The organism is Pantoea sp. CS_6 (genome assembly GCF_041954745.1).
Lineage (GTDB): Bacteria > Pseudomonadota > Gammaproteobacteria > Enterobacterales > Enterobacteriaceae > Pantoea > Pantoea stewartii.
In genome coordinates this window covers 402,124-458,661 of record NZ_JAVAYG010000002.1, presented here as the reverse complement: position 1 = coordinate 458,661, position 56,538 = coordinate 402,124, and the positions used below count along the sequence as shown (strand labels likewise).

General features: G+C 53.9%; 54 protein-coding genes (1 of these 54 only partly in view). 22 read left to right on the top strand and 32 right to left on the bottom strand.

Annotated elements, in window-relative coordinates:
- Positions 1–1,416 carry the 5' portion of an alkaline phosphatase gene (locus RAC90_RS05125; RefSeq protein ID WP_205950175.1) on the bottom strand. Its footprint begins 198 nt before the window's first position, so 1,416 of the gene's 1,614 nt are visible here — the first part of the coding sequence; it begins with the start codon at positions 1,414–1,416; its stop codon lies beyond the left edge, outside the window.
- A gap of 583 nt (positions 1,417–1,999) precedes the next feature.
- Here RAC90_RS05125 and RAC90_RS05120 point away from each other — a divergent pair.
- The gene (locus RAC90_RS05120) at positions 2,000–2,311 is read left to right on the top strand and encodes a DUF1471 domain-containing protein (RefSeq protein ID WP_033741649.1); all 312 of its coding nucleotides are present in this window, start codon (positions 2,000–2,002) and stop codon (positions 2,309–2,311) included.
- A gap of 284 nt (positions 2,312–2,595) precedes the next feature.
- Positions 2,596–3,696 (top strand): NADH:flavin oxidoreductase/NADH oxidase, encoded by a 1,101-nt coding sequence (locus RAC90_RS05115; protein WP_375124046.1) that lies wholly within the window; start codon positions 2,596–2,598, stop codon positions 3,694–3,696.
- Positions 3,697–3,723: 27 nt separating this feature from the next.
- Here RAC90_RS05115 and RAC90_RS05110 read toward each other — a convergent pair whose 3' ends face one another.
- A complete protein-coding gene (locus RAC90_RS05110) occupies positions 3,724–4,359 on the bottom strand; it encodes an aspartate/glutamate racemase family protein (protein WP_058701908.1) in 636 nt (211 codons plus the stop codon).
- A 135-nt stretch (positions 4,360–4,494) separates the two neighbouring features.
- Positions 4,495–4,887 (bottom strand): VOC family protein, encoded by a 393-nt coding sequence (locus RAC90_RS05105; protein ID WP_058598228.1) that lies wholly within the window; start codon positions 4,885–4,887, stop codon positions 4,495–4,497.
- 70 nt (positions 4,888–4,957) lie between these two features.
- On the opposite strand from RAC90_RS05105, the gene RAC90_RS05100 reads away from it, so the two are divergent.
- Positions 4,958–5,503, top strand: a complete 546-nt coding sequence (locus RAC90_RS05100) for a GNAT family N-acetyltransferase (protein WP_058701909.1) — start codon at positions 4,958–4,960, stop codon at positions 5,501–5,503.
- Between the two features lie 273 nt (positions 5,504–5,776).
- Here the strand turns inward: RAC90_RS05100 and RAC90_RS05095 are convergent, their stop codons facing one another.
- Positions 5,777–6,445, bottom strand: a complete 669-nt coding sequence (locus RAC90_RS05095) for a cysteine hydrolase family protein (protein ID WP_205950172.1) — start codon at positions 6,443–6,445, stop codon at positions 5,777–5,779.
- Between the two features lie 134 nt (positions 6,446–6,579).
- On the opposite strand from RAC90_RS05095, the gene RAC90_RS05090 reads away from it, so the two are divergent.
- A complete protein-coding gene (locus RAC90_RS05090; protein ID WP_172912500.1) occupies positions 6,580–7,545 on the top strand; it encodes a GlxA family transcriptional regulator in 966 nt (321 codons plus the stop codon).
- A 126-nt stretch (positions 7,546–7,671) separates the two neighbouring features.
- Here RAC90_RS05090 and RAC90_RS05085 read toward each other — a convergent pair whose 3' ends face one another.
- The 3 genes from RAC90_RS05085 to RAC90_RS05075 are packed head-to-tail and all read right to left on the bottom strand — an operon-like array spanning position 7,672 to position 9,936.
- A complete protein-coding gene (locus tag RAC90_RS05085; RefSeq protein ID WP_375124045.1) occupies positions 7,672–8,775 on the bottom strand; it encodes a M20 peptidase aminoacylase family protein in 1,104 nt (367 codons plus the stop codon).
- 17 nt (positions 8,776–8,792) lie between these two features.
- On the bottom strand, positions 8,793–9,260 hold the full coding sequence (locus tag RAC90_RS05080; RefSeq protein ID WP_033741638.1) for a YjiG family protein: 468 nt from the start codon (positions 9,258–9,260) through the stop codon (positions 8,793–8,795).
- Positions 9,253–9,936 carry a nucleoside recognition domain-containing protein gene (locus tag RAC90_RS05075; protein ID WP_205950171.1) on the bottom strand — a complete coding sequence of 228 codons (684 nt, stop codon included), beginning with the start codon at positions 9,934–9,936 and terminating at the stop codon, positions 9,253–9,255. Before RAC90_RS05075 ends, RAC90_RS05080 begins: the two co-directional genes overlap by 8 nt.
- A gap of 375 nt (positions 9,937–10,311) precedes the next feature.
- On the opposite strand from RAC90_RS05075, the gene RAC90_RS05070 reads away from it, so the two are divergent.
- Entirely contained in the window at positions 10,312–11,208 is an 897-nt protein-coding gene (locus RAC90_RS05070; protein ID WP_367143037.1) for a LysR family transcriptional regulator, read from the top strand.
- A gap of 207 nt (positions 11,209–11,415) precedes the next feature.
- Here RAC90_RS05070 and RAC90_RS05065 read toward each other — a convergent pair whose 3' ends face one another.
- The 6 genes from RAC90_RS05065 to RAC90_RS05040 form a co-directional block, all read right to left on the bottom strand.
- Positions 11,416–12,306, bottom strand: a complete 891-nt coding sequence (locus tag RAC90_RS05065) for a sugar phosphate isomerase/epimerase family protein (RefSeq protein WP_205950170.1) — start codon at positions 12,304–12,306, stop codon at positions 11,416–11,418.
- A gap of 115 nt (positions 12,307–12,421) precedes the next feature.
- Entirely contained in the window at positions 12,422–13,591 is a 1,170-nt protein-coding gene (locus RAC90_RS05060; protein ID WP_164481940.1) for a Gfo/Idh/MocA family protein, read from the bottom strand.
- An 11-nt stretch (positions 13,592–13,602) separates the two neighbouring features.
- Positions 13,603–14,526, bottom strand: a complete 924-nt coding sequence (locus RAC90_RS05055) for a TIM barrel protein (protein WP_367143038.1) — start codon at positions 14,524–14,526, stop codon at positions 13,603–13,605.
- Positions 14,527–14,739: 213 nt separating this feature from the next.
- Positions 14,740–15,762 carry a LacI family DNA-binding transcriptional regulator gene (locus tag RAC90_RS05050; protein WP_058701917.1) on the bottom strand — a complete coding sequence of 341 codons (1,023 nt, stop codon included), beginning with the start codon at positions 15,760–15,762 and terminating at the stop codon, positions 14,740–14,742.
- A gap of 304 nt (positions 15,763–16,066) precedes the next feature.
- Complete coding sequence (locus RAC90_RS05045) at positions 16,067–16,522, bottom strand: hypothetical protein (RefSeq protein WP_039340368.1); 456 nt, start codon at positions 16,520–16,522, stop codon at positions 16,067–16,069.
- Positions 16,523–17,155: 633 nt separating this feature from the next.
- The gene (locus RAC90_RS05040; RefSeq protein ID WP_205953154.1) at positions 17,156–18,067 is read right to left on the bottom strand and encodes a LysR family transcriptional regulator; all 912 of its coding nucleotides are present in this window, start codon (positions 18,065–18,067) and stop codon (positions 17,156–17,158) included.
- Between the two features lie 116 nt (positions 18,068–18,183).
- Between RAC90_RS05040 and RAC90_RS05035 the strand changes: the two genes are divergently transcribed.
- On the top strand, positions 18,184–19,065 hold the full coding sequence (locus RAC90_RS05035) for an MBL fold metallo-hydrolase (RefSeq protein ID WP_375124044.1): 882 nt from the start codon (positions 18,184–18,186) through the stop codon (positions 19,063–19,065).
- A 12-nt stretch (positions 19,066–19,077) separates the two neighbouring features.
- A complete protein-coding gene (locus tag RAC90_RS05030; RefSeq protein ID WP_375124043.1) occupies positions 19,078–20,055 on the top strand; it encodes an alpha/beta hydrolase in 978 nt (325 codons plus the stop codon).
- Between the two features lie 167 nt (positions 20,056–20,222).
- Here RAC90_RS05030 and RAC90_RS05025 read toward each other — a convergent pair whose 3' ends face one another.
- A complete protein-coding gene (locus RAC90_RS05025) occupies positions 20,223–20,756 on the bottom strand; it encodes a GNAT family N-acetyltransferase (RefSeq protein WP_033741437.1) in 534 nt (177 codons plus the stop codon).
- A 291-nt stretch (positions 20,757–21,047) separates the two neighbouring features.
- Positions 21,048–21,428: a helix-turn-helix domain-containing protein gene (locus RAC90_RS05020; RefSeq protein ID WP_033741436.1), complete on the bottom strand. Its 381-nt coding sequence runs from the start codon at positions 21,426–21,428 to the stop codon at positions 21,048–21,050.
- A gap of 99 nt (positions 21,429–21,527) precedes the next feature.
- Here RAC90_RS05020 and RAC90_RS05015 point away from each other — a divergent pair, with 99 nt between their 5' ends.
- Positions 21,528–22,259, top strand: coding sequence for an SDR family NAD(P)-dependent oxidoreductase (locus tag RAC90_RS05015; RefSeq protein ID WP_375124042.1), 732 nt, complete (start codon positions 21,528–21,530; stop codon positions 22,257–22,259).
- 342 nt (positions 22,260–22,601) lie between these two features.
- A complete protein-coding gene (locus RAC90_RS05010) occupies positions 22,602–22,898 on the top strand; it encodes a hypothetical protein (protein ID WP_367143044.1) in 297 nt (98 codons plus the stop codon).
- Positions 22,899–23,085: 187 nt separating this feature from the next.
- Here RAC90_RS05010 and RAC90_RS05005 read toward each other — a convergent pair whose 3' ends face one another.
- Positions 23,086–23,472: a nuclear transport factor 2 family protein gene (locus RAC90_RS05005; protein ID WP_367144019.1), complete on the bottom strand. Its 387-nt coding sequence runs from the start codon at positions 23,470–23,472 to the stop codon at positions 23,086–23,088.
- 99 nt (positions 23,473–23,571) lie between these two features.
- Here RAC90_RS05005 and RAC90_RS05000 point away from each other — a divergent pair, with 99 nt between their 5' ends.
- Entirely contained in the window at positions 23,572–24,342 is a 771-nt protein-coding gene (locus RAC90_RS05000; protein ID WP_072193598.1) for a helix-turn-helix domain-containing protein, read from the top strand.
- Positions 24,343–24,511: 169 nt separating this feature from the next.
- Here the strand turns inward: RAC90_RS05000 and RAC90_RS04995 are convergent, their stop codons facing one another.
- Positions 24,512–26,173, bottom strand: coding sequence for a methyl-accepting chemotaxis protein (locus RAC90_RS04995; RefSeq protein WP_367143045.1), 1,662 nt, complete (start codon positions 26,171–26,173; stop codon positions 24,512–24,514).
- A 722-nt stretch (positions 26,174–26,895) separates the two neighbouring features.
- Between RAC90_RS04995 and RAC90_RS04990 the strand changes: the two genes are divergently transcribed.
- Positions 26,896–28,113, top strand: a complete 1,218-nt coding sequence (locus tag RAC90_RS04990) for a polysaccharide lyase family 1 protein (protein WP_039340386.1) — start codon at positions 26,896–26,898, stop codon at positions 28,111–28,113.
- A 24-nt stretch (positions 28,114–28,137) separates the two neighbouring features.
- The gene (locus RAC90_RS04985) at positions 28,138–29,727 is read left to right on the top strand and encodes a rhamnogalacturonan lyase B N-terminal domain-containing protein (protein WP_375124041.1); all 1,590 of its coding nucleotides are present in this window, start codon (positions 28,138–28,140) and stop codon (positions 29,725–29,727) included.
- Between the two features lie 52 nt (positions 29,728–29,779).
- Here the strand turns inward: RAC90_RS04985 and RAC90_RS04980 are convergent, their stop codons facing one another.
- On the bottom strand, positions 29,780–30,409 hold the full coding sequence (locus RAC90_RS04980; RefSeq protein WP_375124040.1) for a glutathione S-transferase family protein: 630 nt from the start codon (positions 30,407–30,409) through the stop codon (positions 29,780–29,782).
- Between the two features lie 445 nt (positions 30,410–30,854).
- A complete protein-coding gene (locus RAC90_RS04975; protein ID WP_375124039.1) occupies positions 30,855–31,751 on the bottom strand; it encodes an alpha/beta fold hydrolase in 897 nt (298 codons plus the stop codon).
- Between the two features lie 825 nt (positions 31,752–32,576).
- Between RAC90_RS04975 and RAC90_RS04970 the strand changes: the two genes are divergently transcribed.
- Together RAC90_RS04970 and RAC90_RS04965 are read left to right on the top strand one after the other, a co-directional pair.
- Positions 32,577–34,121 (top strand): methyl-accepting chemotaxis protein, encoded by a 1,545-nt coding sequence (locus RAC90_RS04970; RefSeq protein WP_375124038.1) that lies wholly within the window; start codon positions 32,577–32,579, stop codon positions 34,119–34,121.
- On the top strand, positions 34,114–34,455 hold the full coding sequence (locus tag RAC90_RS04965; protein ID WP_235318765.1) for a hypothetical protein: 342 nt from the start codon (positions 34,114–34,116) through the stop codon (positions 34,453–34,455). Before RAC90_RS04970 ends, RAC90_RS04965 begins: the two co-directional genes overlap by 8 nt.
- Positions 34,456–34,729: 274 nt before the next feature.
- Here the strand turns inward: RAC90_RS04965 and RAC90_RS04960 are convergent, their stop codons facing one another.
- Complete coding sequence (locus tag RAC90_RS04960; RefSeq protein ID WP_033741417.1) at positions 34,730–34,969, bottom strand: XRE family transcriptional regulator; 240 nt, start codon at positions 34,967–34,969, stop codon at positions 34,730–34,732.
- A 267-nt stretch (positions 34,970–35,236) separates the two neighbouring features.
- Positions 35,237–35,872 (bottom strand): DUF2268 domain-containing putative Zn-dependent protease, encoded by a 636-nt coding sequence (locus RAC90_RS04955; protein WP_367143049.1) that lies wholly within the window; start codon positions 35,870–35,872, stop codon positions 35,237–35,239.
- Positions 35,873–36,636: 764 nt separating this feature from the next.
- On the opposite strand from RAC90_RS04955, the gene RAC90_RS04950 reads away from it, so the two are divergent.
- Positions 36,637–37,200: a DUF4142 domain-containing protein gene (locus RAC90_RS04950; RefSeq protein WP_033741414.1), complete on the top strand. Its 564-nt coding sequence runs from the start codon at positions 36,637–36,639 to the stop codon at positions 37,198–37,200.
- Between the two features lie 97 nt (positions 37,201–37,297).
- On the opposite strand, the gene RAC90_RS04945 is transcribed toward RAC90_RS04950, so the two are convergent.
- From RAC90_RS04945 to RAC90_RS04910, 8 genes are all read right to left on the bottom strand, one after another.
- On the bottom strand, positions 37,298–39,355 hold the full coding sequence (locus tag RAC90_RS04945) for an EAL domain-containing protein (RefSeq protein ID WP_058708163.1): 2,058 nt from the start codon (positions 39,353–39,355) through the stop codon (positions 37,298–37,300).
- A 222-nt stretch (positions 39,356–39,577) separates the two neighbouring features.
- A complete protein-coding gene (locus RAC90_RS04940; protein WP_375124037.1) occupies positions 39,578–41,242 on the bottom strand; it encodes a methyl-accepting chemotaxis protein in 1,665 nt (554 codons plus the stop codon).
- A gap of 274 nt (positions 41,243–41,516) precedes the next feature.
- Positions 41,517–41,651, bottom strand: coding sequence for a hypothetical protein (locus tag RAC90_RS04935; protein WP_375124036.1), 135 nt, complete (start codon positions 41,649–41,651; stop codon positions 41,517–41,519).
- A gap of 696 nt (positions 41,652–42,347) precedes the next feature.
- Positions 42,348–42,542 carry a general stress protein gene (locus RAC90_RS04930; RefSeq protein ID WP_058702020.1) on the bottom strand — a complete coding sequence of 65 codons (195 nt, stop codon included), beginning with the start codon at positions 42,540–42,542 and terminating at the stop codon, positions 42,348–42,350.
- A gap of 369 nt (positions 42,543–42,911) precedes the next feature.
- Positions 42,912–43,187, bottom strand: a complete 276-nt coding sequence (locus RAC90_RS04925; protein ID WP_133745223.1) for a hypothetical protein — start codon at positions 43,185–43,187, stop codon at positions 42,912–42,914.
- 150 nt (positions 43,188–43,337) lie between these two features.
- Positions 43,338–43,538, bottom strand: coding sequence for a hypothetical protein (locus RAC90_RS04920; RefSeq protein ID WP_033741409.1), 201 nt, complete (start codon positions 43,536–43,538; stop codon positions 43,338–43,340).
- A 24-nt stretch (positions 43,539–43,562) separates the two neighbouring features.
- Positions 43,563–43,883: a hypothetical protein gene (locus tag RAC90_RS04915; RefSeq protein ID WP_033741406.1), complete on the bottom strand. Its 321-nt coding sequence runs from the start codon at positions 43,881–43,883 to the stop codon at positions 43,563–43,565.
- 227 nt (positions 43,884–44,110) lie between these two features.
- Positions 44,111–45,655 carry a methyl-accepting chemotaxis protein gene (locus tag RAC90_RS04910; RefSeq protein WP_033741404.1) on the bottom strand — a complete coding sequence of 515 codons (1,545 nt, stop codon included), beginning with the start codon at positions 45,653–45,655 and terminating at the stop codon, positions 44,111–44,113.
- 250 nt (positions 45,656–45,905) lie between these two features.
- Between RAC90_RS04910 and RAC90_RS04905 the strand changes: the two genes are divergently transcribed.
- Together RAC90_RS04905 and iraP are read left to right on the top strand one after the other, a co-directional pair.
- A complete protein-coding gene (locus RAC90_RS04905) occupies positions 45,906–46,400 on the top strand; it encodes a MarR family winged helix-turn-helix transcriptional regulator (RefSeq protein WP_033741402.1) in 495 nt (164 codons plus the stop codon).
- A 167-nt stretch (positions 46,401–46,567) separates the two neighbouring features.
- Complete coding sequence (gene iraP / locus RAC90_RS04900; protein WP_033741400.1) at positions 46,568–46,912, top strand: anti-adapter protein IraP; 345 nt, start codon at positions 46,568–46,570, stop codon at positions 46,910–46,912.
- Positions 46,913–46,988: 76 nt separating this feature from the next.
- Here the strand turns inward: iraP and RAC90_RS04895 are convergent, their stop codons facing one another.
- The 3 genes from RAC90_RS04895 to RAC90_RS04885 all read right to left on the bottom strand — a co-directional run bounded on the left by RAC90_RS04895 (position 46,989) and on the right by RAC90_RS04885 (position 51,627).
- Positions 46,989–48,785 (bottom strand): EAL domain-containing protein, encoded by a 1,797-nt coding sequence (locus RAC90_RS04895; RefSeq protein ID WP_039340403.1) that lies wholly within the window; start codon positions 48,783–48,785, stop codon positions 46,989–46,991.
- A gap of 116 nt (positions 48,786–48,901) precedes the next feature.
- The gene (locus RAC90_RS04890) at positions 48,902–50,224 is read right to left on the bottom strand and encodes a PAS domain-containing protein (protein ID WP_375124035.1); all 1,323 of its coding nucleotides are present in this window, start codon (positions 50,222–50,224) and stop codon (positions 48,902–48,904) included.
- A 293-nt stretch (positions 50,225–50,517) separates the two neighbouring features.
- Positions 50,518–51,627: a LacI family DNA-binding transcriptional regulator gene (locus tag RAC90_RS04885; RefSeq protein WP_375124034.1), complete on the bottom strand. Its 1,110-nt coding sequence runs from the start codon at positions 51,625–51,627 to the stop codon at positions 50,518–50,520.
- Between the two features lie 194 nt (positions 51,628–51,821).
- On the opposite strand from RAC90_RS04885, the gene RAC90_RS04880 reads away from it, so the two are divergent.
- The 5 genes from RAC90_RS04880 to RAC90_RS04860 all read left to right on the top strand — a co-directional run bounded on the left by RAC90_RS04880 (position 51,822) and on the right by RAC90_RS04860 (position 56,496).
- On the top strand, positions 51,822–52,643 hold the full coding sequence (locus tag RAC90_RS04880; RefSeq protein WP_324019711.1) for an ABC transporter substrate-binding protein: 822 nt from the start codon (positions 51,822–51,824) through the stop codon (positions 52,641–52,643).
- Positions 52,644–52,718: 75 nt separating this feature from the next.
- The gene (locus tag RAC90_RS04875) at positions 52,719–53,525 is read left to right on the top strand and encodes an amino acid ABC transporter permease (protein WP_058708169.1); all 807 of its coding nucleotides are present in this window, start codon (positions 52,719–52,721) and stop codon (positions 53,523–53,525) included.
- Between the two features lies 1 nt (position 53,526).
- Entirely contained in the window at positions 53,527–54,273 is a 747-nt protein-coding gene (locus tag RAC90_RS04870) for an amino acid ABC transporter ATP-binding protein (RefSeq protein ID WP_058708170.1), read from the top strand.
- Positions 54,273–55,346 carry a Gfo/Idh/MocA family oxidoreductase gene (locus RAC90_RS04865; protein ID WP_375124033.1) on the top strand — a complete coding sequence of 358 codons (1,074 nt, stop codon included), beginning with the start codon at positions 54,273–54,275 and terminating at the stop codon, positions 55,344–55,346. The genes RAC90_RS04870 and RAC90_RS04865 overlap by 1 nt, the downstream gene beginning before the upstream one ends.
- Before the next feature lie 28 nt (positions 55,347–55,374).
- On the top strand, positions 55,375–56,496 hold the full coding sequence (locus tag RAC90_RS04860; protein ID WP_375124032.1) for an NAD(P)/FAD-dependent oxidoreductase: 1,122 nt from the start codon (positions 55,375–55,377) through the stop codon (positions 56,494–56,496).
- Positions 56,497–56,538: the final 42 nt, after the last annotated feature.

Here is a 56,538-nt window from a genome sequence, read left to right as displayed (position 1 = left end):
AAGCGCGTTGGAATGGTTGCCGGTTGGACGGAATGAGATGCCGGGCATCATGCCTTTCCCTTTATTAATGACGGCCTGGAAAGGGATGTTCTGCGCATCGGGTCCCATTGGCATGCCGTTGTCGTGATCGGTCGTCACGATCAATAGCGTCTCGTTCCAGTTACTGTTTTTCTCTACCCATTCAATCACGGAGGCCACAGCGTTGTTGAAGTCTGCACTTTCTTCAATCAGGCGACCATATTCCACGCCGACGCAGTTAGGGTTGTAGGAATTCCCCCAGTCGCCTTTTTCGCTACAGGCATTGCTGGTATGCGCGGACCAGTCAGTCGCACCGCCTTCGACCATCATAAAAAAGCCGTCGGGGTTTTTACTCAGGTGCTGAATGGCTCCCCGGGTCATCGTATTCAGGGTCGGTACCGTGGCAATAAACGCATCCCCGGACGGATTCGCCGCATCTTTACCAACAATGGCGGCCTGACGGCCCTGCTGCAACGTGCCGTTGGGGGCAACGTTCGGCGATCCCAGTAACGGGCCGCTATGAACCAGCGCGCCACTGGCGAGGCGGGCAAACGCCTCAGTACTGCGCACCACTTTCCACGGCTGACCACCCGCAGGGGCCAGCTTGCCAGCATTGAGCAATGTCCAGTCAGCTTCAGACAGGTAACGGTGCGCATCTTCTCCGCACCCCACGGTGGTTTCGTTTGAAGCCAGATGCTGACAGTCGGTGCCGTTGGCGTTAAAGCCCGGCAAACCGGTTCCCATAATCAGATCCAGTTTCCCTGACGTCAGCATTTGTTTCGCAATCGCGTGATAATCGTTACGCGACGCGTTTTGTGCGCCAAAGGCGGCGGGCGTGGCGTGAGAGAATGGCACGCTGGTGACGACGCCTGTCGCTTTGCCCATGGCTTTCGCCGTTAGTGTGACAAAATCAACCGGTTGTCCGTTGTTATCGACGTTGATGGCATTGTTATAGGTTTTAATTCCTGACGCCAGCGCTGTGCCGGCGGCGGCGCTGTCCGTTGGATTCACCGCCAGATAGTCGTAACCCCTGAACGGCAGATCCTTATTATCTGTTCGGGTTGTATCCCAGGCTTTCTGCGGATCGTAATTAACCAGAGAGGCATTATTGTGCGTGGCTTTTTTTGAGGCATTCAGGGGATAGGTTGTCATGGCATATTTTGCCGGAAACGCGGCATACGGCGTACTTTCACGGCTGCCATACTGCCAGTAGGCTGTTGCATCCCAGGTGCCCCAGCCTGCCCCGTCATTAATCATGATAATCACATTTTTGGCTTTCACTTCTGCCGCCAGCACGGCGGAGCTGGCGGTCATACCGCCCATTGCCAGCATAAGCAGACTGAGTTTACCCAGAGAAAACGCGGCAGCGGTACGGTAAAGACGTGGTTTGCGTGACATAAAACTCTCCCTATCATTGCGGCAAGCCCCTGACAGACAAGCCAGGTTTCAACCCATGTCAAACAATGTCTGTTTGTAACATTGATGGCTGCGCAGTATTACGGCGACGTGTGACAGTTTTATGAAGAAAATCCCCCTCTGTTTCCCCCCTGTCTGACCATCGCTTGCGGCGTAACGGATAAAAAGCTTTTATATCAATGCATTGAGGCATCACTTTAAAAAACCTGCTGCAGAAAGCGTGCTGTGTAAAGCTCTGTAAGTGAGCACACGGATGACCCAACGTTAATGCCAGGGCGTGCCGACTTTGTTTGTTAATTTGACGTTGGGATTTTGTGTCTTAATTTCACAACCTGTAAGCAGACACAAAAATCCTGCCAAATTTCAGCTCAAGTGTGGCGGAAGCTTTCATAAGCCTCTGATTAGCAAGAAAAGCCAAATTCATTTACTTGAAAAGGTATTTGATAACTTCTGCCGACAGTATTTAACACGGCAATAAAACGTAAGCACATAGCAAACCCGTAACGATCACTGTCGCGTCGTTTGCCCGTGATAGCGATACATTCCGATATTCAGGAGCATTAAAATGAAAGCACTTGTTCAGGATCTTTTGTCTATCTTCTCTCCTCAGACAGTCAGCCCTGTGTTTATCCGTAGCGGCTTATCTCAGGAAGAAAAAAATGCCATCACCCCGATGGGCGTAACGACGGTGACCTGGGCGACCTCAATGCAGGAAGTGACTGATGCGCTGCTGCGCAAAGCCACCGAGGCCGGTGCTGTGGGTTACCACATTACCCAGGTTGATTCTCACAAACCCGGTAATGACCAGCAGCATATTCTGGAAGCGACCGCGACCCTGTATGCGCTGGATGAGAAGGCATTGCAGAGAGCACACTAGTGACATCTCCATCTTCGCAACGCGTTTTTAGCCCTTCCGAACCCTGCTGATTATCCGGATGATAACAGCAGGGTTTTTTGATCCTTTTCCTGCTGCCAACGCCGGCATAGTCTGCATTTTTAAACATTTCTCCGGTGTCTCATCGTGCGGTGTAAATCAGAAACTTAACTGTATGATGTAACTAATATCAGTTAAGGGATAAATTGTTTTGCCGCCTGTCGCCCCTGTTTTGCATTCAGCCACTATAGTTTTTCAACGTATTGATTCTCAGACATGAGGTTTTTATGAGCACGCTGTTTTCCACTTTTTCACTCGGTGAATTAACGCTCGATAACAGAATTGTTATTGCGCCAATGTGTCAGTATTCCGCTGAAGAGGGTTGCGCAACCGCCTGGCATCGTATCCATCTGGGGCAGCTCGCCTTTTCAGGGGCTGGACTGTTAATCATTGAAGCGACCGCGGTAGAAGATATTGGTCGTATCACCTACGGCGACCTGGGGTTATGGAATGATGAAACCGAAGCCGCACTGGCGGCGGTATTAGCGGACATCCGTCGCTATTCCGATATGCCGATTGGTATTCAGTTGGGTCATGCCGGGCGCAAAGCATCCTGCGACGTGCCGTGGGAAGGCGGCGAACACATCTCGCCTCAGAACGGTGGCTGGCAAACCGTGGCCCCTTCCGCCCTGCCGTTCAGTGAAGGCGATCATCCGCCCAGCGCAATGGACGCCAGCGCGCTGGCGCGTGTCAAAGAGGCGTTTGTCGCTACGGCAAAACGGGCCGTTCGTCTTGGCCTTGAACTCATTGAGGTGCATGCCGCGCACGGCTATCTGCTGCACCAGTTTCTGTCGCCGCTTTCCAATACCCGCGATGATGAATACGGCGGCTCACTGGAAAACCGAATGCGTTTTCCGCTTGAGGTCTTTAAAGCAGTACGTGAGGCCGTCCCGGCCGCCATTCCGGTGGGCGTGCGTATTTCTGCCAGCGACTGGGTTGAGGGCGGCTGGGATGTAAGCCAGTCCATTGCCTTTTCGCAACAGCTGGAAGCGCTGAACTGCGCCTATATCCACGTTTCCAGTGGGGGCCTGTCAGAACAGCAGCAGATCAGCGTCGGCCCGAACTATCAGGTCCCTTTTGCGCGGGATATTCGTCAGCAAATCGGTATCCCGGTGATTGCGGTAGGTTTAATTACCGAGCCGCAGCAAGCCGAAGATATTTTGCAGCAGGGGGAAGCGGATCTGGTCGCGCTGGCACGCGGTATGCTCTATAACCCACGCTGGCCATGGCACGCCGCTGCCGCATTCGATGCAACGGTGAAAGCGCCGCCGCAGTATCTGCGCTCTGAACCTCACGGCGCAAAAGGAACACTGACGCCGGACGAGTAAAACGTTGAGGCCGCACGGCGTGCGGCCTTACTGATAGTGTTGAAGACAGCGCTGTAGCGCCAGATGCGGGCCGGTCAGGGGCTGACGTGTTGATGCGAAATGCGCCGCCGCCGGTGCCATTGACGTCTGCGCCAGCACAACCTGCTCCGCGCCCTGCTGCCAGGCCGCTTCAACCGCTTCTGTTACGCAGTCAAGATAGCCTGTCTGATCCCCCGCTTTAAACTTCTGCCACGCCCCCGGAATCAGAACGACCTCTGCCCGCCCGTTGGCACCGTGAAACAGTGCCCGCGTGGCGCCCAGCGTGGATTCAGCCGCACAAAGCACGACCGTTTGCCTGGGATTTTCGCGGACCGCCTCTGCCAGCATGCTGTCTGTGCGCCAGACCACGCACGGCGAAGATGCGTTTGTAAAGCTTTCAGCCACCGGTCCGAGCGTGGAACAGGTCATCAGAATGGCGTCAAAATGGGGTTGCAGACTCGCCAGCAACGCGCCGATCCGTGCATGAAGTTCCGGCGTCAGTCCGCCACTGGCTTCGGCCTCCGCCAGCAGCTGCGGCATCACCAGATGACTCAGTTGCAGATCTCCCGACGGCAACTGGCTCGCTGCATCGTCAAAGATGGGAATATTGCTGGCCGCAGTATGTAAACAGGCAATGGCGATCATGTGTGGGCTCGGCGTAAAAACGGGTTTTCATCATGCCATGGGCGACGCCAGATTCAAACGTCTCATCTGTAAGAGAGAGCCGCACGCCATAAACCCACCAGTCCGTGTGGTAGCGCCTGCTTATTACTTATGCCGTCAGGCCTGCCATGCGGCATGCTGGATAACGATCCGATAGCCGTCCCTGTCCTGAAAGGTTGCGCCGTTTTTTGCCCAGTACGGGTTAAAAGACGTCACTTCAGTAAACCCGGCACGCGTCATTACCTGACAACGTTGCTGCCAGCACGCCGCGTCCGGCAGATACAGCACCAGCAGATCGTCAACCGTTGTCGCGGGCTGGACAGGATGGTGCTGACAAAACGTAAACTCCAGATGCCAGGGCAAGGTCTTATCACCCAGCATAATGCCGCTGAATCCGTCATGGTCCCTGAACTCCCCCAGTTTATGCAATCCAAGGCCAGTGCAGTACAGGTCTGCGCTCGCGGTCAGGTCACTGACCGGGCGCGCAATGCGCAGTTGTTGTATCACCATTGCTTCTCCTGATTCTGTAAAAAGGCTATTAATAGTGGGCGTGGATAACGGCATAACAGTGAGGTTTATAATGTATCTGCAGTCAGCACGTTTGTTGCTCAGAGCTATGCGCCCTTCCGATGACAAGGATCTGTTCCGCATTTATGGCGATCCCGCGACCAACACGTTTAACCCGGCAGGCCCGTATCCGAGCCTGGCGTTCGCGCAGCAGAAGCTGGCCGAGAGGCTGACCGCTTTTGAACGGTACGGGTTTGAAAGCTGGGCGATATCGACGCGAGATGCGCCCGATACGCTGATTGGCTTTGGTGGGTTGAGCGTACGTAAGTTTGCCGGTGAGTTGACCAATAATCTTGGCTATCGCTTTGATACCCAGGCATGGGGTAAAGGTTATGCTACTGAGCTGTCACGTTTTGCCCTGGATTACGGCTTCAACGAGCTGGGGCTGGCGTCCGTGACCGCATCGGTACGACGTCATCATCAGGCTTCAATTCATGTGCTGGAGAAAAGCGGGTTGCGCTACATCAAAGAGATTTATGACGTCGAAAATGCCCCGCCAAGCCTGTGTTATGCGATGACGCGTGAGCAGTGGCAGGCCTCAGCGGAACGTAAATATTAGCAGGGTGAGCTGTTAATTAACCTGCACGCAGCCGGATGTGAACGCACCAGGATGTGTACTTATCGTAACGGTGATCGCCAGAGGATTTGTCAAGACGACTTGCTGAAAGGCGCTCCGCGATGATTGTCGATTCACACGCAGAACCCGTGTAAATGGGATTCTGCATGAGGGTGCATTTGCTGGTTTCTACGTTTTTATTGGACGGGTCGCCTGAGGTGGTGTCCCTGACACAGTAACAGTCGAAGGCATTTACCACTGTCACCGGTATTGCTTTCAGACCACATTTCCGTCCAGGCATGGCGCTGCATCACACAGCACCCCCCGGGCGCGCTGGTTGGAGCGCAGAATGCTATCGCGCACCGGTACGGTGCCGCTCTCAATGCAGGCTGTCCACTGCTGAGTAGTCAGCACGGCCGCAAAGTTTGACTGCAGCACTACACAGCATACCCGATGAATCTCTTCTGCACTCACGCGCCCTGCCTGATTTTGGTAAGGAACTGAACCTGAAGCATCACTGAGGTATTCCACAGCAATGCCGTTATGCCACGCATGATTAATGGTAGAAAGATTGCAGTTGTGAGTCATATAGCCCACTACCGTCAGCGTGTTAATGGCGTGATCGGCTAACCAGTGCGCCAGTCCCGTTCCGGTAAAAGCGCTGGCCCGATTTTTACTCAAAAGAAGCGCTCGGGGACGTGAAGCGACAACGGGATGCAACTGCCAGCCATCGCTGTTAATCGCAAAAAGCGGTGATTCTGCAGGCGCAGTATGCTGTACCACGATTACCGGTATGTTTGCCGCACTCGCCCTGTCCATGGCAATCGCGATGTTTTCCAGTGAATGTTGCGGATGTGGATATTCAATCGGCAACGCGCCGCTGAAATATTCATTCTGTACATCAATGACAATAAGCGCGCGTTGAGGTAAAGCGGAAACGGTCATAGCCAAATTCCTCAGATTAGTGGCTCTACAGAGCGTAAAGCCGTAGACACCATCTTCACCCGACGATAATCTCAGCAACAGCGTCCCGAAAGACAACGCACGAAAGTATTGGGCCATCGTTATGGAGAATGATCATGTCGTGCAAAAATATCGCGGTACTGGCTTTTCATGACATCAGTCCTTTTCATCTTTCAGTGCCCTGTCTGGTTTTTGAAAACCGTACCGAACATGGCCTGCCCGCTTTTAACCTGCGGGTTTGCGCAGCCGAGACCGCCAGCGGTGATTTAATTCGTACCTGTGCGGGTTTTATGCTGAAAAGTGAGTTGACGCTCGAAGATGCAACAGACGCGGATGTCTTAATTGTTCCCTCCTGGCGTAGCCCACAGGAGCGTCCGTCGGACGCTATGCTGCATGCGATACGAATGGCAAGACAGCGCGGTGCTACGGTCGTGGGGTTGTGCCTGGGTGCGTTTGTGTTAGCAGAGGCTGGCGTACTGGACGGATACAAAGCGACTACACACTGGAGCGCAGCACCGTATTTCGCGCAGCATTTTCCCAAAATCAAGCTGATGCCAGATGTGTTGTATCAGGATGCGGATGACGGCAGGCTGGTTACCTCTGCCGGGACAGCCGCCGGTCTTGATTGCTGCCTGCACCTGGTTCGTCGCTGGCACGGCGCCGATATCGCCAATAAGATTGCGCGCCGGTTGGTCACGGCCCCGCATCGCCAGGGAGGACAGGCCCAGTTCATTGAACAGCCTCTCCATAGCCAGCCGGGAGGCGATCGTCTGTCAGACCTGCTGAACTGGATGGTGGCCAATCTTGCAGAGCAGCACTCTCTGGATTCACTGGCGCAGCGGGTTGCAATGAGCCGACGTAATTTCACCCGCCGTTTTCGCGACCTGACAGGTATGACGGTCAGTCAGTGGTTACAGGGACAAAGGCTGGCCTATGCGCAACGCTTACTCGAAAGCACACCCCATTCTGTAGAATATGTGGCGCAGTTATCAGGCTTCGGCAGCGCCGTATCACTACGCCAATATTTTAATAAAGCGTTTAATACCTCACCCTCCGCATGGCGGGCACTGTTTGCTCATTGAGGGTAAACGATATTTATCCTTTGCTTTTGCTGAGGCGGCACTGTGAGAGATCCTCGTCGGCTCTCTTATCTGTCGCTAATGTCCGGCGGGCATGGCACATCCCTGCGCCACGGGCATCCGTGATAATCAGCCAAGCACATCCTGCACGCAGGCTTTAAACACTTTCACCCCAAGCGCCAGCGCGTCACGGTCAAAATGCATCTCCGGATGATGCAGACCGGGCGTCAGGTTGGCCCCCAGTCCCCAGAAGCCGCCTTTAATCTGTGGACGAAGACGCAGATAGTGAAAGAAGTCTTCACTGCCGGGTGTCGACTTCGGCGCAGTGAGGCCGGTTTCGCCAAATACGCTGCGAATACCGCGTGCGATCACCTCTGTGGCCTCGTCATGGATAATGGCGGCGGGCATCTCTTTCAGAATGCGGATCTCTGCGCGTGCGCCATAGGCGGCGGCGCTGCTCTCAATCGCGCGTACCACCTGTGGTTTGAGGGTAGTCATCGCTTCGTTCTCTGCCGCACGCAGATCCCAGCACACCTGCGCTTTATCAGGGATTGAGTTAGTCACGCCCGCATCACAGAGAAACCGCGTCGCTTTTGCGCTCCATGTCAGCGACGGAGCAAGATGAATGCCGTTCACCGCCTGCACCGCGTGCGCAGCGGCATCCAGTGCATTGACGCCCAAATGTGGCCGCGCGGCGTGCGCCGCTTTGCCGTGGAACATCACTTCCACGGTAGCGGACGCTGAGTAGTACATCGCCGGCACGGCCTGGCCCATCGGGCACTCCTCCAGCGGGCGCAGGTGGAAGCCGAGCAACATGTCGACATCATCAAGCACGCCGCCTTCGGTCAGGGCAATCGCCCCGGTGCCCAGCTCTTCCGCAGGCTGGAAGATGAATTTTAACCGGCCCTTTTTCACCAATCCTTCAGCCATCACCTCCTGGGCGGTGGTCAGTACGACGGTGGAGTGGCCATCGTGCCCACAGGTGTGACGCGCCACATGTTGGCCGTCAATGATATGCCCCAGCGCATCCATATCGGCGCGCAGCGCTAACGTCGGGCCAGGCTTACCGCTGTCCAGGACGGCGACAATACCGGTGGTGTTGTTTACCTGGCGAGTGACCCGGTAGCCCGCCGCCTCCAGTACGCCCGCGATATAGGCGGACGTTTTAAACTCTTCGAACCCCAGTTCCGGGATTTGGTGCAGGTAATTAAAGTGCTCAAGTGTACGCGACACGTCTTACTCCTTAGTGCTCAGGCAATAACGCGCATAATCAGCATGGCGATTACGGCATTGAGAATGCTGACCGCCATCAGTAACGGCCAGTACTTCTTCGGCACATCGGCCACGCCCAGCAGGCGGCCCATATACTGGAGTTGCGAGCCCATCAAAAAGATGGCGGGCGCGAGAATGGTAATCTGGGCCATATCAAGCTGGCCTTTACTCAGCAGGCTGACGGCAACGCCGGTGCCCGCAGAGGAAGAGAGCCAGGCGGTTAACAGTACGGTGATCGCCTCGCCCGGCAGGCCAAAAAGCCCCATCAGCGGTGCGCAAATGTGCCCAATAATCTGCATCACGCCCAGCAAATTGAGCATTTCAGCGATGACATAGGCCATTAATACATTTGGCATCAGGTTATTAATGGCGATATTAAAGCCTTTGCGCGCACCAATAACGAAAATATCAAACGGATTACCGGAGACTTTTGCCTGATTATTCATTGTCGAAATCTCGCTTATAAACAGTATTTAATGCCAGGCGAACCACGGCGGCACCGACGAATTTAAGGACAAACATTAAAATCAGCGGAATAATAATGGGGAGCGTTAATGAAGCGAACATCGCCGAGCCGATAGAGAAATAGTTATTAATCAACCCGGCACCCGAGTATTGCCACGAGCCCATAATCACCACATCTTTACGGGTGATTTTTTTGCTGTCATAGAGCTCTTTGGTTAATGCCGCGCCGGCATCGGTGCTTTGCAGATCGGTAATCAACGCAAGACCGGTATAACCCGGAATCCCGAGCAGTGGTTTTAACAGCGGAGTAAGTAATTTATGTGCCGCGCGGATCGCGCCGTAATGAGTGAAGATTTCCAGCAGGCCGAGTGCCAGCATTACCGTGGGCACCAGCGAGAGTGCAAAGAGGAAGCCGGCTTTGGCGCTCAGGCCGCCGCTGCCGATAAAGGTATTGGTTTCCGGCGTTTTCATGGTGCCGAACGCGCCACCTAACGTGGTAAAATCGAATGCACCCAGCCAGGCCATACCGTCAACTTTAAAAAAGAAGCCGGAAAAGACCAGCAGCACAATGACCAGTGAAATCCACGCACCCGGCCCCACTTTCCACTCCTCTGTCGCTTCTTTATCTGGCTGCTTCAGTGTTTTTGATTCGCTCATATCATCTCTCTTTACATCTGTAATGGAAAAGTCCTGATACTAAGCAGGATCCATGCCTGAATAGCCCAGCCGTGAAATAAACCTCTTTATTAAGATTTTTAGTGCAGTAAAACCCCTTCCCAAAAAAACATGAGAAAGCCATATCCCTTTTCGGAGAAGTGTATTTTTCTCTGCGTGCCTAAAGGCGCAGGCAAATAATTTCTCACCGTTTTTGGGCGCGCTTTTGGTGCAGTACGATGTTGTTCGCTTTTTTTCTTTTCTGACCAGCGAAAATTAACGGTTAATTTGATTATCACTATTTAAAGAGCTTGATAAATAGCCGTGGAGTGATGTTATTGTTGCCTTAAGGTCAACAGTAACGAGGAAATGTGGCAGATGTTCCAGGATAAACAGGTGGGCTATCTGTATGAAGTCGGTAATCAGGGCGGCATTCGCCGCGCGGCAGATATCCTTGGGATTAATGCGTCGGTCGTCAGCCGTCAAATCGCACAACTTGAGCGTGCGCTACAGCTTCCCTTGCTGGAACGGCGTGGGCGTAACGTGGTGTTGACCGAAGCGGGACGCCTGCTGGCAGAGGACTATTTTGTCAGCCGTATGCGGCGCGAAAAGCTGGAGAGCCAGCTTAAAGATCTGCGCCATATGCGCGGCGGAACGCTTTCGGTGCGCATTGGCGGCGGACTGATCACGGCGTTTATCGAAGGGGTTATGCGCGAATTTGCCCAGTCTTACCCGCAGGTGTTTGTCGATATTGTGGTCGGCAGCATGCAAGAGATGATGAACGATATCGTCAGCGGCGAAGCGGATATGGCGCTGGCGTTTGGTCCGATTGGCACACCGGAACTGAAGCGGCACAGTTTTAAGTGGGGGCCGATCTGTGCCGTCGTCGCGCCGCAGCATCCTGTCGCCAGTCTCACCAGCATCACCATTGAAGCGTTGACTGCTCACCCGCTTATCGCCCTTACAGAGAACTTCGGCCTGCAGCGGCATATGAACGCGATGTTCAAAAGCCAGGGCCTGCAGTTTCATCCGGCTTACCGGTGTAACCTCTTCTCGACCGCCATGAACCTCAGTCAGGCCGGGCTCGGCGTCTCATTTATGACGGCACACGCCGCCGCCGACCCGATTCGCCAGGGCACACTTGTCGCCGTGCCAATCGATCACCCGATTGCCAGTAGCGCTCAGTGTCACCTGTTACGAAACTCCGACAGGCGTTTTACCCCGGCAGCCCATCATATGTGGCGACTTCTGCATAATGCATTTCGCGACAGATAAAGGCAGAGACAGCCGTAAGGGCTGGATGTCATGCCAAATGCAGAAACAAATGGACAGCGAAGATGGCTGAAGCCAGCGGTGAGCAAGGAGAAGCGATAAACCGTTGAGTCAGACAGTCAGTACTGAGGCAGTAACAGCCTGCGAGGTATCGCTTAAAAGCCCGGCGTGAAGGCGGAAATACCTTCCCCATCATGCCGGGCAGATGACTCAGCGTGGTGGCGTGAGCAATTCCCGTTCTATCCGCTCCCGGGTCTCAACGGCCTGATATTTCATTTTTTCCGGGTAACCGAACAGCGAAGCGGCCACGACAGGTTCGCCACCCACTTTGAACGTCTGCTCTGCAAACTTCATTTCCCGCAGGGTGCGGAACAGCGTCTCAAAATCCACCTCGCCTTCTCCGATGCCAACATGCTGATGAATGGTCGCATCGACACCGGGTGGATTGACAATGTAGCGGCAATGTTTGGTGTGATTCATCGTATCGGCAATGAGAACATGAGAGAGATCGTGCCCCGCATGACGAAGCATCCTCTCTACGTCCCCTTTTCCTTTATCATAAAAAAAGGTATGCGGAACGCTGTAAACGTATTTAACGTTATCGCTCCTGAATGACCTGACCATATTGACGGTTTCGTCGCTTTCTTCGCAGAAGTCCCATGGATGCGCCTGTATTTCTACACGGATGCCTTCACGTTCGAACAGCGGAAGTAGTGTTTCCATCGAGCGGTAAAACATCTCATCGCAGATTTCAGGTTGATTAGGATCGCCCGCCAGTTCGGTATTAATGACCTGAACCCCCATTTCGACGGCGATTTCAACGAGGCGTGTCCAGTTTTTTACCGCCGCCTGTCGGCGCAGTTCATCCGGGCCAGACCAGCGGTAAACACAAATAAAAGAGGAAATTTCAACGCCCGTTTCGCGCAGGGCCTTCTTATACTCCGCAATGATTTCGCGGCTTGCGCGGGGATGTTTATAGAACGGATTAATTTCCGGATGCGGAGACTGCTCGATGTACTTGTAGCCCCATTCCGACACCTGACGGACCATTTTGGTGATACCCAGATCTTTGATTACATCTACGTCGAATGCAATTTTCATTGATGCCACCTTTACGTTATCTCATGCTGCCTGAGTCGGGTTTCAGGCAGAGAAAGTCACTTCATCGCAAATCTCATCCTCAACAGACTGATGCGCTCATCCACTACAGTCGATATCAGCATTCCACCCACGTCGAGCCGGATTCGGCTGAACGGACACAGTTTTCCACCCATTTGACGCCCGCCAGCCCCGCATGCACATCGGGATACCAGAAATCCTTCAGGAAGGCGTCGTCACCCCGATCGGTGGCATCCATAGCCAGCGCGAAACGTCTGTAGAGGTTTGACCAGGCCTCGAAAAGACCTTCAGGATGTCCCCCTCCGATACGGTCATCTGCACGCGCGGCCGGGTGAAGATAGTCCATGCCCCTTTCCAGGATGCGTACCGGCTCGCCCTGAATTTCAAACCGGAGCTGGTTCGGCTGTTCATCCCACCACTCGATACTGGCTTTAGCGCCGACGATGCGCACTTTTTGCCCATGCATGGAACCGCAGTTAACGGCGGAGGCCCACAGACTGCCGACCGCGCCATTCTCATATTCCATCAGGACAAACGCGTTGTCTTCGAGGGGAGCACGGCTTTTAACAAAGCTCTGCCGCGAGCACAGCAGTCGCCTGATTTTTAAGCCGGGAGCCATAGTTTCAGCGATACACAACGGATGGGTTGCCAGGTCCCCCAGCACGTAACTGGGCCCGACAAAGCGCGGGTTAACGCGCCAGCTGGTACTGGCGTTATTTTGCTCAACGGATTCGTTGTGAAAACCGTGTGCAAACTGCATCGTAACAATGCGGATGTCGCCCAGGAGTCCCTCCGCAATCATTTCTCTGGCCTGGAGAATAAGCTGATGACCGGTATAACCATAGGTCACGCCGATGATCTTGTTTTTCTCCCGGCTCAGTTTCGCCAGATGCTCAGCCTCTTCGACCGTGAAGCACAGCGGCTTCTCACATATCACATGAAGTCCCGCTTCAAGCGCGGCGCAGCAGACAGCAAAATGCGTATTGTTTGGTGTGGCGATGGAGACGGCCTGAATACCGTCCTCGCGTTGTCCTTCTGTAGCAAACAGGGTTTCGTAGTCGGCATAGCACCGGTCTGGTGAAAGGCCCAGTGCCTCACCAAAGGCGCGCCCACGTGCGGCATCGATATCGAACGCGCCGGCGACTAACGTAAAGGTATGATCACGGAGTGCCGATGAGCGGTGAATGTAGCCAATCTGACTGGTTCCGCCACCGCCGACCATGCCCCACCGAAGTGATTTTTCGAGCGGTTTAATGCCGTTAATCATGATTATTCTCCTCAGAAACCGACGGAATGCAGATAATGCAGACTGGCCGTGACATCACGCAGGCTTGTATCCGCATCACGCGGATCTCTTTCCTGTTCAATGGTTATCCAGCCCTTGTAACGACGCTGGCGCAGAAATGCATGAACGTCCGGATAGTGGATGGCACCGCTGCCAAGAGGACACATGACGCCCTGGGCGCAGGCGGTGAAAAAATCCAGCCCTTCTTTAACTGCCCGGCGCCAGACAGCCTCGTTAACATCCTTGAAGTGCAGGTAATCAATCCTGTCCCAGTAACGTTCCAGCGTAGCCACCGGCGCCATGCCAGCGTAATACAGATGGCCGGTATCCAGGCAAAGCCCGGCTACGGTATGGGGAATATCGTGGACCAGCTTTTCCAGTTCATCGGCAAACTCAATGCAGCCACCAGCATGGGGATGAATGACCGGCCTGACACCGTACGCTTTCCAGGCAATCTCACTTAGAATGGTGATATGTCTTATCATCGTCTGCCAGTCACTGGGATTAAGTCGCGGGGCCTTTTCTGACTGACCGGCTGTGGCGGCACGTTCAGGATCACCAAAGTCGATGATGACAAGATAAGGTGGCGATGCCCCCACATTGACAGCGTCAGCCTGCCGGGTAACGGCGCTCAGGTTGTGGCAGATCTTATGGGTCAGATCGATCATTGCCGGGAAGTTTTCTTCACTGACTAAATCGTCGAAAAGGGTGCCGGCAATAACAGACAGCTGATGTTCCTCAAGTGCAGACGTCAGGGCCTCGGGCTCAACAGGCAAGTATCCCCATGGTCCCAGCTCCAGACTTTTGTATCCGGCGAGCGCGGCCTCTTTTAGCACGCTCTGCCAGGGGGGAAGAAACGGGTTTTTCGGGTCGTCCACTCCCCAGCTACAGGGTGCAGTCGCGATGGAAATGGTCATGGTTTTTCTCCGGATGCGGCAACACAGGTAAGCACTGACATGCAGGCGACAAATGCCTGACTCAGTGCGCGCAGTATTGCGCCGGTTTTTTGATACCAGCAACCCTCCTTCGTGGATTATTTGATAGAGATCATGATTTTTTTAAATCATATTATTGATAGTTTTACATCAAATCCAGACAGCGTAACCCTCTGCGTGATACGTCGTGAGACGTCAGATATTTTCCCGGGTAACCAGATCGAAGGGAACGGTAACAGAGAGAGGATTGCGGTCGGTTTCCTGATATCTGCGGATAAAAACAGAGACGATCTTCTCAGCCACAACATCGATACGGTGGCGCATCATCACATCGACATGCCCCGCGATAAGCGCCATTTCATCGCCGATGAACGGGCCATGGCAGAGAATTTTTATATCATGTCGCGCGCTTTCACAGACCGCCTTGATTACGCCCTCTATGCCACCGCACGGCGCATAAATCATGGCCACACTGGGATGGTTTTTTAGCAGTTGGCTGGCAGCCAGATAGCCCCCACTGATGCTTTCCCGCGTCTGTAACGGCTCAAGCACCACCGCATCTTGTCTGTTCTCGCGCAGGTACGAACGAAAACTTATTTCACAGCTTTCCTGGCAGTTGAAACGGTGATCGCCGAGCAGCACACCAATAACACTGTCTTTTTCCATCATGCGCTCAGCAAACCATCCCGCTGTACGCCCTGCTTTCAGATTATCGAGACCGATATAGCCCGCCTGACCACAGGGAGAAAGATCGGAAAACAAAGTGAAAATTTGCACGCCTGATGCGGATAGTTGCTTAATGGTGTGCCGTATAAGAGGATGATCGAGCGCAACTACTCCAATGATATCGACGCGTTTTGCCAGAGCTTCAAGAGACGACACGACTTTCTCCACGTCATGTATATCAGCCCACACAAACGCCGGCTCTGTCGCCAGTTTTCCGTCCGCATACCGGCGGATTTCCTCTGACAGCACCTGGTAAAACGAATAATCACTGGGCAGCAGAATAAACCCGGTGCGCACCGCGCTTTTAACCGCCGTGGCTTCTGGCGTCATCACCTTACGCAGATCTTCCCGGTAACCGAGCGCTTCCGCTGCGCGCAGAACACGGTCCCGGGTTTCCTGCTTCACTGACGCTCTGTTATTTAGAACACGATCAACGGTAGCCACCCCGACACCCGCCGCTCTGGCAACCGCTGACATGGATATTTTTTTCATTACACAGCCCGAGATGATAGATTTCTATCATCTTAAACACAAAAAGTGTGCAGCAGCAAAATACTTCTGCTGCTTTACGGTGTTTTTTACAGGATGACGCATTGGCAGAAAGTGACCGCCGCATGACAGTAGTCAGAGAAAACGTGGATGTAGGTTATTCAGCAGAATGCGTGATTAACATTCCAGTCCGTGCGGTTTCATACACCAGTCCCGGCAGGCAGCATTACCCCAGAAAAACACCCTAAGTTTTCCCCTGTGTATTAGTGGCTGTCCTGTGTTTTAGCCGGGAAATGTGTGAAAAGTTTCAAACACCACAAAGCTCGTGAGCACGTAATTTCCATTCCTCAACCTGAGTGGGGTGGTCAAAAGAGTAATAGACGTTAGCGTTCTCAGGCAGGATATTATGCAGTGCCTGCATGCAGTTGGCCTCACAGGGTCGCAATTCAATATAGGCAGCCGTGATGGGTATGACATCATCGCTGGAAAAGCGCTCAATGCGTTCTATCGCAGCAACGAGTGCAGCCATTTCGCCATGCAGCCTTACCCAGTTATTAGTATAGATTCCTGGTGGCACGCTTACCTGCATCCGACTGTTTCCGAACGCATAACGAATATTACCCCGTAGCCGGTACTCGACTACTGCACAGCAGGACTCAGGACCGAAACCAGGCTGTTTCACTAAATTCTTTTTGTTCTCCAGCGTGCGCCTGACAATCGGATAACCGGATCTAAGGGTGTATTCAGTTTTTATCAGTTGCATCAGCGCTTCCTTTACTTGACCATTGTTAATCAATGATATGGGGTTCCGGCGCAAAACTCCATAAGAACAGGACTCTCAGGGGCTGGAAAATTAAGGTCTGCTTAATCATAACCAGAGGGACTGAGTGATGACAGCCGAGCCCTGCTTTTGCCTTACGGCTTCACCAGCTAGCCGCTGCTCTTCATCTGGTTCATATCTGTGGTTCAGATTCAGCCAGTTCTTTATCGTTCGGCTCTGTAAGTATTACGTCTGTAAGGGAAAACCTAATGATGATTTACCATTATGATCAGGAAAATCCATGGCTGTGTCTGAAGAGGTATGTTTCGGCCTGAAATCCTGCACAGGCCAGTCCGGTTAAATCGTAAGGTCCGGTTTGCGCTGTGAGTTCAACGGGTCGATGAAACGCGCTCCTTTATCAGGGGGGCGTTGTGTAAACATCCGCCTTATAACTGATCGCGCTAAATACCAGGTTCATGAACGACGTAGGGCACAAGGTAAAACTGTTCTATTGCTTTATAAGTCATGCCTGATCTTTGCATCACTCGCTGAGAGGAAGCATTTTCAGGAGCGGCAACAGTCACTAAACACGTTACCTCAGCAGCAAAACACTACCAGTCAGCGTCAACCATTGCCTCAGGAGCGTCCTGTCATACCTGTTTCTGAAAACTGTTCCCTGACCCAGTCCGCAAATAATCGTATACGGGGAGCCAGTTGGCGGTTCTCCGGCCAGGCAATATGAACCGGGAGTTCATCAACCAGCCAGTCATCAAACAGCCTGATAAGGTCCCCCTTTCTCAGCGCGTCTGCCACCAGAAACTCATAAGTCGTTACGATACCCAGGCCCGCGCGCGCCGCACTGAATGCGGCGTAAGCGTCGTTGACGGATATCTGAAACGGACCGCTAAGCGGAAACGATTCGCTGGCTTTCATCAGTTGATGCTCAAAACGTCTGCCGCTCTGTGGGGAACGCACCTGAATATGATGAAAGTGCACTAACTGCGTGGGATGGGAGGGTTTACCCTGTCTTTTAAGGTATGCGGGCGCGGCGCATACCACCATGGGCAGTGCTCCCAGAGAGCGGGCAACAAGCGAGTCATCGTGAAGTCGTCCTATGCGTATCACGCAGTCAAACTGATTTTCAATGAGATCGCTGGTTCGGTTGCCCACGCTTGTGATGATCTGTAAATCCGGATAGCGGTCCATGAAATCCCCCAACCTCGGAATAATCAGGCAGTATGCCAGCGCGCCCGGCATGTCTACCCTGAGCTGGCCACGCCACGTTCCAGCCGCTCCCGAAACGCTGCTGTCCAGTTTTTCCGCCTGGATAAGTAATGCCTGCGCGCCCTTGTGGTAAACCTCACCCTGTTCCGTGAGGCTTAGCCGTCGTGAAGAACGATGTAAGAGTTTTACACCCAGCTCATTTTCGAGGGCCTGAATCTGCCGTGTCACCGTTGACTTGGGTAACCCGAGACTTTCCGCAGCACGGGTGAAGGCTCCGGTTTCAACGACCTGTAGAAAGCTGCGTATCGCAGAAAATTTATCCATGCCCCGCCTTATTGTTGCTGTATCTGCAATTTAAGTTTGCCCGGCGCCCGATTGTTCATTACGCCCACAACCCTGAATATAAGGCCATCCAGTCCATTCCCCCAACGGAAAAGCACATGAGCAAGCTGTTAACCTGGCACGTCGCCGGTGCAAAAATCACAAAGATTCCAGAGCAACAGAGCAACGGCATTCCCGTGTCGTACCTGTTTCCACAGTGGGATCGTCAGTCAGCCTTGCGTTTTGCTGGACACATTCAACGTCATGATCTGGATTTTACAGACGAGACCGTGTCGCTCAGCACACACAGCTGGCTGATTGAAAAAGACGGTAAGGTCATCATCCTCGACACCGCATCGGGTAACGGCAAAAAACGCCCTGGCAATGCAAAATTTCATGAAATGAACAGCCACTGGCTGCATGCGCTGCGAGCGGCAGGCGTTGAGCCTGAGCAGGTGGATGCGGTCGTTTTAACGCACCTTCATGTCGATCACGTCGGCTGGAATACTGTCTTGAAGAAAGGTCAGTGGCGCCCCACTTTTCCGAACGCCCGCTACTACTTCTCCGCAGATGAATACCATTTTTATCAGAACCCACTTAATGTCATGCCGGAAAGCACAGGTGCAATGGATGACAGTGTGTATCCGGTCGTCGCTTCAGGGCAGGCCGTGTTTCTGGACAGCGCCGAGACAGAGGTCGTTGCCGGGCTGCAGATTCACAGAACACCGGGGCACAGCGTTGATCACCTGGCATTCAGTTTCTCAGACGGCGGTGAGACGGCCCTGTTCTGGGGTGACGTCGTGCACAGCCCGCTTCAGATATGCCTCCCCGAGTGGAACAGCCGCTACTGCGAATTTCCTGATACGGCAAAAAAATCCCGGACAGTGATGATGAATTTTGCTGCTCAGACCCGAGCGCTGGTTTTTACCTCTCACTTTCCGGACAGCTCGGCAGGACGGGTTCTCAATACAAACGGCCAGTTAACCTGGCAGCACGCCTGACAGGAGAATATCATGACAAACATACCACCGCTGTTCAGCGAAGCTTTCGCCATCCCCTCCGATACCAGAGACATTTCATTGTGGCTGCGTCACAGGCGGCGCGCTGATACTACCGACTTTGATGCGGCACAGACGGTTCTGCTGATGCACGGCGCCACTTTCTCATCGGGAAGTCTGTTTGATACACCGCTTGAGGGGGAATCTTTCCTTGATTACCTTGCCGCAGCCGGTCTGGATGTCTGGGCAGTGGATGTGCGTGGATACGGCCGCGCATCAAGACTACCTTCTTTCTCTTTGCCTGCGCGGGAAAATCCGCCGTCAGCGCGTGCTGAAACCGCAGTAAGGGACTTAGGAAGTGCGGTTGATTACGTTCTTGCACATCATGGACTGACGCAGTTGAACCTCATCGGGATGTCATGGGGAGGAACGGTGGCGTCGCTTTACACCACACGGAATAGCGCTAACGTGCGGCGTCTGACGCTTATTGCGCCACAGTGGATTCAGGACGGTAAATACACGCTGGATCCCGGCGGCGAAATGGGCGCATGGCGCGATATTGACATTGATGCAGTGGAATCACGCTGGCTTCAGGCCGCGCCAGACAATAAAAAGAACAGCCTTATTTGTCCCGGCGGATTTATGCAGTGGGCCCGGCAAACAGTGAATGAGGAACCCGATCCGGTTTTGAGAGCCCAGCGCAAAATCCGTGTTAGCACCGGTCCGATTCAGGATACACGGTGTTACTGGGCAAAAAATAAAGGCGTCTACGATCCCGCCGACATCCGCGTCCCCGTATTGCTCTTACATGGTGAATGGGATCGTGATGTACCTGTGAATGCAATCCAGGACTGGTTCCTGCGAGCGACAGGCACCCCCTGGAAGCGCTGGACAGAAATTGGTGAAGCCACACACATGATGGTGCTGGAGAAAAACCGACATCAGGTGTTTGAGCTTACCCGCTATTTTATCAGTCAGGTTCTGGATATGTAATGAGGCCTGTATCACTCAAGCCTCATGTTCAGAAAAGTATCGTGCCAGACAACATCCGCTTCAGGCACAAAGCAACCTCTGAAACAGATTAAGGTCCGTCAGGTGCGAAAAGGGGAATTTCGCCCTGCCCGCTGTTGATACAAATAAAAAGCATTTCGGCTAACCTTTCAGCAAGCAGTTGTCAGAAGCTGACCGGCATTTTTCCAGCTGATTCTGAATACCGGGGCATTATCTGATGAAGGCATATCGGATAATGTTCTCTCCACAATGGTGCCCCCGAGGCGCTGATAAAAAGCTGTTGCCTGGGTGTTATCTTCAAACACCCACAAATAGAGCGGTGACTCATCATCCCTGCTCTTGACCCATTCGGCTGCGCGCCAGAGAAGTTGTTTTCCTACACCGTGACCACGTAGTGAAGAGCTTACATGCAGGCTGTCTATATAACAGCCCCACTGCGCGTCATAGTGGAGCTTAATACATATGAAGCCTTCAACCTTTCCATCATATTCAGCTACAAACACTGTTTCGCTTTCATTGCTCTGATTCAGAGCTGAGCGCCAGTGTGAAAGACGATCTTCCTGCGCCTGATTTTCAAGGAAATCCGCAGACATCACTTTCGTGTAGGTATCTCTCCATCCGGCGGTGTGCAGATGTGCTATTGCATCGGCATCACTGCGCTGAGCCTGTCTTAAGTGAATCACTGTTACCTCTCACAAACGCAATGGCGTTTCATGTTAGCAAAATCACATTCAGTCGAAAATCAGCTTACCCGGTTCAAACCATACATCACATCTTATGCAAGGATGAAAATGAATCTGGAAAACTCATGCTGACAGAGTGCTTACCTCATACGTAAATGTCCGCTTCTGATACAAAGCAGACATTCACATAAAGCATTGTCAGGAAACGTGGGGCTTCAGTAATCAACATGTTTTCGATGCTGGCCTGTAAAACTGAGCGCGCATCGCAACAGGATTCAACATTACGACTCTTCAGCAAATCTCTTCCGCCTGTCTGGTATCGTACATCAACTGAGCCCGTTCCATTTCCGCTCCATGTTTTAGCGCCCATCCATACAGCGCACTGAATGGTTCCTGAAGCGTCTGTGCCAGTGGCGTAAGGCTGTACTCCACGCTCACTGGTGAAGTAGGCAGCACCTTTCGGAGCACCAATCCATTGCGCTCAAGCCGCTTCAGCGCATCAGACAATGCTTTGTGCGTAATACCCTCCAGCCGGCGACGGAGTTCGTTGAAGCGCACAGGTTCATTACAAAGCACAGTGAGAATTAAAATTGACCATTTATTGGTTATGTTCTCCAGAACCGGCCGCGTTTTCCCTATTTCTTTCAGGTCATTACAATCAGTTTGAGACATGGCGATATATTCCCCGATACCTGATATAAATAAAGTGCGTAATTGTTATTAAGTTTACAAATTATATCATCTGTTTTCCACCCTGACAGGAGAGAGCAGATGAGTAGATTAGAGAATAAAGTTGCCCTGATACTCGGCGGTGCAAAAGGCATTGGTCTGGCTATCAGCCAGCGATTTGCCAGTGAAGGTGCCACAACCTGGCTGACCTCACGCCGTAATGAGGAGTTAGAAGCAGCCAGTCAGACCATAAAGGGCACTGCCAGGCCAGTCCGTGCTGACGTCAGCCAGATAAGTGAACTGACGCGAATAGTCGATTTAATCAAGACAGAATCCCGCCAGATAGATGTGCTGGTCATCAACGCCGGCATGGCAGAATACTCGACGATTGATGACGTCACGCCGGCAAATTTTGATTCTGTTTTTGGCCTGAATGTGCGCTCACCGCTTTTTGCTCTGCAGGCAGCCCTTCCTCTGATGAAGGAGGGAGCGAGCGTCGTTTTGATAGGTTCGGTTGCCGATGTGATTGGCACGCCGGGATATGGCGTATATGGCGCCAGTAAAGCGGCACTTCGTTCTTTTGCCCGCACATGGACACGTGAACTCTCCGCCCGTGGCATCCGCGTTAATGTTGTCGCCCCCGGCCCTGTCGATACGGAGATGATGCGTGCAGCCTCTGAAGAGCTACGAAATGAGATAATCCGCACCATTCCCTTATCAAGAATGGGCAGACCTGAAGAAATTGCCAGTGCCGCCCTGTTCCTTGCAAGTGATGAAAGCAGTTATATAGCCGGAGCAGAAATCTGTGTGGATGGTGGCATGACACAGGTATGAGGCATGGCGTTCAGTTTCACTAAGATCAGAGAAAAGCTGTACGAGAAACGAACCGGGCGACGACCCGGTTTTTCTTTAGCCAGATGGCTGTGCTCAAATTCCCGTTTATTAGTATCGGTGTCCGGCAGGCGGTATGCTGCGGCTTATTGCGGCATTGGCGCGCTCGCCGTTAATGAATCCGACATCATTTCAGCAAGGCCCGCTTCTGGCACAAAGCGGACAGGCTGACTGAGCTGAAGATCCGCTATGCGCGAAAAGTGGTCTTTTGCTAATTTCTCAGAAATAGAATAGGTATGCTTTGACTTTGTTCTGTATGAAAGCCTTAACAGCAGGATTGAAAATATGAAACAGGTCAGAATTTATACACTCAAAGACAAACAGTCAGCAGAAATTTATTTTCACCGACACTGGCCCAGACATATGGCCTCTCTCCCAGCCTTTGGTATATATGTAAATCATGTTTATCTCGGGAAAGAATGTCAGGTCATTGCAACCGTTACCTATCAGGAGGATACCGAAATACAAGCTATAGATCAGAAATATATGGCCAGCAAGGAGTTCATGTCAGACATGGAAGGTTTCGATATGTCTTCAATCCTCCGGGTGGATGAAATCATTATTAAGGAAACACTTTTCTGACTTTGCGACTTTCTCAGCCAGCAGGAACATTCCTGTCGCAGTCACTTAAATTGATACACAGCAATTAACCGGCCGTTAAGGCGAGGTCATACAAAGCGCATTTGGCCTGTCCGCTTCTGGCACAAAGCGGACGCTAAAATCTCTTCCTTTGTCCGCTATAAGCGAGAAGCGGACATTTAAACCCCTGTTACCTGGCGCTACCCAAGTCCCGATCACTTTCCAGACCTTTAAGCATAAGTGTGGCTTCTTCAATACGAACAAATAGCCCTGAATCATCTGTTTCAGCAAACATATAAACTTCCATCTCAACCTCTTCCCCATTGCGCTTAGTACACAATACACGATGTCTGGTAGCATAGAGATTGCCTTCACGAAGTTCGTCATGCACATCAATTTTGCCGAAAGAAATTATTTCGCGAAGTTTACGAGCATGATGAGCAAAGCTATCTAAACTTCCCCACTCATTATCAGTGCGCTGCCGATAACCGGGACTAAAGTGGCGATTAAGTACCTCTTCCAGGGGGATTTCCTGTTGGTTAATAATCTCATCCAATACGTTAGCAATAGAAATCATTTTCATGGTCAGTCCTCATCATAAGTTATCAGTACTCTACAATCGACCTGATGGCTTCGGTACGGTATAAAAGACAATAAATACCTCAAATAAGCCAATATGACCGACCCGTTAATTCCATTCTCCCGGGCTTTTTCTTCTGATGGACCCACTTTGATTGTCGCGGCCCGCCAGTCGGATGCAATAAGGGAAACACCACGTCACCATCACATTCGTGGACAGTTACTCGGCGCTGAGCATGGGCTGCTTACGATCGATGCGGAAGAGTGTCGCTGGGTCGTACCGGCAACGCATGCCGTGTGGATACCTCCAAATATTCCGCATGGTCTGCGCTCGCACGGCCCATATTCAGGATGGAGTGTTTATATATCTGCTGCGGCCTGTGGCGCATTATCTGATAAGCCTGCTGTGCTCTCAGTTACAAATCTGCTACGCGAAGCGATAACACGAGCAGCCTCCTGGAAGGTTGCAGAGCTTAATGCGCCTCAAAAACGTTTATCTGACGTTATCCTTGATGAAATCGGTTCGCTTCCCAGCGTTAATCTTGGGTTGCCAATGCCGCAGGATATACGGCTCTTAAAAGTTGCTCAGGTGCTGTCTGAGAGTCCAGATGACGGTCGCACACTTGAAGAATGGGCATTCTGGGCGGGAGTATCGTCACGCACACTGACACGGCGTTTCAGATCCGAAACCGGTTTTAGCTTTAATGAATGGCGACAGCGCATACGGTTACTCAAAGCTCTTGAGCTTCTTGCCGCAGGCAAGCAAGTGACGACAGTTGCACTGGAACTTGGATATGACAATGTGAGTGCCTTTATCGCCATGTTTCGCAGGGTATTTGGCACCACTCCTGCACGATTCAGAATTTAAATATGCAGGCCCGCATTAAGCATCGGCTTCTGGCTCAAAGCAGACGGTGCTTCTGATAAAACGCACTAATAAGCAGATTCAGGCTTTTATGCTGAAAAAGTTTCCTGCATAAAAAAGTAAAAGGGCCGGTGTCAGCCCTTAATTAAATGAAACGCTGTTAACGTAAAGATCAGAAACTCTGCCAGTTGTTTTCATCTGCTGCTGCAACGGCAGGACCTGAACGAAAAGACGATGGCGCGTGTGAAGAAGTTACCACCTTGCTGCGGACCACCGCAGGGACGTGTGAAACCGGTTTAAGGGTAAAGTTATTGACCAACTGGTTCAGTGATGCGGCCTGCTCCATCAGCGAATTTGAGGCAGCCGAGGCTTCTTCAACCAGCGCGGCGTTCTGCTGAGTGACATCATCCATCTGGTTAACGGCCTGATGCACCTGGCTGATCCCCTGTGACTGCTCACTGGCGGCCACAGAGATTTCATCCACAAGATCGGTAACCTGCCTGACGGCATCATTCATGCGTGACATGTTACTGCCAACACCCTCAGCCTGTTCGGAGCCTGCCTGGACAAAACTCATAGACGATTCGATCAGCTCTTTAATTTCACGGGCTGAAGAGGATGACCGCTGTGCAAGATTACGGACTTCACCTGCCACCACGGCAAATCCGCGCCCCTGCTCCCCTGCCCGAGCCGCTTCAACAGCGGCGTTGAGGGCAAGAATATTGGTCTGGAAGGCAATACCTTCAATCAGCGCAATGATGTCAGTAATTTTTGCGGAACTGTCTTTGATATCGCCCATCGTCAACAGCAGTGTGCGGACACGGCCTGCGCTGTCTTCTGAAATGTCCTGTGCATTTTTGGCCAGCTGGCTGGCAAGCCGTGTGTTTTCTGCGGTCTGACGGACGGTTTCACTGAGTTCAGACATGCTTGCTGCTGTCTGCTCAAGCGATGCGGCCTGCTCCTCCGTGCGCGAAGACAGATCTTCGTTGCCGGCCGAAATCTGCGCCGATGCTGAACTAACAGACTGAGCCGACGCTTCAACCTTAGAAAGTGAGTCTGACACATTCTCAATCAGATGGTTAAAGGCGCTGGCGGTCAGGCCAATTTCATCCCGGCGACTCACATCTGCACGCAGCGTCAGGTCAAGGCGTTCACTGGCGGTTTCCATTACATGACGCATGCCGTTCAGCTGACGTTTGATGCCAAAAATGGTTCTGAGGGCGAAGAATGCAAGAATGATAATAGCCATGGCAGAACCGCCGATGAGGCTCCACACTGTTACGTTATAAGTGTGATCATTTTCTTTGCGCAGCGCATTACCAATGTCTACGTTGAGTTTCAGCTGTTTCTGAAAACCGGCATTAAGCTGACGCGCAGCGGCACCAATGCCGTCGTTACCCTGAAGGGAGCCGAGTGAAGCCGCATCATTTTGTGCACGAGAGGCGGCCAGAAAAGCCGGTAAAGTTTCCTCAACTTTTTTGATAGCGGCAAACGAACTTTCCGTTAACTGACGGTCCTCATCGCTTGAAATATCATTCTTCAGATAATACTGGTTGAGCGACTTAATCTGGCTAATCGCCCCCTCGATTTCCTTTTCCAGCACAGCCTGACGGCGCGGATCTGTCGCACTCTGGTGGCGGTAAAGTGAGATGACAAGCGCATTACTGCTGTCGACCATTTTGCCGATGTCCAGAATGGACGGAACCGTATTTTCCTGAACATAGTTAAAGCGGGACTGAAAGCCGCCCGCCACCAGCACTGCAACGATAACCATTGTCACGAGGGCAGCAGAAAGGAGTGAAAAGGTAAAGAGTAAACGCTGTGTAATGGTCATGTTATTTCCTGCCATAAAGGGATTCTGATGACTGATGAATATCAGTACTAACTCAAACATTCAGACGATTTATCGGCGGGAGAAAAATATCATTTAATAAAAATGATCAGAGAATGACCTATTACTGTAACAGGTGATGAAAACAAAGTTGGGCCGGGGACATAAACAGCACGTTCAACATGGTTCAGATTCGGTGAGTAAAAGCCTGAGGCAGACATGACAAACGGCACTTTTCACACTACGCGAAGTATAAATTATACGACGCATATGTCTTTATGTTCGCTCCAGTTGTTGCGACAGGTTTAACCTTACATCGGCAGGATGGCGTCCTTATTTACAGTAGAAACTGTTGTATTTGCATCCACTTCTGGCAGGCAGCGGAACAGCGCTGTAAGGCCGCAGTTTTCGGCTGACGCGATCAGCCCTGAGCGCGAGGTCTGATGCGCAGGGACATGTTTACGTTGCCTGTATGCCCATGATCGTCCTGTGACGCACCTGCGGGTCACGGCTGTACGTTCATTTCGACTTTCCTGTACGATGCGAGTGGCCTGGTGGGTTCGACAGGCTCTTCCCCCGCTCGACATCGATGCGGGCCCGGTATGTCAGCGCAACACGGCGTCGTTGAGAGGACAGGAATGAAAAGCCCGCACTGTCGCTTCAGGTTTTCAGTTCACACGCTCTGTAGACAGGCTGTTTTCCGCCCTTTTTACGGATTGTTCACGATGTTCCTCCTTGCGGTTCTTTGCCTGACGTCCGCGTTATCGCGCGCTGCCGATCTGCCGGACGGCTTTGCCAAAGGCGTGACGGGCGGTAGCGGTGGCGCGGTTGTTCATCCCATCCGCACTGATGATCTGGTGAAGGCGTTGTGCGCCACCTATGACCGACACGGAAACTGTACGGATGATCGTCCCCGGATCATCGCTCTGGATCATACCGTCGATTTTCGTGGAACGGTCATGGTCAACGGCAAAGCCACGACCACGGAAAGGGGTTGCATGGCAAATGCCTGCCCAGGAGGCGGTGGCCAATGGGCGCGCAACGGTGCCAACCAGTTTTGTCAGGGCAAAGCGCCGGTTTCGGTGACCTATGATAATGCCGGTTTAGACCGTCTTAAGGTGGGATCAAATAAGACGCTGATTGGTGTAGGGGCACATGCGGGGATTCAGGGCATCGGGCTTTACGTCGGTGGCGGCGTTCACAACGTGATTATCCGCAATCTGACACTGTCAGATATCAATCCGCAGCTGGTCTGGGGAGGGGATGCCCTTACCATTGATAATGCGGAGGGTGTGTGGATTGATCACAATACTTTCGCCCGCATTGGCCGACAGATGATTGTCACGGGCTGGGGCTCCGCGTCCCATGTCACGCTTTCCGATAACGAATTTGACGGCAGAACACCCTATTCCGCAACCTGCGACGGTCACCATTACTGGGTCTGGCTGTTTCTGGGACACCATGACACATTAACGGTCGCGCGCAATTATGTTCATGATACCTCCGGGCGTGCCCCGCATGCCGGTGGGATGGGCAATGCCAGTGTCCTGGCGCAGCTGGTTAACAATGTCTTTGTCAATCTGACGTATCAGGGCGCGATAATGTCCAGAACACCCTCTTCGCGTCTGCTGGTGGAAGGTAACGCCTTTGAGAATGTGGCTCATCCGCTGTTTAACGACATCAGGCAGCCCGGTAATGCCTTCGCGCTTTTTGATACGAACGCCGCCGCTGGGGAAAACGCCTGTCTGAAAAATCTGGGCAGGCACTGTGTCAGTAATCTGCAAACCCAGAGCGGCACCGACTATCGCCCACAAGATATCTCGGTCCTGGAGGCTTTCAGATACGATCGCGCCTGGCTCGTCTCGCCTGTTTCCGCAGAGGTGGCCAGCGTCCAGGTGCCCCGTGAAGCTGGCGTGGGCCATATTCACAGTCCGGTGCGGTAAGTTTTTAATGTGAGGGTTTCCCCGATGGCACGTTTATTGTTGCGCATTTTTGTCTTCTGTCTGTTCAGCAGGCTGGGCGTTGCCAGTGCCTTCGGCGTGACACACTCCGGCAACACTCTGGTGGTGGATACCGGTGCCGATCTGGTGTTTAGCATCGATGACCGCAACGGTGATCTGACATCAATGCGGTTTCATGGCAGTGAGCTGGCATCACCAGAGCACAAGGCCTCACAAGTCGCCTCCGGACTGGGGCACGCGCAGGTTGCAGTGAAAACGGCAGGCGGTGTCATTGTCATCAGTGCGCAGGCGGGGGAACTTATCCACTACTACATCGCCAAAAAAGGCCGTAATGCCCTGTATATGGCGACCTACGCGCCCGCGCTTCTGCCGGTCGGGGAACTGCGTTTCGTGACGCGTCTGGATGTCAAAAAATTCCCAAAGGCCGACTGGGGCAACGATTCAAACGTCGGAAAAGCGATTGAAGGCAACGACGTCTTTTTGTTGCCTGACGGACGGACCAGTTCCAAGTTTTACTCTGCCCGTCCCATGATTGATGACGATCTGCACGGCGTCCACGGCCCGGGCGTAGCGGTCTTTATGCTGACGGGCAATCATGAGCTCAGTTCGGGTGGCCCGTTCTTTAAAGACATCGCGACGCAAAAAACGCAGATGACACACGAGCTGTACAACTATATGTATTCCAGTCATACCCAGACAGAACCGTTTCGACCGGGGTTGCATGGTATCTATGGGCTGTTGTTTACGACCGGAGAGAAGCCCTCCGCCACGTTAACCGATGTGGGATTTATTCATGCGTCACTGGGGCTGAAAGGGTTTGTCGATCAGACTGAACGCGGCACGCTGTCAGGTATGGTGACAGGAATGAGCGATCGTCCTGCCGCCGTTGTCGGCCTGCGAAACGCCAGCGCCGAATACTGGACGCGCGTGGACAGTCAGGGGCGCTTTACACTGACGGGCGTGCGTCAGGGGCACTATCAGATAACGCTGTACGATAAGGAACGGGAAGTCGCGCAACGTACAGCAGAAATCCAGGCCGGCAGACAAACTCAGATTGCATTAGCCGCACAGACCTTACCGGGTCAGGTTATTTGGCAGACGGGTTCACCGGATGGTACTCCGTCGGGGTTTCGTAACGCCCGTTTGCTGATGTCCGCTCACCCGTCCGATCGGCGTATGTCGCCCTGGACAGCCGCTGATTACCTTGTGGGAACCGCATCAGAAAGCGATTTTCCTGCCGCGCAGTGGCGGGATATTAACTCGCCAACCCGCATCCGTTTCATGCTGTCCCGTCACGATGTGCATGATTTAACTTTACGGATTTTTATTACTCTGGCGCAGTCTGGAGGACGCCCTCAGGTCAGCGTCAATCAACGCTGGACCGCGCCGATTCCGCCGGCTTCTGGCCAGCCTGCGAGTCGGGGGATCACCCGCGGCACTTTCCGGGGCAATAATGCGCTTTTTACTTTTGTCCTGCCGGCTTCCGCCCTGCAGGCAGGAATTAACACACTGGATATTAATGTGGCCTCGGGGCAAAAAGGCACAGGATTTCTGAGCCCAGGCTTCGTCTATGACAGTATTCAGTTAGTGCGATGAGCGGCGCGTTATCAGACCTGAAAAGGCGGAGAAAACGCTGTCTCCATCGCGGTCAGGTTCCCCAGTGACGGCGCACAACAGCCTTGATGACAGGATGTGTTTCTGCCTCTTCCAGCGAAGCACAGAAAGCGGGTCTGGTGCGGCTGAGATGCGCACGCGCATTGCTCCAGCGGCTCACGACACAGGCCAGCATTTCAAGCGCGCCGGGGTTAGCAGGCTGCCATGCGCGCGTGTCAAAAAAGAGATCGCTGAACATGTCCCACTGGTCATAGAGTTTTTTGACCGCCCCCTCGGCCAGCTGCTTACGCTGATCCGGCGAGCCCATATCCAGCCATCTTTCCGGGTAATCAATGATGCCGATGGCGGCATAACAGTTTGCACTTATATACACCAGCCCCCGTAATTGCTGAGCACGAACGTTGGCGTCAGTTGAAAGGATGCCGGCATCAGGACAGGCCATACCAAGATAAATCATGATGGCTGCGCTTTCAGTCAGCACGGGCCCGTCAGGCAGGATGAGCGTGGGGATCTGGACCAGCGGATTCAACCGCTTTAAGGTTTCAAACCCACTGTCTTTGTGCCATGAACTCGCCTCAACCGTTGTGTATTCCGCCCCGGCCAATCTGAGCGCCATCTCAATCGCGGCAGCGCCCGAACGTGCGCTTCCATAGAGTGTGTACATATAAGATACCCTGTATGCGTTAATCCCGCGCCCTGAGGCGAGCCTGCATACATATTACCAGCAGTGATGACGTTCATCAGGGTGGCACCAGAAGTAGCATGACTCCCTGCTACAGATGAGAATAAAGGCGGTATTGAGTAATCGCGTAATAAGCATCGGACAAAATCAGGCACGTTATCGACGCGAAAAGAATTACATCATGTCTTAAACAGGTTTCTTTTTGAAATAACAGCGCGTGTTTTGATGTTGCTCAGCGTCTTCATATACGCCATTGATGACGAAACACGGTCATATTTATCACTCTTCTCGTGGCGTTATCAGTCACTTCCTTAATAAAAAGAAAGTGACAGCGAATTCCCCGCTCCTCGTTACAGACAGGATCAGGGACTTCCGTAACAGAATTCCCCTTCTGCTTGCGCCAGGACGTTGTATGCAGGAGTCAGCATTAATGGGCATAATGTCCAAAAAACTGAATCAGTGCCCTGGCCGTCGCTTCAGGTTGCTCCTCCGGCTGAAAATGGCCGCAATCCGCCAGTCGCTGGCTGTGAATATCGTCCCCATACGCTTTCAGGGTGGCGGCCATATCCGCAATGGAGCCCTGATCGGCTGACAGCCCCAGTACCGGCATCGTCAGACGTGTTTGCTGTGCAAGCGCAGCATTCTGTGCTGCTGACTGTGACAGGGCGCGGTAAAACGCCAGTCCTGCGCGCAATCCACCAGGGGCTTTGAGCAGGCGTTCATATTCGTTAATTTCCGTCTCGCCGTAACAACGGTGGTCGACCGCTTTCTCCCGAAAGAACCATTCCAGATAAATGCGCTCACGCCCCGTCAGTAAGGCTTCGGGAAGATCCGCAACGGCATTGAAGGCAAAGTGCCAGGTCTTCCAGGATTGACGGGAATCTGTAGGCAACGTATCCGGCAACGATATGCCGGGAATACCGGCGTCCATCAGGGTCAGCGCCCGGATCTCCTCGCCGTAAAGCATCGCATAGGTAAAGGCGACCCAGGCACCGACGTCGTGTCCAGCCAGAAAATACCGGTCTAGTGCTAACGATGCGACGAAGGCGTGCAGTCGGGTGGCAACCGTTTGAGTATCGTAGCCCGCAAGCGGTTTATCGGTATCGCCCTGGCCGGGTAAATCGACGGCCACAATGCGAAAGTGCGCCATCAGACCAGGCATAACCTTTCGCCAGGCAAACCAGCTTTCAGGAAAACCAGCCAGCAACACCAGCGGAAAGCCATCCGGTCGGCCACCGGTGACATAATGAAAACGCAACCCTTCCACACGCGCAAAGCAGTGACGAAAACCGTCGGGCGCATCAGGGATCACAGAAGCAGACATAACCTGTTCCTCTTGTCATACGATCACTCGTCGGAAACCGACAGGTGCATGAATGAAAACAAACTCGACGGGCGGACTTGTGCCATTTTCTGGTGAACCAACCTGACCGGCAGTCGCCCGCAAAATCGTGATAACCGCCCTGTTTTCGCACGCAGCTTCCTGAGCGGCCTGTTCATTTCGTGTGACCTGAACACGTTCATTAACCCGGTCAGCAACGGACTCAACGTCGGGAAACGGCTCGGCAGTAAGCTATCAGGCCCGCAGAATACGGGATCGAAGCCGGCTTCCAGTCGGATGAACACCTCGTCGCGAGCGTTGGCTGTACGCCAGTATTTTTAGCGTCTGGCCGATGGATCGGTATCGTGCGTAAGAATCGATGCTTTACCTACTCCTCGCATTCCCTGGTGAAGCGCCAGAAAGCTCTCTGCCGCAGCGGTTTCATTCGCCGTTGCCGCCACAGAGCCGTCCTGTTCGCCCGCTTCTGTCAGGGCCTAGAGTTAGGAAATGATCATTTCCTATATAAATCTGCAGCGGTTATCATGTCAAGTTCAATGCTTCACTTCATAACACGCTAGCTGAGATACCTGGCGACAACGCGAGGCGGGCTGAATACGAGCCGTAACAGGGATGTCAGGATGGCGCATTCCGTCGTTCCTACGCTATCCCGTTATTCTGCCCCCTTATCTGAGGTCTGTTTAGGAACGGTATAACCAGGAAACATACGAAATTGTCAAGGCGAATTATAATTTAATCGCTTTGACAGGCATCATTAAATGTTGCCGGGGAAAGATACACAGCAAAATCCACTTTTATAACGAGAACAAAATGAAAATTTCAACCCGTCTGACTGCAGGTTTCGGTCTGCTTATCCTTCTGTTTATTATCTGCACAGGCACGGCGCTCAATGCCCTTCATAAAGCCCGGGCAAGCATGGATATCGTCGTGAATATCAAGATGAAAAAATATCAGCTTGCGCAGGATATGCTGGGGGAGTTAAGGGAGATGGCTATTGATGTCAGAACGCTTGGCCTGCTTAGCGATCCGGTTGCTATGAAACCCGTCGCTGCGCAGATGGAAAAAAATAAAGCTGACTTCATTGCCAATCGTCAGGCGCTGGGCGATCTGTTGCAGATTGACTCGCTTCCGCCGGGTCGCGCGGCCTTTAAAAGACTGACCGATACCGAGAGCGAGTTCTTCAGCATCTTCGCCAAAGCCAGTCAGCTTGGGCTGGCCAACCGTGATAAAGAATTTTTCGAGTGCCTGACAAAAGAGGTACAACCTGTCCAGGATAAAATGCTGAAAGATCTGCTGGTCGTCACTAACATTCAGCAGAAAACCAGTCTGGCCGAGGTGCAGCAAAACAGCGCGGCTACCGCCCGTGATACCCTTTTTCTTTTGCTGCTCGCCGGGGCTTCGGTGCTGGTGGGCGTGGGTGCCTGCGTCGTGGTGATCCGCATCCTCATGCGTCAACTGGGCGGTGAGCCCGCCCAGGCCCAGGCACTGGCTGCGACCATTGCGGCTGGCGACCTGACCTCGCCTGTCGTGCTTCGTCGTAATGATACCACCAGCCTGCTGGCCTCGCTCGACAGTATGCAGGCGAACCTGCGCGGGCTGGTCTCGCAGATCAAGGATGCATCGGCTTCCGTTTCTCTGGCGGCTGATGAGATTGACCAGGGTAACACCGAACTCTCATCCCGCACCGAGCAACAGGCCGCCGCCCTGCAGGAAACCGCCGCCAGCATGGAGCAACTCACCGCAACGGTGAAGAGCAACTCGGCGGGTGCGCAGCAGACAGCCGACGCGGCACGGGGGACGGCGAAACTGGCGCGCGAGGGGGAATCTGATATGCAACGCATGACACATACCATGCATGACATTTCGGTCAGCGCCACCAAAGTGCGTGATATTACCTCTGTGATCGAGAGCATCGCCTTTCAAACTAATATCCTGGCCCTCAATGCCGCAGTAGAAGCGGCTCGCGCGGGTGAGGAAGGGCGCGGTTTCGCGGTAGTCGCAGGCGAAGTACGCACGCTGGCGCAGCGCAGCGCCACGGCCGCGCGGGATATTAAAATCCTGATTGAACAGGCCGTAACACAGGTAGAAAGCGGCGTGAACGTGGCCTCTTCCACCGGACAAAGCATTTTGAAAATTGTGGGAATGGTCGGCGAACTCGCGGAGGCGATGGATAACCTCTCTCTGGCCTCTTCAGAGCAGATGCAGGGTATTTCGCAGATCAGCGTGGCGGTGAGTCAGATGGACGGTGTGACGCAGAGCAACGCCGCGCTGGTTGAAGAGTCTTCTACGGCCTCGCGTTCGCTTTCTGAACAGGCGCATGCCCTGCGCGGCATGGTGGAGGCGTTCCGTGTCTGAGCCCCATCCGCAGCCTGATGCGCCAGAGAACGATCCGCTTAACATCGCGAAGATAAGTGCGCTGAAGGCCGATATTGATGTCATTTTTATTCAGCTCAGGCACGGTGGCTACGCCAGTATGGACACCTTTGCCAATAACTGGGCGCATCTGATACGTCGGGTTCAGGACATAAAGCCCCTGCTGAGTCGGCCCGGCGTCACCGAAACGTTGCTGCGCACGGATGTGCGGCTGACGGCAGATCTGATGGCGATCAGTTATGCCGTAGAAATCATTGAAAATTTCATGGCCTGCGCCGCACAGCAGGCGAAAGACGGGAAAGACCGACAGGGATAAACGATGGCGCGGACGCTCAGGGGTGCCGCGCGATTACCTTCAACTTGCATGCAACAGGGCATGGCCCGCCGCGTTTTTCAGGCGGGCTTTTTTTGCCTGAATCAGGTGCTGATTTCGGCTGTGAATCCCCTTTTCAACGGCACTTTCGTGTTGGTCGGGCGAAGAGCCTGTTAACTGAATATTCCTTCACGCCATATGCTGACCCTCCTCCGCCAGGCAGGCATTGTGATGCAGACGAGCCAGCCCGGCTTTTGGGGCTATGCTGCCCTGTTTTTTAAGTCTCCCGACTGAGTTTATTAAGCTCAGACATCGCCTGACGAACCAGCCAGAAGCCAGGGGAATAAAACGCCCGACCGAGTTTTTCAGCCACGGCTGGCGTAACAGTCAGCGTGCCGCGCAGGAGGAACCGGGCCTCATGCATCTGCAGCCCGGAACGGCGGCAGAGCTGCTCTACGCTCATATTGTATTCGGCTAACAAAGACGCCAGAAAGCGTCCGACTGAATGCTCGTCCATAAAGCCTCACTTCTTCCATGGTTTCCCCCGAGCATAAAACACTCATCAGCCCTGTTCAATACGCATGCAATATCTTATTGGGATAAGCGAAACGCTAAACGAGGGCGCGTAAACGGGCAGATTCCCCCTGCTCCGCAGGCTTCACACCGCCTGATAAAAAGCGGCAGGATTTAGCCGGATAAAGGCGTTTGCTTTATAAAGACGGGCTCATTGTGGCCCCGCCCCCTCAGCGGCAGAATACAGACCAATACATATGTCGGCGTTATGCTAAATAAAGACGCTGAACGCATCGGCTTCTGTATGGGCCAGCTGCGAAGCCCGACGTTCCGGCCTGGCAGCAAGATAGCTGGCCACCAGATTAAAACCCAGGGTATAGCCCAGCCAGCGCGGCATATCGCCGGCGCCATAAAACCACTTGCTGTGATCGTAATCGGTGCACAGCCAGTCCTGATGCAGTTGTGGCAGATAAGCGTGAATCAGTTCGGCGTTGATGCATTCCCACAGTTCAGGTTCTCCGCCAAAAAGCTCAAGCACGAAATGCCCGGCCAGCCCTTCAGAAACACACGCTTCGCCCAAGGTGGTGCCATAGCCGGGACCTGCCCACCGCGCGGCATGATGAAGTTCATGCGCGAACATCCGTTCAAGCGATTGTGCCGCATTTTGGCAGAATGCAGGATTGTCAGGATCAACCGTCACATACACGATCCCGGGTTCGGGGCAAAATCCGCTATGCCCTTTTTCCGGAACAACTCTGTTTCCCGTTTTAACCACCACATCCAGTGCCGGGAGAGACATAAGGCTATCCGCACGTCTGTGCGTCGCCGTCAGGCAGTCCTTAACCCAGTCACTGTGTGCGGTGAGTGTCTTTTGCGCATCCAGAAAGTGCAGCATCATATAAGACATCGTCTTACCCCCCAGCCCGTCAGGAAATGACACTATTCTGTCAGATCTTATTGTGCTGAAAAAACTGTCGCCCCGCGCCTGCATCGCGCACAGGGTGGGTTTTCATTTGTGTGCCTGCCGCTGGCTTAATGGGCCCCGCTCACACCGGGTTTACGGTCACAACCAGAGGCGGGATTTGATTCTATTCTCCCCATGCGGGAACGTGTTTTTGACGTTGATAAGCTGCTGACCGGCTTTACATGCATCCTGAGTCTGGAGGACAGCAGCCTGTGCCCTTCCCGTAGAAAGGTGCTGACTTTATCGCCTCTTTCCTTTACGGGGTCAACGCGAAAACAGGCTGACTCCTGGGGGTTTTCCGTTTCCCGTTAAGAACGGGCAGCACACAATCAGCATCACGTCCCGCTTACCGCGCTGCCGCGTTTAACGCTTTATGGCAAAAATGCAGCCGGCGAGAAAAGATCACTGGGGGGTTTCTCAGCCAAAGCTTTAATTAAATTTATGTTATAAACTTCACCTTCCAGGCCGCCCGGATGTCGCCATGCTGTATAAAGGCGGCTTAACCCAACGCCTCGCTTGGCTTAAATACACAACAAAAAGAAAAAAGATATCAGCTCCGCTTCTCTGCAACCGCCTAAAACATAAAAAAAATTGCTGGATAAATCCGAAACTCCACTATACTGACCAGTGCACTTGTTATCTCCCTACATGGCTGCACACAGAAAATTCCCTGTCGTCAGCCTCCCTGTAAGCTTCAGGAGAACGAAATGAAAAAGAGTAAGATGTTAACAGGCCTGCTGGCCGTTTCAGCTGCTGTCGCGATGTTCAGCAGCGTGAGCGTGCAGGCGCAGACGCCAACGAGCGCGGCGCAGAGCACCACAGCTGGACAAACAGGGACAAAGCTTAGTTCCGGTGACGAAAAAGCAATCAAAGACATGGCGCAGGCAAATATCAATGAAATCGCTGCCGCTAAAATCGCGCTAAGTAAGGCTGAAAGCAGCGAGACCAAAGCCTTCGCGCAGAAGATGATCGATGATCACACCAGTGCCTTGACCAAAGTGCAGACCGTCGCCCAGCAAAAAGGGGTGACGCTGCCGACCGCGCCTGATGCTAAACATAAAGCCATGGCCACTAAACTGGAAAAACAGAGCGGCAAGGCTTTTGACAAGATGTATATGGAAAATGCCGGCGTCAAAGACCACAAGATGGTGTTGTCGACGCTGGAAAGTGACGCGAAAAAGATAAAGGATCCCGATGTGAAGGCGCTGGCAGACGCCCATACTCCGGTTGTTGAGCAGCACCTGAAGTCCGCCCAGGACGCGTCAATGTAAGGCTCTGTGCCAGCCATCAACTAAACAGGTTGTCCGGTGAACCTTTGTCATGCCGTCCGGGCAACCTCTTATTCAGGTTTTCAGGACGGTAATGCGTTTACGTCTGGATCCAGTACGGTCCCGGCCTGCCAAAAAGATACCCTTGCATTAAAGGACATTCATATGTCCTGAGCCAGGCCGCCTGAGCCAACGTTTCCACGCCCTCTGCAGTGACTTCCACGTTCAGTTGACGGCACAGTGAAAGGACAGCACTGACGATGGCTGCCGCGCCGGCATCCTGGTGCAGATCGCTGATGAATGACCTGTCTATCTTAATTCTGCTGAAAAGCCCGGAACTGAGGTGGCTCAGTGAAGAAAACCCCGTGCCAAAATCATCCAGAACGACATTAATGCCTGTCTCCCGAAACTTCCGTATCACTTCGTAACTGAAATCCGGGTTGTCGAACAAGGCCGATTCGGTAATTTCCAGTTCGAGCCTGTTGGGATGTAGCCCGCTATGGATGAGAACGTTTTTCACTCTGTCAGACAGTTGCGGGTCCCTGAACTGTCGGGGGGAAATGTTTACGGCTATCCGCTCCTGTCCTGACCAGCCCGCCATATCCGTACAGGCGCGCGCAAGCGCAAAGGCACCGATATCATGGATAAGTCCGGTTTTTTCAGCAAGAGGAATAAAAATATCTGGCGGCACACTTCCTCTCACAGGATGATGCCAGCGCAGCAGGGCTTCATAAGCCACAATCTCTTCACTGACGCTGCAGACAACAGGCTGATAAAATAGCTGTAGCTCACCGTTTTCCAGTGCCCCACGCAGGTCGTTTTCCAGGCTGAAGCGCTCTGCCGCAGAGCGGGCAAGCTCATCGGTAAAGATGACCCAGCCGTTACGTCCGGCTGACTTGGCCGCATACAGGGCAATATCCGCCGCCGATAACATACTTTCAGCATCCCGCGCATAGCCGGGAAAGAGGCAGACGCCGAAGCTGCAACCCGACGTGACTTTCCGGCCCTTCAGCATGAACGGCTCCTGCAATACGGCCGTAAGGCGTGATGCCGTTTCGCTGGCTTCAGAGGCTGAGCTGATACCTGGCAGGACGGCAACAAACTCGTCGCCGCCTGTACGGGCCAGTATATCTTCAGGGCGCAGGACGGATTGCAGCCGCGCGGAAACCTCAATAAGCAGTGCATCTCCGGTAGGATGTCCCAGCACGTCATTGATACTTTTGAAACGATCGATGTCGGACACCATGACGGCAAAGGGGCTGTCACCGCTAAGAAGCGTCTCCAGTTCGGGCATCAGGCCCCGCCGGTTGAGGAGCCCTGTCAGTGGGTCATGAAGGGCGAGGTGATTCGCCCTTGCCGCAGCCTGAAACTCCGCGGTGACGTCCAGGATGGTATACAGAAGATAGTCTTCTCCCCCGCCCGAATTAAGCCTTTCAGCCGTGATGCGGAGTGAAAAGGCCGACTCTGTCGCCGTCGACGAGACCGTTTCGCTGAAACCTTCATCGGGAAGAAGCGTAAAGGCTTGCCTGAACACACCCGCCAGATCGTCTGGCAGATCCGCGTGAAGCGAGGTTTGCGTGTTACCGCTCAGCACCAGTTCCTGCAAACAGGGCAAATTTCTGGCAGTCGGGTTCGCACGTATAATGTCGCCGGATTTTGCGTCACACAGGATAAGCGCACAGGGCGTGTGACAGAAAACCGCGTCAAGCACCTTATTGGTGTCTGACAACTCCGTTTCTCTTTTCAGGATAACCTGTTGAGCGATGCGTAATGCCGCCCTTTCCTGATAATCATGCGTGACGTCGCGCACGATTTTAATAAATGCCGCATGTTCCTGATCGGAGGGATTAAGGAATTCAATTTCTACGGATGCACGAAATGCGCTGCCGTTTTTCCGCAGCCGCCAGCCTTCGCCTGTAAACTTGCCATGCTCGCGGGCCTCTCTCAGGTTTGCCTCAGGTATGTTCCTGGCCTGTTCATCTTCATCATAAAAAACCGAAATATGTTGCCCTCTGATATCACGGCTGTCCCAGCCCTTAATCTCGCGGCACCCCAGATTCCAGCTCATGACTTCTCCGGTTGAAGACAGCAGGTATATTGCGCAAAGAGACGTTCTGGCCACGGCGGCCCCCAGTTGGTCATTGGTTACGGATTTCATGCGGCTGTCCTTGAAAAGTTCACCGACCTGTTCGGAGATGATCCTGCTTTACAGATGAGTATCGGCGCCGGTGGCCTAAAACAGTGACACAATTTTGTAAAAATTTAGTCAGAGAAAAAAGAGCGACAGGTATTTCTACCTGTCACAAAATAATGCATGCAAGACGGTCACAACGTTATCCGCTTCTGGCTCAAATCAGCCCCCTCAAATCCGGGGGCGGTTTCAGAATGTTGTCCAGTTTTCTTCCGCATCTTTCCCGGCTGGTCGGCTGGAGTGAGGCATTGTCGTTGAGGCGGAAACCGTGACCGGCGCTTCAACCAGTGCGGTTTGAGCGACGGGCGATAACGATTCTGACAGCGTAAAAACAGAGACGGACTGCAGCAATATATCGGCCTGTTCGCGCAGACTTGCTGCCGCCGAAGCGGACTCTTCCACCAGGGAAGCATTCTGCTGCGTCACATCATCAATTTCCGTCACGGCAATGCTGACCTGTTCAATTCCGCGAGCCTGTTCTGCGGTGGCGGCGGTGATTTCCTCCACCCTGTCAGTCAGTTGACCGACTGACGAAACCACGGCAGACATGGTGTCAGCAGAACGCGCCACCAGTGAAGTCCCTTCGCTGACGCGCTGTGCGTTGGCTTCGATGAGCTGACGAATCTCCCCTGCCGCTGTTGCACTGCGTTGCGCCAGCGAACGGACCTCACCTGCCACCACGGCAAAGCCACGCCCTTGCTCGCCTGCCCGCGCGGCTTCGACAGCGGCATTAAGCGCCAGAATATTGGTCTGGAAAGCAATGCTGTCAATCACTGACGTGATATCCGCAATGCGTCCTGAGCTCTCACCAATTCCCTTCATGGTACCGGTGATATCTGTGGTGATGTCATTACCCTGGCGGGCAACGTCACGCACCGTTACCGCCAGCATCGCGGCCTGGCTGGCATTGTCTGCGTTATTCCTGACCGTGACGCCCAGTTCACCCATTGTGGCGGCGGTCTGTTCCAGCGCGCTGGCCTGTTCTTCAGTGCGCTGTGACAGATCGGTGTTTCCCTGAGCTATCTGCAGGCTCGCGGCGGCAACACTCTCCGCGTTCACCCGGACAGCGCTGACGGTTTGTACCAGTGAATGCTGCATCCCACGAATCGCTATAAGGAGTTTTCCGGTTTCGTCACGTCCTTTGACCGGCACTTCTGCAGTCAGGTCGCCGTCAGCAATGCGCTCTGCGGCCTGCAGCGCGATGTTTACGGGCCTGACAATGCTGCGGGTAATAAACCAGGCCAGGGTTGCTGCCAGCACAATAGCCGCCACGCTGAGGGAGACAAGAACAACCTGAGCGCTGCGCTGCTCTGCCGCTGCTTTGGCACCGGCGGTCTTCATCTGCTGGCCCTGAAAGGTCGCAAGGTCTGTGATAGCCTTTGTGTATTCGTCCTGCGCCTCATAAGCGGGTCCGGTGAGCAGCCGCGTTACCTCATCCCGCTTACCTTCCATGCCCAGTTTTACCGCCTGTTCAGAGTAGGCAAGATACTGCGTACCGGCCCGTTTCATCACGGCGATGAGCTCACGGCTTCTGGGCGCATGAAGTATCTGATCGACTTTATTAAAAGCCGTTTCAAGCCGTGCGCGGGACTGCTCATAGTTTTGTTTCAGTCTTTCTTTTTGAGCCGGGTCATCGACCAGTGCGATACTGCGGACCATACGACTCATATCCGTAACGTAAAAGCGCAGGTTACTGGCAGCGGTCGCTTTATCAAAACGATCGCCAGCCAGTTTATCCACGGTGTCGCCCAGGGAGTCGATACGAATTAAACCGGCCAGCGCAATACCGATAAGAAGAAGCAGAATAAAGCCAAAAGCGGCACCCAGTCGAATGCCGATGCGTATGTTGTTCATTACCTTTCCTCGGTTAAAATATGAAAATAAAATTATTCAGAGCCAGGGTTCAGACCTGACGAGCCTAATCCCGCGCGCGTTTTACCGCTCTCTTTCAGCAAACAGCGATCAGGATGATTAAGCTGTTCGGGAACAAGCTGCGCGCAATTTATAATCAGGTGCCGTTTTAACACCCTGTTTAACGGGACTGGCCGCACAGAGAAATACGTGTTTGTGGCTTCCTCATGACGTAAGTACGTGAGGAACGGCATCGCAGGCAGTCCCTCCGCATTGATTAACGCAGTAGTGACAGCATGGTCTGCGCCAGCACAGAAGACAGGCGCACAATCGCCCTGCGCAGTGAAGACGGTGAAAGCGTGAGGTTAGTCTGGGTAACCCATGACAGCCTGGTTATGTAGCTAACGGTCATGTTAAATCCTTCTGGTAAAAGCGCGTTTATCCCGTTTTAAAGTTATCGTCACTGTAGTTACTTTCTTTAACTGTGACATACATCAATTATTTTAAAGCGTTATTACACACATCTTAATTCGCTCTTAATGTACGGCGATGGAGAGAAACACAGCCAGGCCGAGCGCGTAACGGTTCCGCTACGCGCAAAAAGCGGCCGTTCGCGCCAGCCTCCGTCAGGCGCAGAGTTCTGACCATGACATAAAGCCGAACCATTCGGACACTGACGGATAACAAAAGCGTGATGACCGGGGGCAGGATGGAATATCAATGCGGAAGTTTTTTGCCGTTTACGCTTGCAGGGAAGTGCCTGCAGGACCAGGCTGATTGAGGCTATCCCTCTAAGGAAAGATCTTGTTGCATGGAAGATGACTTAACCGCCTACGGGCGGTTTTTTTTATCCCGATAAAACAGAGAAGAATCAACATTATCAGGGATGATGAGCCGTTCAGGCGCTTTTCGCGTATCCTCACTGAAAATCATGAGCCCGCCCTGAAGAACAGGGCCAACAGCGTATAAAACTTGTTAACGAGACGGCCCGGCAGGCTTACCGGGCCACTGATTTACAGCCCTTTCGTCTTGTTAATCCAGTACTGCTAAGGTCCTCTTTAAAACAGGCGGGGAAAGCCGCAAGCCCGCAAGTCGCAAAGGCGGCCCCTCAACCAGTCCGGGAAGCGGTTTCCTGTGCGCTGCCCCGGCGGCTTGCCTTACCCCCTTTTCGTCCGGCCTCAACCGCTCTTTCCGGGTTATTTTTAAAATTACCGCTACTGGCGGCTCCGCCTTTCCTTCCGGCTTCCGCCGCGCGCTGGGGATTTTCCGCGAAATTTCCCGCGCCACCACGTCTGTTGCTCATATCTGTTACCTTTTGATTGTGTAAAATGTTTATGAGGATATAAGCATGGCTGTAATTTTGAATAAAAACAGGAATAAACATAGATTTACGTCGGAAGAATAAAGGGTTTTAGATTCACCGCTTCGCTTTCTACAGATTTTTTATCTATTTAAAACAGCGTTAACAAAATAAAATTTGTACACCATGATTGGGTCGTGTACAGTTTCCACACCCGGTCTTTTAAGAAGATTCTTACCACCATCCCGAACAGGTTTGCTGCTTGTCTTCTTCTTTACGAGACAGCGCTTGCAGGAGTCAGCCTGCGGGACCTGACGCAGCGTATGCTTATTAACGATGCTGGCTCCCGGGCGGACAAGGCATGTTCTGATTTTACAGTTTCGGGTGGCCGGGACTACACTCGAAAAACATACAAAAATGATGCTTTAGCGCAATACCGCTTGTCCGCCGCAACGGACTTTTACTGCCAGCAACAAGAAGGTTGATATGTTCAGGAGTGAAGAAGAAAAGGTAAACATTGTTATCGGCGAAGCCCTGCTGACGCTGCTTGAAGATGATGCAGACATAAGTTCTGAGGCGCTGCGCGTGCAGCTGAACAGGATGCTCGAAACGGAAACTGATGATGCCCGGCGTCAGCTTATCGATCACGCTTTGCGCCAGACCCGCAGACTTTTAAGCGGCGCAGCCAGTGAAGACAGCAATTTTTTCGGAGAAAGACATCTCCAGTTATGGGCGGGAAACGGCCACTAACTTCCTGACAGCATCGGCTGATACACGTGACAGAGCGTGTCGCAGAGGTCAGTGAACTCTGCGTTTCATCATCAGCACGGCCTTCTCACAGCCTGCCCGCACCCGCCAGTCTCCGGTTTCCTGCCCCAGGCGGTGTAGCGCGCAGATAATCTCTTCTTTCTTTACACTGGCTTTTTCGCTAAGCAACTGCGAGATAACTTTACCCGCCAGTTCAAGCGCTTTTTCTTCGGTATCTTCTCTGGACCCCATGAAGCCTCCGTAAAGTAAACGTTCTTACAGTATAGCATCCTGACCGAAGCGGCCCGGCAGCGCCTGCTGGACCGCTTCCTGCAGGACGCAAAAAACGGCCCGGTTAACAGGATGATTTCCGTTTTCGATGGCCGTCCGGCCCCTTCCCGCCGGCAGCGTATTCATCACCGCAACCGAACCCAGCGGCAAGCAAAACGTCCCCATGGAGAAGGCGATCTGTCGCGCCTGAACAGGCTCTGAGGCGGGGTTCAGATGAAGCAGATAATAAGAAACGTTGAAGTCGTGATTGACGGGAAGCTGCCCAATCACGTTATGGCCTGTCATACAGCATAAAATATTGTTCACCCTCGCAGTCGCACATCCTGACCGCAGGCAGCCCCTCTGCCCGGCGCCGCTCGTTAACACAGCACTGGGATGGGCCGGGCTTAACGCCCGGCCCATATGACGCAGTTTGCTGGCGAAAGCGGAAGTGAATGGGTTATTCCCCACCTCCGCTGATTCTCCCTGACCTCCCACGCCGTCATTCAGAGGGATACATCTGAGCCGTTACGCGGCGTCTGATTTACCGGGTGTCATACCTTAAAGGTTTCTACCATCGTGCGCAGGGCATGCGCCTGCTCAGAAAGCGACTGTGAGGCGGAGGAGGATTCCTCCACCAGCGCCGCGTTGTTTTGCGTCACACCGTCCATCTGGCTGACGGCGATACTTACCTGCGAGATGCCCTGCATCTGTTCAGATGATGCCAGGGAAAGCTCGTCCATGGATTCAGCCAGTTCGCCGACCATGCCGACGATTTTCAGGATGCTTTGACCGGTTGAGGAGGCCACCGTGACGCCGCTCTCCACCTGCGTAACGGCCTGCTCGATCAGCGTTTTAATGTCTTTTGCGGCCGTGGCGCTGCGCTGTGCGAGCGTTCTGACTTCACCCGCCACCACGGCGAACCCGCGTCCGTCCTCGCCTGCCCGCGCCGCTTCGACAGCGGCGTTCAGGGCAAGGATGTTGGTCTGGAACGCGATGCTCTCAATGACGGAGGTGATGTCACGCACTTTGGTGGCGCTGACGGAAATGTCGTGCATCGTGTCTGACATACGCTTCACATCCGTTTCGCCGCTGCGGGCCAGCTGCGCGGTCTCACGGGCGGACTCGGCTGTCTGCCGGGCACCCGCCGCGTTACTTTTCACAGTGGCGGAAAGCTGCTCCATGCTGGCCGCGGTTTCCTGCAGCGCCGCGGCCTGTTGCTCGGTGCGGGATGACAGTTCCGTATTGCCTTGTGAAATCTCATCGGCGGCCAGCGCAACGGAGGCGGACGAATCCTTAATTTTTGACACCAGGCCACGCAGGTTCGCCTGCATCCCATCCAGTGAGGCCAGCAGGCTGGTTGTGTCATTGCGGCGCAGCACGACCGGTCCCGTCAGGTCTCCGGCGGCGATGGCGGCGGCGAGCGCCTGAGCCTGAGCTGGTTCGCCACCCAGCTGGCGCATCAGGCTGCGGCTGACAATCATGCAGCCCGCTACGGCAGTCAGCACTGACAGCAGGGTCAGCACGATCAGCATTGCTCTTGTGCGGGAAACGGTCTCGCTGGTCTCGCCAACCGTAAGAACGGTCTGCGCCTTCTGAATCTCTGTCAGTTGGTTGAGCAGTTTCAGAAGCTTTTGCTGAGCCGGTCGCGCAGTCTTCATCAGGTAGACAGTCGCGTCCTGCTGACGGTTTTCCAGCCCCATTTTGGCCGCGGTCATCAGGGTTTGCATGGCGTCATCTTCAGCTGCCAGTATTTCATCCAGCACGGTTTTACCCTGTGCACTGACGCTGTGTGTCATGCTTTCAACCAGTTGCTCCCGCTCGTGGATATATTTTTCCCGCTGTGTCGTCATACGGTCCCATTCGGGCCTGGATTCCTTCTCATCCGTCAGCAACGCCAGATTGCGTGCGGCGATGGCCATATCGCGGATATCACCACGCATATCCAGAACGATCGCAAACCGTTTCATTTTGTTGTTTATCGCGTCATTCATGCCGCGCTGTGCATCGGTCAGCGCATGTAACGCAGTGCCCGTACAGATAATTAAAAGCAGAACAAGTAAACCAAAGCCTGTAGCAAGACGCGTCGAAACCTTCATTATATTTTCCCGAATGTTATGTCACTGTCAGGTTCTATCGGCCGCAGACGCGTCAACTGCACAGACTTTACAAAATAAATTGAACACAACTTAATTGACGTCGATATGATTGCGGTCACGTTCAGTTTGGCCGCGGTTTAAAGCATCCATGACGTGTCCGTGATATCTTGTGTTTCCGGCTTCCTGACGTCTGTCGCATCACACGATTCACCGAACGCTTGCCGGCTTCCCCCTTATCTGGAGCCCCGGCATGAAAGAGATTAATGACGCCAGCGCGAGTAAAGACACCCAACCTCAGTGTCTGGAGGAGTTTCTCTGCTTTGCGCTTTACTCGGCCTCGCTGGCTATGACAAAGCTTTATCAGCCTCACCTGAAACCGCTGGGGCTGACCTATCCACAGTATCTGGCGCTGCTGGTCTTGTGGGAAAAGGATGGCATCACGGTCTCTGAGGTAGGTCAGCGCGTGCAACTGGACTCCGGCACGCTCAGCCATCTCCTCAAGCGACTTGAGCAGGCAGGCTTTATCAGTCGCCTGCGCGATACCGGTCATGATGAACGCAGAGTGATTATTCGCCTGACTGAAGCAGGCCGTGAACTTGAAAGGCGGGCCACAGGCGTACCTGCAGCGATGATTTGTGAAATGGGCATCCCGTTTGAAACCCTGGCCAGCCTGCGCGACGGGATAAGACAGGTTCAGGAAAAAATTATCCAGGCATTGCCGGAACAGCGGAACCCTGACGCCTGATGTTTTGTCATTATCTCAGACGGGATGACAGGCTGGGGCTGGCGGCAGAGTGCCCCATCTTATCCACAGAAGCACAATGGCACTGATTATGGCCAACCGGACAGACCGGTTTTAATTTGAGAGCAACTTGCTGACCGATTCCGTTTGAAAGTTTAAGAGGGACGATAATGAAAAACGTTGTACTTAGCATGCTGGCTAAAATATCGCATATCGACGCAGGGATGAAGCAGTTAACAGCCCGTGTTGAGGCGCAGTCTCTGCTCATCAGCGCACTTGTGCTGGCGGTGAGTAAAGAAGGCGGCGTGACTGAAATGATTGAAAGTGCTAACAAAGCCATTAACACCGTCATCGACTCTGCTGAATGCGATGATCTGCTGAAGTCTGACGCCGCGCTCCTGCTCAGTGAATTTCAGAGCCTGCTCACCATTTCGAGGGCTGTCGATGGCGCGGATGACGAAATTAATCATGAAGGAATGACTAAACTTAAAGGATTATCCCCCTCTGTGGAATAAGCCGGCTTGGTTAAGCGCCAGGCCACACCTTACCGCCCGTCATCCTTTATCCAACGGGCCAGCAACCGGACGTTATTTACGTTGCGTGGCCCAGCTGACCGTATTTAAAGGTGGAGAGCCAGCTTTTTAGTGCCTGCGGAAGCAAGGGATGAGAAATGTAAAAACCCTGTGCCTGATCGCATCCCCATGAAGCGAGCATATCCAGAGCCTCTGGTATTTCAACGCCTTCAGCCACAACAACATAGTTCAGAGATTTCAGCATACCTATCACGCTCGATGCGATAATGCGGCTTGCTTCATTCGAGGTCAAATCGGCTATCAGCGCCCTGTCAAGCTTGATAACGTCCACCGGCATCCTGCGCAGATAACCAATATTACTGTAACCGGCACCAAAATCGTCCAGCGAAAGACGATATCCTCGTTGTCTTAACTGCGCCATCATTGCCAGGGCGGCAGGATTTTCCGTGGCCAGCTCCGTTTCAAGACATTCGAACTCCAGCAGAGCGGGTGGCAGTTGGGCCTGCGCCATCTTCGCGTCAAGGTGGTCAATAAAGCCACTTCGTGCAAGGTCGCTGACACTGACGTTAACGGATACCGGCAGACCGATGCCCTCGGATAACCAGACGCGCAGCTGACGGATCACCTCCGTAATCACCCAGTCAGTGATATCGCTCATCAGGCTGGTTAACTGCGCTGCGGGCAGAAATTCGGCGGGCGAAAGCTCGCCCCGCTCGGGATGACACCAGCGTATCAGCGCCTCAAATCCCGTCGGTTGCACATCAGATAAGGAAAGCCGGGGCTGATAAACCAGATACAGCCCGCCTGTACCGGTTTTAAGGGCTGCCGACAGATCGTTCATCAACATGAAATCGCCATTGCGCCTGCTGTCACTCACCTCACTAAACGAACGAGCGCCACCATTGATGCTGATGGCTTCGTGAAGTGCGCTGACCGCGCGCCGCAGGGCTTCCTGGGCCGGTAGCGCCGCTGGCGTAAAGCAGACATCGCCCGCGTACAATGTCAGGTCCATAGCAAGACCTTCGGGCGCGAGAGGCCGCACGTCGCGCATTGCTTCAAGAACAGCATCGGCCGAAAACGGCTCATCTGAGCGGGACAGGAAGGCAAAGCGCCCAGTGGCTACCGTGTAAAAAATTTTTTCAGGCCCCAGCGCCAGCTTGTTTTGCAACAGACGCCCGCTGTCCCGCAGGAGCGCTTCCACTGGCGGCATGCCCAGTGCCCGGGCCAGTTCATAGGCTCGGGGCATATCAATGCAGTCGATAACGGTGAGCCTGAGGACGTCGGAATGCCCCGCCTCAGACAGTTGATCCAGATGGCGGATGAGTTGCTGACGGTTAGGCAAGCCTGTTACCGCATCCGTTAATCCCGCGACCTGCCAGGCCTTCAGAAAGACCGTCACCATCGCGGCAAGTCGGCTGAGCAACCTGACCTTTTCAGCCGGAAAGGCGTGTGGCTGACTGTCTGTGACGCATAGCGTCCCCATAACCTTTCCTTGCGCGTTGATCAACGGCACGCCCGCGTAGAAGCGGAGGTAAGGCTCCCCCGTGACAAGCGGATTCGTGGCGAAACGTGCGTCCAGCAAGGTATCTGGCACAATGACCGGAATCGCGCTCTCCACGACGAAGCGGCAGAATGCATCCTTGCGATCAGTCTGACACAGCGTCGTGTTGTACTTTGCGCGAAACGTCTGATGCTGCTCATCAAGAACGGATATAAAGCTGGTCGGTATGCCCAGCAACGTGCTGGTCAGGGCGGCGAAGTGGTTGAGTACCTCATCACGCTCCTGATCGGGCAATCGCAGAATGTCTGCGGAGCGTGGCGAAGACTGCGCTCCGTGACGAATGTTTATCAACATGGCGTATCCTTTCCCTGAAAGGCAAAAGTTAAAAAAGCAAGGCGCTGCACTGAAGGACATCCCTGTGCTCAGAAAGCAGGATAATGCTGAATGATAAAACGGCTAAAGCGGATTCGTTACTCAGTTTCAACCGTATGCGTAAACTCCCTGACCGCCCCTTCCACGCGTTCCGAGTTTTTCTTAATGATGGCGATGACCTCGCCGGCCTCGCGCATCAGTATGACGCCCTGCTCCGTATTTTTCTGGTTGAGTTCCATACCTTTCAGCACTTCCCGGGCCAGCTGATTATTATTTGATACCACCTGTTCTATTTCTTCTGTGGCCCCGCTGACGCTTGCCGCCAGCGCGCGCACTTCGGCGGCCACAACCGCAAAGCTCCTGCCGGACGCCCCTGCTCTGGCAGCTTCAATCGCGGCGTTAAGGGCAATAAGCCGTGTTTGTGTCGCAAACCGTCTGATGGTCTCTACCATGCCGTCAATGCTTCCTGACTGGCTGTTGAGGCGCGCGATGTCAGCGGAGATCGCGTTCATGTCCTGCGCGATCCGGTCCACAACTTCAATACTACTCTCAATTACATTCGCCCCATTCTGCGCATTTCCCAGCGTCTGTACAGCCATTTCCCAGGCCTGTACGGCGGCATCGTGCTCTTTTTGGTTATTCAAAACCTGTTCGGTCACATCCGTGGCAAACTTGACGATTTTATATAATTCGCCATTGCTGTTAAAAACAGGATTATACGTCGCGCGCAGCCAGAGTGGCTTCCCGTGATGATTGAGTCTGGGAAACTGCCCCGAAAAAAATTCGCCCTGATTAAGCCTTTTCCAGAACTGCCGGTATTCGTCGCTTGCAGAAAGCTGTTCTGAACAGAACATCCGATGGTGTTGACCCACAACCTGCTCACGTTTGTAACCGGTCGTTTTCAGGAAATTGTCATTAGCATCCAGGACACGACCGTCAGGACTGAACTCAATCACAGCCATTGACCGGTTGATGGCGTTGATCACAGATTCCTGTTCCAGCCCTGCCTCTATGCGTTCTGAGATGTCCGCCGCTATCTTAATGATTTTGCACACCCTGCCACGGCGGTTCCTGACCGGGATATAACTGGCTTCCAGCCAGACAGGACGGTTTCCTTTAGCCAGCCGCAGATGTTTACCACTGCGAACGTCACCGGCGGCAAGGCGCTGCCAGAAATGGCGGTATTCAGGTGAATCCGTCAGGGAAGACGGGCAGAACATGCTGTGATGTTGCCCAATTATTTCGTGCGCCTCGTAGCCCATTGCGGTCAGGAAAAGCGGGCTGGCTTTCTGAATCGTTCCGTCAGGACTGAATTCAATAACCGGCATCGCGCTGTCAAGCGCCCTGAACGGCGCCGATCTACGCCCGCTGCGAAGATCGTTAAGAAAGGAAAAGACATTTTTTAATACATTAAAGCGCATAACCACGACCGTAATCTGAGTTGACTAATCTGGTTATCGGCTGTTAAGACCCTGGCATTATGTATTGTTGTGATAGTTTCCGTTGATTATTACCGGGTGAAATTAATTCACTAATAAAAATAAATTTTTTGTATGACCTTCAACAGGATGCGTAAACGACTCCGCTGCAAAAGGCATGCTGCTGCGCAAATTGCGTCATGCAGGCAACCTCGGCAGCCTGACTGACCGCTCGGGCCTGCTCGTCTGAGGATAATGACGGGACACGGCAGTAAGACCGCTGTAAGAACAATCCCCTATTTGCTCAGCGCCCAGGCGGCTGGAACCGGCTTTCCTCCTGCCCGCACTGGCCCGACCGATCCCCGCACCACCATCCAGCTGTCGAATGCCGGTAACGCGCCGGCGGGCTGCTGCCGGATATGGCAGATTAACCGGCGCGCGGCTTCGCGGCCCATCTCATAAACCGGCTGGGCCACAACCGTAAGTGCGGGTGTCATCAGTTCGGTCCAGGGAAAATCATCGTACATCACAAACGAAATATCGTCGGGCACACGCAACCCACGTCTGGCCAGTCCGCGTAAAATCCCCATTGCAATCAGGTTGTCGGACGCAATGAGCGCACTGGGCGGTTCGGGAAGCGAGAGAAGTTCCGTCAGAATCTGTTCAATACACTCTTCGTTAAGGGCATTCAGCCGCACCAGCTTCGGGTCAAGTGCCCTACCGGCATCCTGATGGGCGTCGATCATCCCTTTTACCCGCTGTGCCACCGGCGTGGGCCCTAAGCTCATCGCGTGAGTGTAAGACGCGGCTGTGCGCATACTGGAAAGGTATGCAATGCGGTGATGTCCGGCGTTAAGCAACAGTTGCGTCGCCTCTTTCGCCACCTTCAGAAAGTCTGCCTGAATGGTTTCCACGTCCAGTCCTTCGACAGAACGATCAAACGTCATCAGCGCGCGGCCTTCCGTCAGCACCTGTTTAAGATGGTCGTTATCACACGCCAGCGAGCTGCAGGGGGCCACGATGATGCCATCAACGCGCTTGTCCAGCATGACGCGCACGGCTTCCCGTTCCTCTTCCACGGTTTCATCGCTGTTGCTGAGCAGCAAATGAAACCCCGCCTGGCGCGCCACATCCGCCATGCCACGCAGCGCAAGGCCGAAATGCGGGTTTTCAATATCGCCAACGATCACGCCAATCGTGTTCGAACGCCCGGTATTCATGCTGCGCGCCAGCTCATTGGGCCGGTAACCCAGGGTTTCTGCCGCCTGGGTGACGCGGATTTGTACCTCTTCACTTACGGCGCCATAGCCGCCCAATGCTCTGGCCGCCTGGGCTTTTGACACGCCCGCCTGACGTGCCACATCGGCTACTGTGGGTCCGCGTACTTGCTGTTTTTTGCTGGTCATAATTATTTTGAATCACAAGTTGATAACATCGTAATTGACGCTGCTGAAAGCGTGTGCTTAATATCATTGTATCCACTTGAGACCGGTCTCACAACAACTACCGGTTTCATTTTGACCCGCATTGAGACCGGTCTCAATCAGACAGTACTGGCTCAGTGACCTTCGACGTTTCACCTGCAAAATGGAAGAGCTTTATGACATCGCATAAACGTTTAACCAAAATAACCGCCTTTGTCTTCGGCCTCGCGGTAATGCTCTCAACCAGCGTCAGTGCACGGGCAGCCAGCGACAACAATCCCTATGGGCTGATTGAACCGGGCCATCTGCGTGTCGCCAGCCTGGGCGACGCGAAACCCTATACCTTTACGGACAAAGACGGAAATTTCACCGGCTTTGACGTCGAATTTTTCAAAAATGTCGCCCATCGCATGGGCATTGATAAGGTGGATTTTGTCGGACAGGATTTTTCCGCCATCCTGCCCGCCGTCGCCAACGGACAATATGATGCAGGCGTGGCCGCGATCGGAATCACACCGGCCCGTGAAAAAACCGTTGATTTCTCCACGGGCTATCTGGCGGGTTACCTGACGGTGCTCACCCGCAGCGATTCCGGCGTGAAAAACGTGGCAACGCTGGCGCACAAGCGACTGGGCGTCATTCAGGGCACGCTGCAGGAAAGCTATGCGCTGGCCAACTTCAAACAGACCGATCTGGTGCGCTTTCCCGATAACAACGCGGCCGTTTCCGCGCTGAACAACGGCACTATTGATGCCATGTTCCTTGATTACGAAGCCGCCAAAGATTATGCCACCCGCTTCAAACTGGTGACGGCAGCCAACATCCCCTCTTTCGACGCCCCGGCGGGCGTGGCGATAGCGAAAAACAAACCGGCCTTTAAAGCGGCGCTGGACAAAGCCATCAAAGCGGCGATGCAGGATGGGACGTGGAAACAGCTTTATGAGAAGTGGTTTCCGGGCTCGCCTATGCCTGAACAGTATCTGCCTCAGCACAATTAGTCCCCGCGCAACCGGTGTGCGAGTGAATACATTCGGTGACGGGCGTTGTCCGTCACCCGCAACAGAGAATCGGCTATGGATCTGATCACTATTCTTTCCCGTACCTTCTTTGATTTTTCTGCAATGAAGGACGTACTGCCGCAGCTGCTGGCAACGGGCCTGGTCAACACGTTGATCATCTCGTTGGCCGCCACGCTGCTGGGCACCTTTTTCGGCCTGATTCTGGCGCTGATGGGGATTTCGCCTTCGCGCTGGCTGCGTGTACCGGCCCGGCTGTATACCGATCTGTTTCGCGGCCTGCCCTCTATCCTGACCATTTTGCTGATTGGTCAGGGGCTGGCGCGCTTCAGCTATCAGCTGTTTGGCCCCTCACCTTATCCGCTGGGCATTTTTGCCCTGAGTCTGATTGCCAGCGCCTATATGGGCGAAATCTTTCGCTCAGGGATCCAGAGCATTGAGCAAGGCCAGATGGAAGCCTGCCGGGCGCTGGGCATGAGCTATGGTCGGGCGATGCGGCTGGTGATCATTCCTCAGGGCATCCGCCGCGTCTTGCCTGCCATCGTGAATCAGTTCATCGCGATTATTAAAGACTCTTCGCTGGTTTATCTGCTGGGGCTGATGTCCAGCCAGCGCGAACTGTTCCGGGTTGGCCAGGATGCCGCGGTGCTGAGCGGCAATCTGTCACCGCTGATGCTGGCGGGGCTGTTCTACCTGATGATTACCGTGCCCTTAACCCATGCGGTGAACCATATTGACATCCGTTACCGCACCGGACGCCGCCGGGCAACGGCGCCGCAGAGCGGACTGAAAGAAATTGATGAGGTGGCGGTAAAACGCGCCGTCACGCCCACGGCCTCCCTGACCAGCGAACGAGGACACTGAGATGGCAACGTCCACTGCATTTCACGGCGCAAGCCTGGAGCTGCGTAATCTGACCCTGGCGTACGGCCCGATTGAGGTGCTGCGCAATGTGTCACTGACCATCGCGCCCGGCACCACCACCTGCATCATCGGCCCTTCCGGATCGGGAAAATCGACCCTGCTGCGCGGTATCAATCGCCTGCATGAACCCAAAAGCGGCGACGTCTTGCTGGCCGGGCGTTCGGTACTGAAGGACAAACCCGATGCGCTGCGGTTGCGCATTGGCATGGTCTTTCAGCACTTCAATCTGTTCCCCGATCACAGTGCGCTGGAAAACGTCGCGCTGGCTCCCTGGAAAGTCAAAGGCCGCTCGAAAACGGAGGCAGAGACAATTGCCCGGCAACGTCTGGCTGAGGTCGGCTTAGCACAGCGCGCCGACCATCGTCCGCGCGATCTCTCCGGCGGGCAGCAACAACGTGTCGCGATCGCCCGGGCGCTGGCGATGGAGCCCGAGGTGATGCTGTTTGACGAGGCCACGTCGGCGCTCGATCCCGAACTGGTGAAAGGCGTGCTGACGCTGATGGCTGAACTCTGTGAGTGCGGCATGACGATGGTGGTGGTCACGCATGAGATGGGATTTGCCCGCCGCGTGGCCGACCAGGTGGTGTTTATGGATGAGGGCGAGATTGTCGAAGCAGGGCCACCCGATCAGTTATTTGAACGTCCACAATCTGCCCGTTTACAACGTTTTTTATCGGAGGTGCTCTGATGGCACAGCATAAGGTGACAGGTCCCATCCGCACGGCGCTGGTGGGATTTGGCATTGCCGGCAAGGTCTTTCATGCCCCACTGATTTCACACGATGCCGCTTACCGTCTTGAGGTGATCGTGACCGGTAATGCGCAACGCGTCGCCGCGGCAAAAACGCATTATCCCCAGGCGCGAATTGTGCCGGACTGGCCGTCACTGCTGCAGTTGATCGACAACGGCGACATCGCGGTGGATCTTATTGTGCTGGCGACGCCGCCCGCTCAGCACCGTGAGCAGGCTGTCCAGGCCAGCCTGCGCGGTATTCATCTGGTGGTGGATAAACCTTTTGCGCCTGACGTCAGCGCGGCGGAAGCGATGATTGACGCCGCCCGAGAGGCTGGCACCCTGTTAACGGTCTTTCACAATCGCCGCTGGGACGGCGATTTTCTGACGCTGCAACGCCTGGTGCAGGACGAGGCATTTGGCACCGTCAGAAGCTTTGAGTCGCGCTTTGAGTGGTGGCGACCTGACGGATTTGGTAACTGGCGCGACAGCGTTTCGCTTGTGCAAGGGGGCGGCCTGCTGCTGGATCTGGGCAGCCACCTGATCGATCAGGCGATACAGCTGTTTGGTCCCGTGCAGGAGGCCAGCGCCGAGCTGGCACGCTATTCCGGCAATCAGTCCGACAGCGATGAGGATTGCTTCGTTTCTTTACTGCATACCTGTGGCGTGCGTTCGCGGCTGTGGATGAATGGCCAGGCCGCGCTTAATGCTCCCCGCTTCCATCTGCTGGGCAGCCAGCGAGCTTTTACGCACTGGGGCCTGGATAACCAGGAGCCGCAGCTGGCCGCGGGCATGTCCCCGACTGACAGCGCCTACGGCGTAACGCCGCCTGAACGCGCAGCCCGGCTGGGCACCGTGGAGCAAAGTGAGGCGGTGGCGCTGCAGCGCGGCAATTACCCTGAATTTTATCACCGTCTTGCCCGTGCCCTGGTACACGGCGGCCCGCCGCCAGTGGACGCCAGCGAGGCGCTGGGCGTGCTGAAACTGATTGAGCAACTCCATCGGCAAAGTCGCGTACGCCTTGCCTGAATGGGGTATTTTCTGACAGAAGGAATCCATGATGACTGACAACTCTGTGGCCAAAACCGTTGTTGTACTGGGTGGCGGCATTTTAGGCGTTTCCACGGCATGCCAGCTGGCACAGGCTGGCGCGAAAGTGACGCTGGTCACCGAAGCCGAACTCTGCTCTGGCGCATCAGGACGTTCACTTTCCTGGCTTAACTCTGCCGGAGAGCGTTCCGCGCCTTACCATGCGCTGAGAATGGCGGGCATTGACCGCTACCGCACCCTGTTTGCCCGCCATCCCGATCTCAGCTGGCTGCGCTTTGACGGTGCGCTGTTCTGGGCGGCGGATGACGAGGCGGGCACCAAAGCGCGTCATGATTATGAAAACGCCCTTGGCTATGCTTCCCGGCTGGTTAATCCGCGCACGGTGCATGAGGTGGATCCGCAGGTTAACCCCAGCGCGCTGGCCAGCGTCGCTATTGCCAACCCTGGTGAGGGCTGGGTAAGCCTGCCGCATCTGGCCGCAAAACTGGTTGAGGATTTCAAAGCCGCAGGCGGCGAAGTGATTGAACAGGCAGGCAAAGCCAGTGTGCTGACCGCAGGTGGGCGGGCCACAGGCATTCGCAGCGCGAAACGGGGCGACATCATGGCCGATCGGGTGCTTGTCGCCTGTGGTCCCTGGACGCCCGATGTCGTTGCGCCGCTTGGTGTACGCATTCCCAACGGGTCGCCGGTGTCCATGCTGGTTACCACTACCGCACAGGAACGCGATCTTAACGTGGTATTAAATACGCCCCGCGCGGCGATACGTCCCAACCCTGGCCGTACGCTGGCGGTCGATCATGACTGGTATGAAGAGGATATCGTTGCGCATGCTGATGGTCAGTACAGCATCGATCATGCCGTTATTCGCCAGCTAATGGCGGATGCGGGTCACCTGCTTGGCGACGGCGCACCACTGGAAGCAGACAGCTGGAAAATTGGCCTGAAACCCGTGCCGGGGGATGGTGAACCGGTTGTCGGGGAGCTGAAAAAAGTCCCCGGTTGCTTTGTGGCCTTTACCCATTCGGGCGCGACGCTGGCACTGATTCTGGGCGAATTGCTGACGGAGGAGATCCTCAACGATGTCCGGCATCCCATGCTCGCGACCTTCCGGCCGGAACGATTTAACTAAGCCCGCCCCCGCGCCGTCGCCCGACGGCGCGGGAACCGTCTG

What these genes read in the sequence shown, in the direction of transcription:
- RAC90_RS05080 (WP_033741638.1), bottom strand. Translation starts at nt 9,260, where the DNA reads ATGAATAATCAGGCAAAAGTCTCCGGTAATCCGTTTGATATTTTCGTT.
- RAC90_RS05030 (WP_375124043.1), top strand. Translation starts at nt 19,078, where the DNA reads ATGACAAACATACCACCGCTGTTCAGCGAAGCTTTCGCCATCCCCTCC.
- RAC90_RS05005 (WP_367144019.1), bottom strand. Translation starts at nt 23,472, where the DNA reads ATGATTTCTATTGCTAACGTATTGGATGAGATTATTAACCAACAGGAA.
- RAC90_RS04950 (WP_033741414.1), top strand. Translation starts at nt 36,637, where the DNA reads ATGAAAAAGAGTAAGATGTTAACAGGCCTGCTGGCCGTTTCAGCTGCT.
- RAC90_RS04985 (WP_375124041.1), top strand. Translation starts at nt 28,138, where the DNA reads ATGGCACGTTTATTGTTGCGCATTTTTGTCTTCTGTCTGTTCAGCAGG.
- RAC90_RS04980 (WP_375124040.1), bottom strand. Translation starts at nt 30,409, where the DNA reads ATGTACACACTCTATGGAAGCGCACGTTCGGGCGCTGCCGCGATTGAG.
- RAC90_RS04860 (WP_375124032.1), top strand. Translation starts at nt 55,375, where the DNA reads ATGATGACTGACAACTCTGTGGCCAAAACCGTTGTTGTACTGGGTGGC.
- RAC90_RS05045 (WP_039340368.1), bottom strand. Translation starts at nt 16,522, where the DNA reads ATGCAACTGATAAAAACTGAATACACCCTTAGATCCGGTTATCCGATT.
- RAC90_RS04955 (WP_367143049.1), bottom strand. Translation starts at nt 35,872, where the DNA reads ATGTCTTATATGATGCTGCACTTTCTGGATGCGCAAAAGACACTCACC.
- RAC90_RS05105 (WP_058598228.1), bottom strand. Translation starts at nt 4,887, where the DNA reads ATGGTGATACAACAACTGCGCATTGCGCGCCCGGTCAGTGACCTGACC.
- RAC90_RS04880 (WP_324019711.1), top strand. Translation starts at nt 51,822, where the DNA reads ATGACATCGCATAAACGTTTAACCAAAATAACCGCCTTTGTCTTCGGC.
- RAC90_RS05050 (WP_058701917.1), bottom strand. Translation starts at nt 15,762, where the DNA reads ATGAAAAAAATATCCATGTCAGCGGTTGCCAGAGCGGCGGGTGTCGGG.
- iraP (WP_033741400.1), top strand. Translation starts at nt 46,568, where the DNA reads ATGAAAAACGTTGTACTTAGCATGCTGGCTAAAATATCGCATATCGAC.
- RAC90_RS05055 (WP_367143038.1), bottom strand. Translation starts at nt 14,526, where the DNA reads ATGACCATTTCCATCGCGACTGCACCCTGTAGCTGGGGAGTGGACGAC.
- RAC90_RS05100 (WP_058701909.1), top strand. Translation starts at nt 4,958, where the DNA reads ATGTATCTGCAGTCAGCACGTTTGTTGCTCAGAGCTATGCGCCCTTCC.
- RAC90_RS04970 (WP_375124038.1), top strand. Translation starts at nt 32,577, where the DNA reads ATGAAAATTTCAACCCGTCTGACTGCAGGTTTCGGTCTGCTTATCCTT.
- RAC90_RS05015 (WP_375124042.1), top strand. Translation starts at nt 21,528, where the DNA reads ATGAGTAGATTAGAGAATAAAGTTGCCCTGATACTCGGCGGTGCAAAA.
- RAC90_RS05115 (WP_375124046.1), top strand. Translation starts at nt 2,596, where the DNA reads ATGAGCACGCTGTTTTCCACTTTTTCACTCGGTGAATTAACGCTCGAT.
- RAC90_RS04940 (WP_375124037.1), bottom strand. Translation starts at nt 41,242, where the DNA reads ATGAACAACATACGCATCGGCATTCGACTGGGTGCCGCTTTTGGCTTT.
- RAC90_RS05040 (WP_205953154.1), bottom strand. Translation starts at nt 18,067, where the DNA reads ATGGATAAATTTTCTGCGATACGCAGCTTTCTACAGGTCGTTGAAACC.
- RAC90_RS05060 (WP_164481940.1), bottom strand. Translation starts at nt 13,591, where the DNA reads ATGATTAACGGCATTAAACCGCTCGAAAAATCACTTCGGTGGGGCATG.
- RAC90_RS04865 (WP_375124033.1), top strand. Translation starts at nt 54,273, where the DNA reads ATGGCACAGCATAAGGTGACAGGTCCCATCCGCACGGCGCTGGTGGGA.
- RAC90_RS04890 (WP_375124035.1), bottom strand. Translation starts at nt 50,224, where the DNA reads ATGCGCTTTAATGTATTAAAAAATGTCTTTTCCTTTCTTAACGATCTT.
- RAC90_RS04895 (WP_039340403.1), bottom strand. Translation starts at nt 48,785, where the DNA reads ATGTTGATAAACATTCGTCACGGAGCGCAGTCTTCGCCACGCTCCGCA.
- RAC90_RS05000 (WP_072193598.1), top strand. Translation starts at nt 23,572, where the DNA reads ATGACCGACCCGTTAATTCCATTCTCCCGGGCTTTTTCTTCTGATGGA.
- RAC90_RS04885 (WP_375124034.1), bottom strand. Translation starts at nt 51,627, where the DNA reads ATGACCAGCAAAAAACAGCAAGTACGCGGACCCACAGTAGCCGATGTG.
- RAC90_RS05075 (WP_205950171.1), bottom strand. Translation starts at nt 9,936, where the DNA reads ATGAGCGAATCAAAAACACTGAAGCAGCCAGATAAAGAAGCGACAGAG.
- RAC90_RS04990 (WP_039340386.1), top strand. Translation starts at nt 26,896, where the DNA reads ATGTTCCTCCTTGCGGTTCTTTGCCTGACGTCCGCGTTATCGCGCGCT.
- RAC90_RS04960 (WP_033741417.1), bottom strand. Translation starts at nt 34,969, where the DNA reads ATGGACGAGCATTCAGTCGGACGCTTTCTGGCGTCTTTGTTAGCCGAA.
- RAC90_RS04875 (WP_058708169.1), top strand. Translation starts at nt 52,719, where the DNA reads ATGGATCTGATCACTATTCTTTCCCGTACCTTCTTTGATTTTTCTGCA.
- RAC90_RS04870 (WP_058708170.1), top strand. Translation starts at nt 53,527, where the DNA reads ATGGCAACGTCCACTGCATTTCACGGCGCAAGCCTGGAGCTGCGTAAT.
- RAC90_RS05095 (WP_205950172.1), bottom strand. Translation starts at nt 6,445, where the DNA reads ATGACCGTTTCCGCTTTACCTCAACGCGCGCTTATTGTCATTGATGTA.
- RAC90_RS04975 (WP_375124039.1), bottom strand. Translation starts at nt 31,751, where the DNA reads ATGTCTGCTTCTGTGATCCCTGATGCGCCCGACGGTTTTCGTCACTGC.
- RAC90_RS05065 (WP_205950170.1), bottom strand. Translation starts at nt 12,306, where the DNA reads ATGAAAATTGCATTCGACGTAGATGTAATCAAAGATCTGGGTATCACC.
- RAC90_RS04995 (WP_367143045.1), bottom strand. Translation starts at nt 26,173, where the DNA reads ATGACCATTACACAGCGTTTACTCTTTACCTTTTCACTCCTTTCTGCT.
- RAC90_RS05035 (WP_375124044.1), top strand. Translation starts at nt 18,184, where the DNA reads ATGAGCAAGCTGTTAACCTGGCACGTCGCCGGTGCAAAAATCACAAAG.
- RAC90_RS05110 (WP_058701908.1), bottom strand. Translation starts at nt 4,359, where the DNA reads ATGATCGCCATTGCCTGTTTACATACTGCGGCCAGCAATATTCCCATC.
- RAC90_RS04905 (WP_033741402.1), top strand. Translation starts at nt 45,906, where the DNA reads ATGAAAGAGATTAATGACGCCAGCGCGAGTAAAGACACCCAACCTCAG.
- RAC90_RS05070 (WP_367143037.1), top strand. Translation starts at nt 10,312, where the DNA reads ATGTTCCAGGATAAACAGGTGGGCTATCTGTATGAAGTCGGTAATCAG.
- RAC90_RS05020 (WP_033741436.1), bottom strand. Translation starts at nt 21,428, where the DNA reads ATGTCTCAAACTGATTGTAATGACCTGAAAGAAATAGGGAAAACGCGG.
- RAC90_RS04930 (WP_058702020.1), bottom strand. Translation starts at nt 42,542, where the DNA reads ATGAGCAACAGACGTGGTGGCGCGGGAAATTTCGCGGAAAATCCCCAG.
- RAC90_RS04920 (WP_033741409.1), bottom strand. Translation starts at nt 43,538, where the DNA reads ATGGGGTCCAGAGAAGATACCGAAGAAAAAGCGCTTGAACTGGCGGGT.
- RAC90_RS04910 (WP_033741404.1), bottom strand. Translation starts at nt 45,655, where the DNA reads ATGAAGGTTTCGACGCGTCTTGCTACAGGCTTTGGTTTACTTGTTCTG.
- RAC90_RS05090 (WP_172912500.1), top strand. Translation starts at nt 6,580, where the DNA reads ATGTCGTGCAAAAATATCGCGGTACTGGCTTTTCATGACATCAGTCCT.
- RAC90_RS04935 (WP_375124036.1), bottom strand. Translation starts at nt 41,651, where the DNA reads ATGACCGTTAGCTACATAACCAGGCTGTCATGGGTTACCCAGACTAAC.
- RAC90_RS05010 (WP_367143044.1), top strand. Translation starts at nt 22,602, where the DNA reads ATGAAACAGGTCAGAATTTATACACTCAAAGACAAACAGTCAGCAGAA.
- RAC90_RS04945 (WP_058708163.1), bottom strand. Translation starts at nt 39,355, where the DNA reads ATGAAATCCGTAACCAATGACCAACTGGGGGCCGCCGTGGCCAGAACG.
- RAC90_RS05120 (WP_033741649.1), top strand. Translation starts at nt 2,000, where the DNA reads ATGAAAGCACTTGTTCAGGATCTTTTGTCTATCTTCTCTCCTCAGACA.